At 63.6% G+C, this 57,671-nt stretch carries 52 protein-coding genes and 1 pseudogene (1 of these 53 only partly in view); 27 read left to right on the top strand and 26 right to left on the bottom strand.

All coding sequences use genetic code 11. The features are described 5' to 3' along the window. From LB559_RS28645 to LB559_RS28605, 9 genes are all read left to right on the top strand, one after another. A protein-coding gene (locus LB559_RS28645) for an alpha-2-macroglobulin family protein (RefSeq protein WP_224675551.1) crosses the window boundary here: on the top strand, positions 1–3,545 show its 3' portion. It extends 1,954 nt beyond the left edge of the window; 3,545 of the gene's 5,499 nt are visible here — the last part of the coding sequence; its start codon lies beyond the left edge, outside the window; the stop codon is at positions 3,543–3,545. Between the two features lie 174 nt (positions 3,546–3,719). Then, complete coding sequence (gene pbpC, locus LB559_RS28640; RefSeq protein ID WP_063172525.1) at positions 3,720–5,801, top strand: penicillin-binding protein 1C; 2,082 nt, start codon at positions 3,720–3,722, stop codon at positions 5,799–5,801. Positions 5,802–6,006: 205 nt separating this feature from the next. Next, positions 6,007–6,759 carry a M15 family metallopeptidase gene (locus LB559_RS28635; protein WP_224675550.1) on the top strand — a complete coding sequence of 251 codons (753 nt, stop codon included), beginning with the start codon at positions 6,007–6,009 and terminating at the stop codon, positions 6,757–6,759. Between the two features lie 220 nt (positions 6,760–6,979). Next, complete coding sequence (locus LB559_RS28630; RefSeq protein ID WP_013530876.1) at positions 6,980–8,005, top strand: sulfate ABC transporter substrate-binding protein; 1,026 nt, start codon at positions 6,980–6,982, stop codon at positions 8,003–8,005. A gap of 21 nt (positions 8,006–8,026) precedes the next feature. Further along, positions 8,027–8,878: a sulfate ABC transporter permease subunit CysT gene (gene cysT, locus LB559_RS28625; protein ID WP_013530875.1), complete on the top strand. Its 852-nt coding sequence runs from the start codon at positions 8,027–8,029 to the stop codon at positions 8,876–8,878. Further along, complete coding sequence (gene cysW, locus LB559_RS28620; protein ID WP_013530874.1) at positions 8,871–9,755, top strand: sulfate ABC transporter permease subunit CysW; 885 nt, start codon at positions 8,871–8,873, stop codon at positions 9,753–9,755. The genes cysT and cysW overlap by 8 nt, the downstream gene beginning before the upstream one ends. A 13-nt stretch (positions 9,756–9,768) precedes the next feature. Continuing rightward, positions 9,769–10,809, top strand: a complete 1,041-nt coding sequence (locus LB559_RS28615; protein WP_224675549.1) for a sulfate/molybdate ABC transporter ATP-binding protein — start codon at positions 9,769–9,771, stop codon at positions 10,807–10,809. A 371-nt stretch (positions 10,810–11,180) separates the two neighbouring features. Beyond that, the gene (locus LB559_RS28610; RefSeq protein ID WP_224675548.1) at positions 11,181–12,167 is read left to right on the top strand and encodes a sulfate ABC transporter substrate-binding protein; all 987 of its coding nucleotides are present in this window, start codon (positions 11,181–11,183) and stop codon (positions 12,165–12,167) included. A gap of 256 nt (positions 12,168–12,423) precedes the next feature. Next, the gene (locus LB559_RS28605) at positions 12,424–12,873 is read left to right on the top strand and encodes an RrF2 family transcriptional regulator (protein WP_013530871.1); all 450 of its coding nucleotides are present in this window, start codon (positions 12,424–12,426) and stop codon (positions 12,871–12,873) included. A 114-nt stretch (positions 12,874–12,987) separates the two neighbouring features. Here LB559_RS28605 and LB559_RS28600 read toward each other — a convergent pair whose 3' ends face one another. Together LB559_RS28600 and LB559_RS28595 are read right to left on the bottom strand one after the other, a co-directional pair. Next, positions 12,988–13,857: an NmrA family NAD(P)-binding protein gene (locus tag LB559_RS28600; protein ID WP_013530870.1), complete on the bottom strand. Its 870-nt coding sequence runs from the start codon at positions 13,855–13,857 to the stop codon at positions 12,988–12,990. A 42-nt stretch (positions 13,858–13,899) separates the two neighbouring features. Continuing rightward, a complete protein-coding gene (locus LB559_RS28595) occupies positions 13,900–14,322 on the bottom strand; it encodes a DoxX family protein (protein ID WP_013530869.1) in 423 nt (140 codons plus the stop codon). Between the two features lie 73 nt (positions 14,323–14,395). Between LB559_RS28595 and LB559_RS28590 the strand changes: the two genes are divergently transcribed. Both LB559_RS28590 and LB559_RS28585 read left to right on the top strand, forming a co-directional pair. After that, complete coding sequence (locus LB559_RS28590; protein WP_224675547.1) at positions 14,396–15,346, top strand: LysR family transcriptional regulator; 951 nt, start codon at positions 14,396–14,398, stop codon at positions 15,344–15,346. A 164-nt stretch (positions 15,347–15,510) separates the two neighbouring features. Further along, complete coding sequence (locus LB559_RS28585) at positions 15,511–16,662, top strand: hypothetical protein (RefSeq protein WP_224675546.1); 1,152 nt, start codon at positions 15,511–15,513, stop codon at positions 16,660–16,662. Here the strand turns inward: LB559_RS28585 and LB559_RS28580 are convergent. From LB559_RS28580 to LB559_RS28545, 8 genes are all read right to left on the bottom strand, one after another. Continuing rightward, positions 16,657–17,202, bottom strand: coding sequence for a gluconokinase (locus tag LB559_RS28580; protein ID WP_063172530.1), 546 nt, complete (start codon positions 17,200–17,202; stop codon positions 16,657–16,659). The genes LB559_RS28585 and LB559_RS28580 overlap by 6 nt on opposite strands. A gap of 2 nt (positions 17,203–17,204) precedes the next feature. Continuing rightward, positions 17,205–18,191, bottom strand: a complete 987-nt coding sequence (locus tag LB559_RS28575) for an ABC transporter permease (RefSeq protein ID WP_013530866.1) — start codon at positions 18,189–18,191, stop codon at positions 17,205–17,207. Next, positions 18,188–19,168 carry an ABC transporter permease gene (locus LB559_RS28570; protein WP_013530865.1) on the bottom strand — a complete coding sequence of 327 codons (981 nt, stop codon included), beginning with the start codon at positions 19,166–19,168 and terminating at the stop codon, positions 18,188–18,190. The genes LB559_RS28575 and LB559_RS28570 overlap by 4 nt, the downstream gene beginning before the upstream one ends. Then, positions 19,165–20,712: a sugar ABC transporter ATP-binding protein gene (locus LB559_RS28565; RefSeq protein WP_024501534.1), complete on the bottom strand. Its 1,548-nt coding sequence runs from the start codon at positions 20,710–20,712 to the stop codon at positions 19,165–19,167. The genes LB559_RS28570 and LB559_RS28565 overlap by 4 nt, the downstream gene beginning before the upstream one ends. Before the next feature lie 79 nt (positions 20,713–20,791). Further along, positions 20,792–21,919 carry a sugar ABC transporter substrate-binding protein gene (locus LB559_RS28560; protein ID WP_013530863.1) on the bottom strand — a complete coding sequence of 376 codons (1,128 nt, stop codon included), beginning with the start codon at positions 21,917–21,919 and terminating at the stop codon, positions 20,792–20,794. A 300-nt stretch (positions 21,920–22,219) separates the two neighbouring features. Continuing rightward, the gene (locus LB559_RS28555) at positions 22,220–23,248 is read right to left on the bottom strand and encodes a LacI family DNA-binding transcriptional regulator (RefSeq protein ID WP_024501536.1); all 1,029 of its coding nucleotides are present in this window, start codon (positions 23,246–23,248) and stop codon (positions 22,220–22,222) included. A gap of 98 nt (positions 23,249–23,346) precedes the next feature. Further along, on the bottom strand, positions 23,347–23,676 hold the full coding sequence (locus LB559_RS28550; RefSeq protein ID WP_032898595.1) for a hypothetical protein: 330 nt from the start codon (positions 23,674–23,676) through the stop codon (positions 23,347–23,349). 21 nt (positions 23,677–23,697) lie between these two features. Next, positions 23,698–24,927, bottom strand: coding sequence for an MFS transporter (locus LB559_RS28545; RefSeq protein ID WP_224675545.1), 1,230 nt, complete (start codon positions 24,925–24,927; stop codon positions 23,698–23,700). 170 nt (positions 24,928–25,097) lie between these two features. Here LB559_RS28545 and LB559_RS28540 point away from each other — a divergent pair, with 170 nt between their 5' ends. After that, positions 25,098–25,388 carry a DUF3175 domain-containing protein gene (locus LB559_RS28540; RefSeq protein WP_027160693.1) on the top strand — a complete coding sequence of 97 codons (291 nt, stop codon included), beginning with the start codon at positions 25,098–25,100 and terminating at the stop codon, positions 25,386–25,388. Positions 25,389–25,402: 14 nt separating this feature from the next. Here the strand turns inward: LB559_RS28540 and LB559_RS28535 are convergent, their stop codons facing one another. Further along, the gene (locus tag LB559_RS28535) at positions 25,403–26,179 is read right to left on the bottom strand and encodes a FadR/GntR family transcriptional regulator (RefSeq protein ID WP_024501538.1); all 777 of its coding nucleotides are present in this window, start codon (positions 26,177–26,179) and stop codon (positions 25,403–25,405) included. 308 nt (positions 26,180–26,487) lie between these two features. Beyond that, the gene (locus tag LB559_RS28530) at positions 26,488–27,384 is read right to left on the bottom strand and encodes an NAD-dependent epimerase/dehydratase family protein (RefSeq protein ID WP_224675544.1); all 897 of its coding nucleotides are present in this window, start codon (positions 27,382–27,384) and stop codon (positions 26,488–26,490) included. Positions 27,385–27,503: 119 nt separating this feature from the next. Here LB559_RS28530 and LB559_RS28525 point away from each other — a divergent pair, with 119 nt between their 5' ends. Beyond that, entirely contained in the window at positions 27,504–28,442 is a 939-nt protein-coding gene (locus LB559_RS28525) for an NAD(P)-dependent oxidoreductase (protein ID WP_224675543.1), read from the top strand. A 24-nt stretch (positions 28,443–28,466) separates the two neighbouring features. Here LB559_RS28525 and LB559_RS28520 read toward each other — a convergent pair whose 3' ends face one another. Both LB559_RS28520 and LB559_RS28515 read right to left on the bottom strand, forming a co-directional pair. Further along, positions 28,467–29,249 carry a FadR/GntR family transcriptional regulator gene (locus tag LB559_RS28520; RefSeq protein ID WP_013530856.1) on the bottom strand — a complete coding sequence of 261 codons (783 nt, stop codon included), beginning with the start codon at positions 29,247–29,249 and terminating at the stop codon, positions 28,467–28,469. A 198-nt stretch (positions 29,250–29,447) separates the two neighbouring features. Next, positions 29,448–30,437 carry a sugar-binding protein gene (locus LB559_RS28515; RefSeq protein WP_013530855.1) on the bottom strand — a complete coding sequence of 330 codons (990 nt, stop codon included), beginning with the start codon at positions 30,435–30,437 and terminating at the stop codon, positions 29,448–29,450. A 465-nt stretch (positions 30,438–30,902) separates the two neighbouring features. Between LB559_RS28515 and LB559_RS28510 the strand changes: the two genes are divergently transcribed. The 12 genes from LB559_RS28510 to LB559_RS28455 all read left to right on the top strand — a co-directional run bounded on the left by LB559_RS28510 (position 30,903) and on the right by LB559_RS28455 (position 41,990). Next, entirely contained in the window at positions 30,903–31,643 is a 741-nt protein-coding gene (locus LB559_RS28510; RefSeq protein ID WP_013530854.1) for an ATP-binding cassette domain-containing protein, read from the top strand. A 42-nt stretch (positions 31,644–31,685) separates the two neighbouring features. Then, entirely contained in the window at positions 31,686–32,684 is a 999-nt protein-coding gene (locus tag LB559_RS28505) for an ABC transporter permease (protein WP_013530853.1), read from the top strand. Between the two features lie 87 nt (positions 32,685–32,771). Further along, positions 32,772–33,539, top strand: a complete 768-nt coding sequence (locus tag LB559_RS28500) for an SDR family oxidoreductase (protein WP_224675542.1) — start codon at positions 32,772–32,774, stop codon at positions 33,537–33,539. 179 nt (positions 33,540–33,718) lie between these two features. Then, positions 33,719–34,546 carry an AraC family transcriptional regulator gene (locus LB559_RS28495; protein WP_024501541.1) on the top strand — a complete coding sequence of 276 codons (828 nt, stop codon included), beginning with the start codon at positions 33,719–33,721 and terminating at the stop codon, positions 34,544–34,546. Positions 34,547–34,697: 151 nt separating this feature from the next. Further along, a complete protein-coding gene (locus tag LB559_RS28490) occupies positions 34,698–35,141 on the top strand; it encodes an SRPBCC family protein (protein WP_013530850.1) in 444 nt (147 codons plus the stop codon). A 13-nt stretch (positions 35,142–35,154) separates the two neighbouring features. Then, entirely contained in the window at positions 35,155–35,949 is a 795-nt protein-coding gene (locus LB559_RS28485; protein WP_224675541.1) for an FAD binding domain-containing protein, read from the top strand. 59 nt (positions 35,950–36,008) lie between these two features. Beyond that, on the top strand, positions 36,009–36,491 hold the full coding sequence (locus LB559_RS28480) for a (2Fe-2S)-binding protein (RefSeq protein WP_027160699.1): 483 nt from the start codon (positions 36,009–36,011) through the stop codon (positions 36,489–36,491). A 13-nt stretch (positions 36,492–36,504) separates the two neighbouring features. Further along, on the top strand, positions 36,505–37,872 hold the full coding sequence (locus LB559_RS32950; protein WP_027160700.1) for a xanthine dehydrogenase family protein molybdopterin-binding subunit: 1,368 nt from the start codon (positions 36,505–36,507) through the stop codon (positions 37,870–37,872). Between the two features lies 1 nt (position 37,873). Then, positions 37,874–38,878: a xanthine dehydrogenase family protein molybdopterin-binding subunit gene (locus LB559_RS32945; RefSeq protein WP_023756899.1), complete on the top strand. Its 1,005-nt coding sequence runs from the start codon at positions 37,874–37,876 to the stop codon at positions 38,876–38,878. Between the two features lie 7 nt (positions 38,879–38,885). Further along, positions 38,886–39,767 (top strand): AAA family ATPase, encoded by an 882-nt coding sequence (locus tag LB559_RS28465; protein WP_027160702.1) that lies wholly within the window; start codon positions 38,886–38,888, stop codon positions 39,765–39,767. 199 nt (positions 39,768–39,966) lie between these two features. After that, positions 39,967–41,103, top strand: coding sequence for a vWA domain-containing protein (locus LB559_RS28460; RefSeq protein WP_224675540.1), 1,137 nt, complete (start codon positions 39,967–39,969; stop codon positions 41,101–41,103). Continuing rightward, entirely contained in the window at positions 41,103–41,990 is an 888-nt protein-coding gene (locus LB559_RS28455) for an amidohydrolase family protein (protein WP_224675575.1), read from the top strand. The genes LB559_RS28460 and LB559_RS28455 overlap by 1 nt, the downstream gene beginning before the upstream one ends. 4 nt (positions 41,991–41,994) lie before the next feature. Here LB559_RS28455 and LB559_RS28450 read toward each other — a convergent pair whose 3' ends face one another. The 7 genes from LB559_RS28450 to LB559_RS28420 all read right to left on the bottom strand — a co-directional run bounded on the left by LB559_RS28450 (position 41,995) and on the right by LB559_RS28420 (position 51,161). Then, positions 41,995–42,402 (bottom strand): carboxymuconolactone decarboxylase family protein, encoded by a 408-nt coding sequence (locus LB559_RS28450; RefSeq protein ID WP_224675539.1) that lies wholly within the window; start codon positions 42,400–42,402, stop codon positions 41,995–41,997. A 219-nt stretch (positions 42,403–42,621) separates the two neighbouring features. Next, entirely contained in the window at positions 42,622–44,118 is a 1,497-nt protein-coding gene (locus LB559_RS28445; protein WP_013530841.1) for a sugar ABC transporter ATP-binding protein, read from the bottom strand. Then, complete coding sequence (locus tag LB559_RS28440) at positions 44,118–45,173, bottom strand: hypothetical protein (protein ID WP_127385518.1); 1,056 nt, start codon at positions 45,171–45,173, stop codon at positions 44,118–44,120. Before LB559_RS28440 ends, LB559_RS28445 begins: the two co-directional genes overlap by 1 nt. Further along, complete coding sequence (locus LB559_RS28435; protein ID WP_127385517.1) at positions 45,170–47,293, bottom strand: ABC transporter permease; 2,124 nt, start codon at positions 47,291–47,293, stop codon at positions 45,170–45,172. The genes LB559_RS28440 and LB559_RS28435 overlap by 4 nt, the downstream gene beginning before the upstream one ends. A gap of 82 nt (positions 47,294–47,375) precedes the next feature. Continuing rightward, positions 47,376–48,404, bottom strand: a complete 1,029-nt coding sequence (locus LB559_RS28430) for a sugar ABC transporter substrate-binding protein (protein WP_013530838.1) — start codon at positions 48,402–48,404, stop codon at positions 47,376–47,378. 66 nt (positions 48,405–48,470) lie between these two features. Continuing rightward, positions 48,471–49,457 carry an ABC transporter permease gene (locus tag LB559_RS28425; RefSeq protein ID WP_013530837.1) on the bottom strand — a complete coding sequence of 329 codons (987 nt, stop codon included), beginning with the start codon at positions 49,455–49,457 and terminating at the stop codon, positions 48,471–48,473. Positions 49,458–49,697: 240 nt separating this feature from the next. Beyond that, positions 49,698–51,161, bottom strand: a complete 1,464-nt coding sequence (locus LB559_RS28420) for a DHA2 family efflux MFS transporter permease subunit (RefSeq protein ID WP_224675538.1) — start codon at positions 51,159–51,161, stop codon at positions 49,698–49,700. A gap of 121 nt (positions 51,162–51,282) precedes the next feature. Here LB559_RS28420 and LB559_RS28415 point away from each other — a divergent pair, with 121 nt between their 5' ends. Together LB559_RS28415 and LB559_RS28410 are read left to right on the top strand one after the other, a co-directional pair. Further along, positions 51,283–52,284, top strand: a complete 1,002-nt coding sequence (locus LB559_RS28415) for an ornithine cyclodeaminase family protein (protein WP_027160708.1) — start codon at positions 51,283–51,285, stop codon at positions 52,282–52,284. Beyond that, positions 52,281–53,301 (top strand): annotated as a pseudogene (locus LB559_RS28410) (aromatic amino acid lyase). Before LB559_RS28415 ends, LB559_RS28410 begins: the two are co-directional and overlap by 4 nt. Positions 53,302–53,310: 9 nt before the next feature. Here LB559_RS28410 and purU read toward each other — a convergent pair. From purU to LB559_RS28385, 5 genes are read right to left on the bottom strand one after another with little or no spacing between them, the layout of a single operon-like run. Further along, entirely contained in the window at positions 53,311–54,192 is an 882-nt protein-coding gene (gene purU, locus LB559_RS28405) for a formyltetrahydrofolate deformylase (protein WP_013530834.1), read from the bottom strand. Then, positions 54,189–54,989 carry a 3-methyl-2-oxobutanoate hydroxymethyltransferase gene (locus LB559_RS28400; RefSeq protein WP_013530833.1) on the bottom strand — a complete coding sequence of 267 codons (801 nt, stop codon included), beginning with the start codon at positions 54,987–54,989 and terminating at the stop codon, positions 54,189–54,191. The genes purU and LB559_RS28400 overlap by 4 nt, the downstream gene beginning before the upstream one ends. Positions 54,990–55,023: 34 nt before the next feature. Further along, positions 55,024–55,338 (bottom strand): MocE family 2Fe-2S type ferredoxin, encoded by a 315-nt coding sequence (locus LB559_RS28395; protein WP_027160712.1) that lies wholly within the window; start codon positions 55,336–55,338, stop codon positions 55,024–55,026. Positions 55,339–55,349: 11 nt separating this feature from the next. Beyond that, the gene (locus LB559_RS28390) at positions 55,350–56,435 is read right to left on the bottom strand and encodes a fatty acid desaturase family protein (protein WP_224675537.1); all 1,086 of its coding nucleotides are present in this window, start codon (positions 56,433–56,435) and stop codon (positions 55,350–55,352) included. Positions 56,436–56,481: 46 nt separating this feature from the next. Further along, on the bottom strand, positions 56,482–57,663 hold the full coding sequence (locus LB559_RS28385; RefSeq protein WP_224675536.1) for an aldose 1-epimerase family protein: 1,182 nt from the start codon (positions 57,661–57,663) through the stop codon (positions 56,482–56,484). Positions 57,664–57,671: the final 8 nt, after the last annotated feature.

Genomic DNA, 57,671 nt, shown 5'->3' with positions numbered 1-57,671 from the left:
ACCGCCGTATCGTCAGCGACGGCGCATCGGCCGGCGGCCATGCCGTCGACCTGCCGCTCGCCCCCAACGCCATGCGCGGCACCTGGTCGGTGTCGATCTACACCGATCCCAAGCAGCCCGCGGTGGCCAGCCAGATGTTCCTGGTCGAGGATTTCGTGCCGGATCGCATCGAATTCGACATGAAGGCCGACAAGCAGGAAATCGCCCAGGGCGAAACCGCCAACATCGACATTGACGGCCGCTTCCTCTATGGCGCGCCGGCAGCAGGCTTGGCGCTGGAAGGCGAGCTGACGCTGTCAACGTCGCGCGACTGGGACCGCTTCCAGGGCTTTTCCTTCGGTCTCGCCGACGAGCAGTCGGCCGAACCCACGGTCACCCCCCTCGCCGATCTGCCGGTGGTCGGCGATGACGGCAAGGTGACCTTCCCGGTCTCTGTCGACCAACTGCCCTCGACCACCAAGCTGGTCGACGCCAAGGTGACGGTCAGGATGCGTGAAACCGGCGGCCGCGCCATCGAGCGCTCGCTCAACATCGGCATCCGCCCGCAGGGCCATATGATCGGCATTCGTCCGGATTTCGCCGACAATGAAGTGCCGCAGGGCGGCACGGCCAAGTTCAGCCTGATCGCCGTCGATCCCGACGGCAAGCGTGAGGCGCTGAAAGGCGCGCAATGGACGCTGGTCAAGGTCGAACGCAATTACCAGTGGTACCGCTCCAACAATTCGTGGAATTACGAGCCGGTGACCTTCACCAAGTCGATCGCCAACGGCCAGGTCGACCTCAACGCCGACGGCGACGCAACGGTCTCCGTGCCGGTCGATTGGGGTCAGTACAGGCTCGAGGTTGAAACCGCCGATCCCGAAGGACCGGCGACCAGCTACGAGTTCGACGCCGGCTGGTATGTCTCCTCGACCACCACCGAAACGCCTGACGGCCTCGAAATCGCCCTCGACAAGGACAATTATGCCGCCGGCGAAGTGGCCAAGCTGAAAATCTCGCCGCATTTTGCCGGCGAACTCTTGATCAACATCGGCTCCGACAAGCTGTTGAAGACCATCACGGCGTCAGTGCCGGCCGGCGGCAGCACCGTCGACATTCCGGTCGGCGACGACTGGGGCGCCGGCGCCTATGTCACTGCAACCCTGTTCCGGCCGGGCGATGCGCAGGAGACGCGCATGCCGGCCCGCGCCATCGGCGTGAAATGGCTGAAGGTCGATCCGGGTTCGAAGAAGCTCGCCATCACCTTGACGCCACCGGACAAGACCATGCCGCGCCAGCAGCTGTCGATCCCGGTTTCGGTCGCCGGCGTGCAGCCGGGCAGCAATGCCTATGTCATGGTTGCCGCCGTCGATGTCGGCATCCTCAACCTGACCAGCTACAAGGCGCCGGATCCGGAGAACTGGTTCTTCGGCCAGCGCATGCTGGGTATGGAAATCCGCGACATCTACGGTCGCCTGATCGACGGTTCTCTGGGCAACGCCGGCAAGCTCAGGACCGGCGGCGACGGCGCCAACATGCAGGCGCAAGGCAGCCCGCCGACCGAAAAGCTGGTCGCCTTCTTCTCCGGCGTCGTCGAGCTTGACGCCGACGGCAAGGCGCGGGTCGACTTCGACATCCCGCAGTTCAACGGCACCGTGCGCGTCATGGCCGTCGCCTGGACCAAGGACGCGGTCGGCCACGCCCAGTCCGACGTGATCGTGCGCGATCCCGTGGTCATCACCGCCGGCCTGCCGCGCTTCCTGGCGCCTGGTGACGCCGCCGTTATGCGCCTCGACGTCGCCGACACCGATGGTCCGGCCGGCGACTATGCGTTCTCGATCGAAACGACGGGCGACCTGTCGACGGGCGACAAGCCCCTGCCCCAGAAGCTGACGCTCGCCCAGGGCAAGCGCCAGACGCTGACCGTGCCGCTGATCGCTCAGACGGCCGGCAATGCCTCGCTCACCATCAAGCTTGCCCATGCCGACGGCACCAAGGTCGAGCAGACGCTCTATGTGCCGGTGCGCCCGGCGCAATTACCGGTCACCACCCGCCTGGTGGTCGACCTCAAGGGCGATGGCGGCGCGCTTCGCGTCGACAAGGAGCTGCTCGCGGCAAGCCTGCTCGACGGCGCCTCTGTCAGCGTCGGCGTTTCGCAGGCTGCCGCATTCGACGTGCCTTCGCTGCTGATGACGCTCGACCGCTACCCCTATGGGTGCGCCGAGCAGACCACCAGCCGCGCCATGCCGCTTCTCTACGTCAATGAATTGGCGTCCGGCATCGGCATGGCCAGCGATCCCGATATCCATGGCCGCATCCAGGACGCCATCTACAAGGTTCTGAGCTACCAGGCCTCGGGCGGCAGCTTCGGCCTGTGGGGCCCGGGCTCCGGCGATCTGTGGCTCGATGCCTATGTCACCGACTTCCTGACCAGGGCACGCGAGCAGAAATACGACGTGCCGAGCCTGGCCATGAACCAGGCGCTCAGCAACCTGCAGAACTCACTCGGCTACGACCAGAGCGTCCAGGACCGGGGCAGCGAGATCGCCTACGCCCTCTACGTTCTGGCCCGCAACAAGAAGGCCTCGATCGGCGACCTGCGCTACTATGCGGACACGCAACTCGAAGCTTTTTCCAGCCCGATGGCCGTTGCCCAGCTGGCGGCAAGCCTGGCGCTCTACGGCGATACACCGCGTGCGGAATCGACGTTCAAGACTGCCCTGCAGTTGGCCAAATCGACCACCGACTACGACTACTACCGCTCCGACTACGGTTCGCGGCTGCGTGATGGCGCGGCGATGCTGGCGTTGGCGGCGGAATCCAAGCCGGTACCGACAATCGTGCCGGAGCTGATCAAGCTGGTGACCAGGGAACGCGCCGAAGCCCGCTGGACCAGCACCCAGGACGAATCCTGGATGCTGCTGGCGGCCCGCGCGCTGAAAGAAGGCAATGATACGATCACGCTGACCGTCAATGGCGCGGCGCATTCCGGCGGCTACTCCAACCAGGTCGAAGGCTCTGACCTTGTCGACAGCCCGCTGACCATCGCCAACACCGGCAAGACCCCGCTGCAGGCCGTCGTCACCACGGTGGCGTCGCCGGTCCAGCCGCTGCCGGCCGGCGGCGACGGCTTCACAATCAGCCGCACTTACTACAAGCTCGACGGCACCGAAGCCAATGTCACCGAGGCGACGCAGAACGAACGCTATGTCGTCGTGCTCAAGGTCAACGAGCAGAACACATGGCCGTCGCGCCTGCTGGTCACCGACCTGTTGCCGGCCGGCTTCGAGATCGACAATCCCGGCCTGGTCTCCAGCGCCCAGTTGACGAACTTCTCGTGGCTGGCGCAGACCGATGCGGCCCATCTCGAATTCCGCGACGACCGTTTCGTCGCGGCATTCAACCCGGCCGACGGCGACCACGACCACAATCTGACCCTCGCCTATGTCGTGCGCGCCGTGACGCCGGGTACCTATGCGCACCCCGCGGCAACGGTGGAAGACATGTATCGGCCGCAATACTCGGCCCGCACCGCCACCGGCATGATAGAGATCAAGGCGCCGTAAGGCGCTGATGGCGATGGACGCGATGAGCAAAGTGCCCCCTCACCCGCCCTCCGCTTCGCTTGGTCGACCTCTCCCCGAGGGGAGAGGAGACGGCCAGCGCTGGCGCCAGTCTCTTCTCCCCACCGGAGAGAAGGCGGCCGCGAAGCGGCCGGATGAGGGGGCATCTTTACTGCCATGAAGATGCTTCGCAAATTCGCTGTTGGAGCGGCAGGGTGCGCCGGCATCCTCGCCCTTTCCGCCGCGTCCCTCTGGGAACTCGACCGCGCCTTCCCGCCCCCGCTTCCAGCCGAACTCACGGTCTCCACCGAAGTCCAGGACCGCGATGGCCAGTTGTTGCGCGCCTTCGCCACGCCGGACGGCTACTGGCGGCTCGAAACCCGGCTCGACCAGGTCGACAAGCAATTCGTCGACATGCTGGTCACCTATGAAGACAAACGTTTCTGGGACCATGAGGGCGTCGACGTGCTGGCGCTGGCGCGCGCCGCCGGCCAGTTCGCCACCAGCGGCCACATCGTTTCCGGCGGCTCGACGCTTTCGATGCAGCTTGCCCGGCTGATCGAGCCGCGCGAAAGCCGCAGCCTCGGCTCCAAGATCAAGCAGATGCTGCGCGCCATCCAGATCGAACGGCGGCTGTCGAAACGCGAAATCCTCGAACGCTACCTGACGCTGGCGCCCTATGGCGGCAATCTGGAAGGCGTGCGCGCCGCCTCGCTGGCCTATTTCGGCAAGGAGCCGAAACGGCTCACCGTTTCCGAATCCGCCCTGCTCGTCGCCCTGCCGCAGCTGCCGGAAAAGCGGCGGCCCGACCGCAATTTGAAGATCGCCCACGCCGCCCGCGACCGGGTGCTGACCCGCATGGTCTCCTCCCGCCTGCTCGGCGAGCGCGAGGCCGCGCGTGCCGCCCTCGACGATGTGTCGGGCCTGCGCCGTACCCTGCCGGCCCTCGCTGCGCATGCAGCCTATGCGATGCTGCCCAAGGCCGTCCCCGGCCAGCCCTTGCAACTGACGATCCGCAAGAGCGTCCAGGAAGGGTTGGAACAGGTGGCGAGGGACGCCGCCACCAAGCTCGGCCCTCGCCTGTCGGTCGCCATGATGCTGGCCGATTCCCGCACCGGCGACATTCTCGGCGAAGTCGGCTCGGCCAATTTCTTCGACGCCAGCCGCTCCGGCTGGATCGACATGACAAAGATCGTCCGCTCGCCCGGCTCGACGCTGAAGCCGTTCATCTACGGTCTTGCCTTCGAACAGGGCCTGGTGGCGCAGGAGACGCTGATCGATGACAGCCCTGTCGATTTCTCCGGCTACCGGCCGAAGAATTTCGACATGGGCTACCAGGGCGATGTCAGCATCCGGCAAGCGCTGCAACTGTCGCTCAACGTGCCGGCGATCCGCGTGCTCGACGCGGTCGGGCCAACGCGGCTGATGGCGCGCTTCCGCCAGGCCGGCGTCAGCCCCATACTGCCGGTCAACGAGGCGCCGGGCCTGGCCATCGGCCTTGGCGGCGTAGGCGTCACGCTGCGCGACCTCGTCCAGCTCTACACAGGGCTCGCCAATGGCGGCAAGACGCACACGCTGCATGACGGCACCGAGCCGGCCAATGCCGAGCGCACCAGCGCCACCATCCTCGACGGTCAGGCCAACTGGCAGATCATCGACATACTGTCGGGCGTCAAGCCGCCCGAGGGTGCCCTGCAGCGCGGCATTGCCTACAAGACCGGCACGTCCTACGGGTACCGCGACGCGTGGTCGGTCGGCTTCGACGGCCGCTATGTGCTCGGTGTCTGGGTCGGCCGTCCCGACGCCGGCGCGGTGCCCGGACTGTCCGGTTATGTCTCGGCCGCTCCCATCCTGTTCGACGGTTTTGTCCGCTCGGGCCTGGTCGCCGTCCCCTTGCCGGGCAAGCCGCCCGGACTGTTCAGCCCCAGGCGCGAGGACCTGCCGGTGACGCTCGCCCGCTTCGGCGCCGGAGCGGACGGTCTGGTGCAGGCGACAGTGACCGAACCCGCACCGACCATCATCTTCCCGCCCGACGGCGCCCGCGTCGATCTCGGCACCAATTCGGTCGACGCCTCGCCGCTGGTGCTGAAACTGCAAGGCGGCCGTGCGCCGTTCCGCTGGCTGGCCAACGGCAAGCCGCTGGTGGGCATCGACCGTCGCCGCACCGCGACCTGGCAGCCCGACGGCGCTGGCTATTCGACGCTGACCGTCATCGACGCCGCGGGACGTGCGGCGAGCGTGAAGGTGTTTGTCGAATAGACGGCTGCAAGCGATTCGTGGAATTGGCTTTCCACAGGCTCAGCGGATAGCAGGATACTCACCCATGCCTGTTCCGAGGCACCCCCCTCTGGCCGGCCGGCGATCTCCCCCGCAAGGAGGGCGATCGGATGTCCTTGCCGCTTTCGCCAGTTATCAATGGTGGAGCAGGACGCCAAAGCTGCCAATCTCCCCCCTTGCGGGGGAGATGCCTGGCAAGGCAGAGGGGGGTGCCTCGCGCGATCCTTTCCTGTCGGCAGCCTCAGCACTGGCAGCAACAATCCTTGTCACGGCAATCACCCTCCCTGCTCTCGCTGACCCCGCCGGCTTTGTCCGGCTCGCCGATGTCGACCCCTCGATCCGCCAGGACATCCGCTACGCCGGATCGGATAATTTTCTGCACCGCAAGGTGAACGGCTATGACGCCCCGGTCTGCATCCTCACCGAGGATGCGGCGAAGGCACTCTCCGCCATCCAGAAAGCGATCGCGGCCAAACGCCTGACCCTGGTGGTGTTCGATTGCTACCGCCCTGCCCGCGCCGTCGCCGACATGGGCGAATGGACAAAACAGGGCGGGCCGCCCGATCCGCAATGGTATCCGGAGGTCAGGCGCAGCGACCTGATCGCCAAGGGCTATGTCGGAGAGTTGTCGACTCATTCACGTGGCTCGACCGTCGACGTCGCCGTCGCCCGGATGGACCGCAGGTCCAGCCCAAACCCGGCCTGCGGCACCGGGGATGCCGACACGCTCGATTTCGGTACCGGTTTCGACTGCTTTGATTCAATGAGCGAAACCGCATACCGCGGCCCTGCCAGTGGAGCGGCGGCAAATCGCAAGATGCTTGTCGAAGCCATGCGCGCCGGCGGCTTCAAGAACTATGCAAGGGAATGGTGGCACTTCACGCTGAAAAGCGAACCGTTCGCCAAACAGCGTTTCGACTTTCCCATCACCGCCGATTGAGGCACCGGATCAAATTCCACACCTTGCCTCGGCACTACCCATTGCTAGATAGGCTGAGTGGCAGGGCCATGGATTCTTCCTTTGGCCGCAAGAGGAAAATATTTCTCCAAAGGACGAAATGGCGCCGAACATTTTCTCAAGAGGGGCAAAAAAGGCAACATTGAATGCATCTAATTTCTACCAATTCGGTAGATTTGGCGCGGGTTCAACGGAGGCAGAAATGACCAAACCTCATTTCAGGAAACTGCTCGGCGCACTGGTCGCCACATCTGTCCAGTTCGGCACGCTCGGTTTCGCGTTTGCCGATACCACCATTCTCAACGTCTCCTACGATCCGACACGCGAGCTCTACAAGGCCTATGACGAAGCTTTCGTCGCCCATTGGAAGGCCGAGACCGGAGAGACGGTCACCGTCCAGCAGTCGCATGGCGGATCGGGCGCCCAGGCCCGCGCCGTGATCGACGGCCTCGACGCCGATGTGGTGACGCTGGCACTCGAAGGCGACATCAATGCCATCGTCTCGAAGTCGAAGAAGATCAATCCGGACTGGCGCACCAAATTCGAAAACAATTCGGCGCCCTACACCTCGACCATCATCTTCCTCGTGCGCAAGGGCAATCCCAAGGGCATTCACGACTGGAGCGACCTCGTCAAGGACGGTGTCCAGGTGATCACGCCCAATCCCAAGACGTCCGGCGGCGCGCGCTGGAACTATCTCGCCGCATGGGCCTACGCCAACGCCAATGACGGCGGCGACGAGACCAAGACCAAGGAGTTCGTCGGCAAGCTCTACGCCAATGCCCCGGTGCTCGACACCGGCGCGCGCGGTTCGACCGTGACCTTCGCGCAAAAGGGTCTCGGCGATGTGCTTATCGCCTGGGAAAACGAGGCCTATCTGGCGCTCGACGAGTTCGGCGCCGACAATTTCGACATCGTCTACCCGCCGACCTCCATCCTGGCAGAACCGCCGGTGGCGGTGGTCGACGCCAATGTCGATGCCAAGGGCACGCGCAAGATCGCCGAAGCCTATCTGAGCTGGCTCTATTCCAAGGAAGCGCAGACGATCATCGCCAAGAACCATTATCGTCCTGCCAAGCCCGATCTGGTGCCGGCCGAGGACCTCGCCAAGCTGCCGCCGATCAAACTTGTAACCATCGACGATCCACAGTTTGGTGGCTGGAAAAAAGCACAGCCTTATCATTTCGGCGATGGTGGTATATTCGACCAGATCTACAAGCCCCAGTAAGCAGTCGATATTCAGGACGACATGACCACAGCACCCGCCCAAGCGGGGTGGCGATTCAGGCAGCCGAGCGTCATTCCGGGTTTCGGATTGACGCTCGGCTTCTCGCTTGCCTACCTCACCCTCATCATTCTCATCCCGCTATCCGGGCTGCTCTGGCGCTCGGCCGCCCTTGGCTGGCCTGAATTCTGGGCGATCGCCACCGATCGCCGCACCATCAATGCGCTGAGAATCAGCTTCGGCACTGCCTTCGTCGCGGCTGCTGTCAACGTCGTCTTCGGCACGCTGGTCGCATGGGTGCTGGTGCGTTACCGCTTCCCCGGCCGCCGCATCGTCGATGCCATGGTCGATCTGCCCTTCGCCTTGCCGACGGCTGTGGCCGGCATCGCGCTGACCACGCTCTACGCGCCGAACGGCTGGATCGGCAAATTGCTGATGCCGCTCGGCATCAAGGTCGCCTATACCCCACTGGGTATCGTCATCGCGCTGATCTTCATCGGCCTGCCCTTCGTCGTGCGCACCGTGCAGCCGATCATGGAGGAGATCGACAAGGAAGTGGAGGAAGCCGCGGCCACCCTTGGCGCCAATCGTTTCCAGATCATCACCCGCATCCTGTTTCCGGGCCTGGCGCCGGCCATCGTCACCGGCTTCGCGCTCGCCTTCGCGCGCGGCGTCGGCGAATACGGCTCGGTCATCTTCATCGCCGGCAACTTGCCCTACAAATCAGAGATCGCGCCGCTGCTGATCGTCATCCGGCTGGAGGAATACAATTACCCGGCGGCAACCGCGATTGCGGCGATCATGCTCGCTCTGTCATTCATCATGCTTTTGGTCGTCAATCTCGCACAGTCGTGGAGCCGCAAGCGCTATGGCTGATCCGGAGATCAAATCTTACGAACCGCACCATGAAAGCCAGTCGGCGGCGGTCACGGAAAGCCGCCCGGCGCGTCTGGCCCTGATGGCCGTCGCCTTTGCCTTCCTCGGCATTTTCCTGCTCTTGCCGCTGATCATCGTCTTCAACGAAGCCTTCGCCAAGGGCATCGGTGCCTACACCGAAGCGCTCGGCAATCCCGACACACGCTCGGCGATCCGGCTGACGCTGCTGGTCGCCGCGATCTCGGTACCGCTCAACATTGTGTTCGGCATCTCCGCCGCCTGGGCGATCGCCAAGTTCGAGTTCAAGGGCAAGGCCTTCCTGACCACGCTGATCGACCTTCCCTTCTCGGTCTCCCCGGTCATATCGGGCCTCGTCTATGTGCTTCTGTTCGGCGCCCAGGGGCTGCTCGGCACCTGGCTGAAAGCGCATGGCATCGTCATCCTGTTTGCCGTGCCGGGCATCGTGCTGGCCACAATCTTCGTCACCTTCCCCTTCGTCGCCCGCGAGTTGATCCCGCTGATGCAGGAGCAAGGCAATGGCGACGAGGAGGCAGCACTTTCGCTTGGCGCCAATGGCTGGCAGACCTTCTGGTACGTGACCTTGCCCAACGTCAAATGGGGGCTGCTCTACGGCGTGCTCCTGTGCAATGCGCGTGCCATGGGCGAGTTCGGCGCGGTCTCGGTGGTGTCGGGCCATATACGCGGCCTGACCAACACCATGCCGCTGCATGTCGAAATCCTCTATAACGAGTACAACGCCGTCGGCGCCTTCGCCGTCGCTTCATTGCTTGCGGGCCTGGCGCTCGTCACGCTGGTCTTGAAAACACTTCTCGAGATGCGCTACGGCGCCGAGATCGCCGCGACGCGCGGACACTGACAGAGGGATTTGCATGGAAGTTCGCGTTGCCAACGTGCGCAAGGAGTTTGACCGGTTTCCGGCCCTCCACGACGTGTCGCTCGATATCAAGTCGGGCGAACTGATCGCGTTGCTGGGGCCGTCCGGCTCCGGCAAGACGACGCTGCTCAGGCTGATCGCCGGACTGGAGCGGCCGACGCGCGGAAACATCTTCTTCGGCGACGAGGACGCCTCGCACAAGTCGATCCAGGATCGCAATGTCGGCTTTGTCTTCCAGCACTATGCGCTGTTCCGGCACATGACGGTGGCCGACAATATCGGCTTCGGCCTGAAGGTCCGGCACGGGCCGTCGCGCCCCCCGGCGCAGGAGATCCGCCGCCGCGCCTCCGAGCTTCTGGACCTTGTCCAGCTGTCGGGGCTGGAAAAGCGCTATCCGGCGCAGCTTTCCGGCGGCCAGCGGCAGCGCGTGGCGCTGGCGCGGGCCATGGCCATCGAACCCAAGGTGCTGCTGCTCGACGAACCGTTCGGCGCGCTTGACGCGCAGGTGCGCCGGGAATTGCGCCGCTGGCTGCGCGAAATCCATGACGCCACCGGCCACACCACCGTCTTCGTCACCCACGACCAGGAAGAGGCGCTGGAGCTTGCCGACCGCGTCGTGGTGATGAGCCAGGGTCGCATCGAGCAGGTCGGCACCGCCGACGACATCTACGACACGCCGAACTCGCCCTTCGTCTACGGCTTCATCGGTGAATCGAGCTCGCTTCCCGTCAAAGTCGAGAATGGCGAGATCTGGCTCGCCGACCGTCCGATCGGGCTTGCCGCGCCCAACGAGCCCTCGGGCGATGCGACGCTCTACTTCCGCCCGCACGATGTCGAATTGCTGGACGGCTGCAGCGGCTGCATCGCCGGCACGGTCGCCGCCAGCCGGCGCGTCGCCGGCACGCGCCGGGTCGAGCTTGAAATCGGTGGTGAGCGTCAGCGGGTCGAAATCGAGTTGCCGGTCGATCATCCCGCGGCGCAAAAAAACCGGGTGGCGTTCCGCCCCGGCCGCTGGAAGCTTTTTCCGGCGGCTTGATTCTCGGCTCAAGCGCTACGCCAACCGGTTTTCGACCTTCAGATTCCTGATCCGGGTGAACTCTCCCGTGTTGGGTTGCGGTTGTTGCGAAACAGCTTCGCCTCCTTGGGCGGCGTTGTTGAATGACGGTTCTGGGGCATGGCGGCAGCTGTTTGTATCTGCCTTTTGTATATGCCATGCAGCACCGCAAACAAGGCGCAGAAAAACTCCGACGAAGGTAGCCATCTCCTGGAACAGAATTCCAACAGGTGCCAACTTAGGCGATATATTTTCCCACGACGAGGGCGCGAACCGACAGCGCATGCCTCGTCGCGCATGATACGTCACGGCTATGGTCCGACCATCAACGCATTGCATCGGAGCCTGTTTTCATGAAACGATTTTTCCTCGGGCTTGCCACCGTCGCCGGCCTGTTCCTTGCATCCTCCCAAGCCTGGTCGGCCGACAAACTGCTCAACGCATCCTATGATGTCGGCCGCGAACTGTTCGTGCAGGTCAACAAGGCTTTCATAGCCCAGCATCCGGGCGTCACCGTCGACCAGTCGCATGCCGGCACTTCGGCGCAGGCACGCGCCATCGCCGAGGGTCTTGGCGCCGACGTTGTTACCTTCAACCAGGTCATCGACATCGACTTCCTGGTCACGAAGGGCCTCGTCTCGGCCGACTGGCAGAAGGATTTCCCTGACAATGCCTCGCCCTTCTATTCTCTGCCTTCGTTCCTTGTCCGCGCGGGCAACCCCAAGCACATCAAGGACTGGAACGATCTCGTGCGCGACGACGTGCAGGTGATCTTCCCAAACCCGAAAACATCCGGCAATGCGCGCTACACCTATCTGGCGGCCACCGCCTACGCCAAGGAAGCCTTCAAGGGCGATGACGCCAAGGTGAAGGAGTTCATCACCAAGCTGTTCAACAACGTGCCGATCTTCGACACCGGCGGCCGCGCCGCGACCACCACCTTCGTGCAGCGCGAGATCGGTGATGTGCTGATCACCTTCGAGTCGGAGACGCGCGGCATCCGCAAGGAGTATGGCGACGACAAGTTCGAGCAGGTTACGCCTTCGGTCAGCCTGCTGGCCGAATTCCCGGTCGCCATCGTCGACAAGGTTGCCGACGATCACGGCACGCGCGATCTGGCCAAGACCTATCTCGACTTCCTCTACACGCCGGAGGGCCAGGACATCGCCGCCCGCAACGGCCTCAGAGCCCGCGACGCCGCTGTGGCGGCGAAATACAAGGCCGATTTCCCCGATGTCCGGCTGCTGACGGTGGAAGACGTTTTCGGCGGCTGGGACAAGGTGCAGAAAGAGCATTTCGCCGCCGGCGGCCTGCTCGACCAGACCTACGGCAGCCGCTGAGGCAGCGATACCTGCACAGCAGACGAAAAAGCCGGCGCGCTGCCGGCTTTTTTCGTTTTTGAACGCCGATAACCTGGTTATCAGCGGAATATCCGCGTTCTCAGTGCAAAACGTTACAAAGAATCAACGCGTTTATGCCTAACGTGCAATTTGGTGGCTGTTTCGCGAAACATCATCGCGCGGCGAAGACGTCATTATTTGCACACAAACAGTCGCCAGATGCGAGTGGTTGGGGCTTTTATGGGTTGATCTGGGCATGCTGACAAAAAAAGGCAAATACGGCCTCAAGGCCCTCGTGCATCTGTCTGGCCTGCCGGCCGGCCAATTGGCCTTCGTCAATGACATCGCTGTGGCCAACAATATCCCGAAGAAATTCCTCGATGCCATCCTGGGCGAATTGCGCAATGCCGGCTTCGTCCAGAGCCGCAAAGGCAAGGAAGGCGGCTACCGCCTTGCCCGGCCGGCCTCCGAAATCAAGATCGGCCATGTCGTGCGCGTGCTTGACGGGCCGCTGGCGCCGATCCCTTGCGCCAGCCGCACGCAGTATCAACGCTGCGAGGATTGCGACGAGGCGACCTGCCAGGTCCGCCACATGATGCTGGAGGTGCGGCAGGCAATCGCCGAAGTGCTGGATAATCGCAGCCTCGCCGCCATGCGCGATGCCGACAATGACGATTTTCCGGTCGAGCTGACGTCGCAGATCTAAACCACCGACTTCAAGCTGATCGCGTTCAGATAGAGATTCCTGCATTGAAGGAGAGGTTCTCCAAATCTCGGGTTGCGAAGCTCGAAATCACGGAGAACCTCATGCAGTTTTGGCCTATCCGTTCACATTAGACGCAGCCTCGAATACAGCGCGTGCGGACGTCGTACCCGCTACGTGCTCAGTACCCGCCACACCGAGGTCCATCCATCCCGCATTCACGGCCTCGAACATTTCTTCGGCAGGTCCGGAGTGCCCCTTCGGGATGCCGAATTGCTCGAACGCTTCCGCCCACCCCGCACGCGGAATTGCAAAGGCTTTCACGGCGAGATTCAGGACTTCACCCAACTGCTCCGCGACTTCATCCGCGGTGACCATCGAACCTATCTCGACGATGCGCTGCCCTGACCACGTCGACCCGGTCAAAAGGGTTGCGACCTCTGCGCCGATGTCGTTCGTCGCAACCATGGTCGATTTCCGGTTTGTCGGATTGTAGTAGACCGGCAGCATTCCGCCCTGCGCGACCTGCAAGCCGTAGAGGAAATTTTCGAAGAATCCCCCCGCGCGCACAAATGCGGTTGGCGATGTCAGGCCGCGAAACCCTTGCTCCAGAAGCGACAAGGCCGCGATCACCCCGTGCCCGCTTGTTCGGTTCGCACCCATCGACGAAAGCGCAACCACTCGCGGCGGCGCTGCCTTGGTCAGAGCCTCGACATAGCTAGCAATCACGCTCCTCGCTTCTTTGTAATCGGGCGACGGCGCCCAGACAGGGGGCAACATGACGAACGCGCCTTCGACGCCTTTGAGGGCTCGCTCGATGGCTGCCGAATCATTCCAGTCGCCGTCTACCAGTTCCACGCCCTGGTTCGCCCAATTGGCCGCCTTGTCGCGATTGCGGACGAGTGCGCGTACCTCGTTGCCGTGCGCCAGCAGATGCTCTGCCGTTGCGCCGCCAACTTTTCCCGTGATTCCCATTACTAGGAACATGTGTTTCTCCTGATGTCGGGGGACAGAGCTGCCCCTGTTGGTTCAATGGATGAGCGGCAGAATGGCCCGGATACGGGGATCGCGGAGATAGAGGCCGCCCCAGGTCATCGCGCCCAGAAGCAGGGAGATGATTTCCGGCGGCGACCCCAACTCACCGATGCGCAGATGGGCGCAGATGGCACCTCCCAAAAAGCCCGTCACCAGGATCGCGCCGAGGACGGCGGTGACCGGGATGGCGTAGAGGATGGCGCAGGCGAGGATGATCGGACCCACGACACGGGTCAGGTCCATCGCAAACCCGGTTTCCTGCAACATGCTGGCGATCTGTGCCGGCGCGAAAAGCTGAACAGTGCCATCTGCCGTCAGGGCGATGACGACAAACGCGCTCATGATCCGGCCGGCCCACAGGGCGCGATGCAAGGTCATAGTTTCCGGTGTCTGATGCAGGTTCACAGTTTCGGACACTTGTCATTCTCCGATGGGGAGATCCCATATTCGAAGCTTACTGTGCCTCTCAACTGTGATAAATGCCGAGAAAATGAACCAACTGTTCTCTTTTTGGGGAACAATCCGAGGCACGAAAATGCAGAATCTCGAACCCATCCTCATTTTCACAACGGTCGCGGAAATGGGGAGCTTCACCCGCGCGGCCGATAGCCTGGGCATCCAAAAGGGGAGAGCCTCAACGGCGGTCCGCAAGCTGGAAGAAGATGTGGGTGTCAGGCTTCTGCACCGGACGACGCGCAGCGTGCGGTTGACGGAGGACGGACGCGCATTTCATGCCCGCGCCCGCGATCTGCTTGCCGAAGTCGATGATTTGCACTCGATGTTCGCAGGCGACCGCGTGGCACTTCGCGGCCGTTTGCGGGTCGACCTTCCGACCGAAGTGGCGCGCACAACGATCGTACCGGCTTTGCCGGATTTCATGGCGGCTCACCCCGAGTTGGAGCTGGAGGTGTCGAGTACGGATCGGCAAGTCGATCTGGTTCAAGAGGGGTTCGATTGTGTATTGCGGCTTGGACCCATTCGCGACGAGACCCTGATTGCCCGCCCGTTGGGCCTGTTGCGCATGGCCAACGCAGCCAGTCCCGCCTATCTGGCGCGCCATGGCGTGCCTCGATCGCTGGAAGATCTCCAGCGTCAGGAACATAGGGCAATTCATTTTTCGACGCTGCTGGGCGCGCGACCCTATGGATGGGAATATCCGGACGGCGACAGCTACGCGACGCTTCAGTTGCCAGGTGCGCTACACGTCAACAGCGCACAGACCTACGAAGCAGCGGCCCTCGCCGGCCTCGGCCTGATCCAGGCGCCACTCTTGGGCATTGGCCGATACTTGGAGAGTGGAGCGCTTGTCGAGATCCTACCCGATTTTCGTCGCCGGCCGCTCGCCGTGTCCCTCGTCGTCGCACATCGGAGCAATCTATCGCGCCGGGTCCGCGCGTTCATGAAATGGATCGAAGATGTGCTGACGCCATATATGGAATAGCGATACGACTATCTTCGTCCGGCCCTCGAAATCAACACTTCGTAAGCGGCGCGCTTGTCTTAAGTCTAGGGCAAGCGAAATCTGCAGAAGTCTTGAGCGCGGACATGACCTTGCACGGCCCAAGCCGACGCAGTAAAGCGGGGTTCGAAGAACGGGCTGGACCGATGAGGCTGTGGTGGTTAGAAAAATCCCGCAAGGCCGCCCGCAAGCTGCCGTCGGCAGCCAGTTTCCGCACTGAAATCATCGCAGACGTCTTCGTCCCGGAACGGGCGGAGGATGTACGCTTCTTCAGCCGCAAGCTGGTTCGCCCTGGCCGGCTTCGCCGCTTTTCCAACAAGGATCTTCGCGAAGGCCTGCTGTCTATCTTCTATCTCGTGGTGGCGGCGGCACTGCCGGTGCGGTGGTGGGCGCCGATCTGCGGCCGCGTATCGAGGTTTCGCCTCAAGCGCCATATGCGCAAGGAATTCCCGGCCTACGCTGCCGCCACGCTCGCGGTGCTGGGCGATGGTATCGATGCACGCAAGCTGTTCGAGGGATTGCTGGCAGCGCGCCACCGCCGCCGCTTGCAGCTCGCCGCTCATCTGGTGGCCGGCCGCTGGTCGCCGACGATCCGGCTGGAGGGGCTGGCGGGGCTGCGGTCGGCCTTGCAGCGCGGCCACGGCGCCATCCTCTGGTGCGATCAGTTCACCGCCCAGACCATCATCGGCAAGCGCGCGCTGTACGAGGCCGGTATCGAAGCGCATCAGGTGAGCGTCAACACCCACGGTATTTCCGAATCGGCGTTCGGCTTGCGTTTCCTCAATCCGCCGCTGATCGATGTCGAAAACCGGTTCCTGAAAAGCCGGGTCGTCTTTGGCCGCGACGACACCTATCAGGTCACCATCCGCATCCAGAAGATCCTGAAGCGGAATGGCGTGGTGACGATGACCAACACCGTCCACGCCGGCACGACCTTCACCGAGGCAGCCATGGGCGAAAGCGGCTGGACGCATCTCGCCTCGGCACCGGCGAATTTCGCCGCCAGGGGCAGGACCGCCCTGTTTGCCATGTCGACCTTCGAAGTGGTTCCCTTCATCGAATACCGGGCCGTGCTCAGCCCCGAGCTGACGCCGGAGGCATCTGTCAGCCCGGCAACGGACATGGCCAGGGATGGCGCCAAGAACATGACTGTGCAGGCGCACTACATCCTGCTCAAGCGCGACCGCCTGCTGGAAGCGCTGAAGCTCTACCCCGAGCAGATGCTGACGTGGTCCCGCCGGCAGCGGCTGACCGAGGTCTCGGACAGCATCGGCATCGGAATGGATGAAGGCTCATGACCGGCGTATCAGGCGGACCGCGGCGGCGACGAGCTCACCGACCGGGCGTGTGGCATTGAGTTTCGAGGCGCGCTCATCCGCAGCCGGCGGCTCGAGGATGGCGAACTGGCTGTCGACCAGGCTCGCCGGCATGAAGTGGCCCTTGCGGCTGCCGACGCGCTGCCTGGCCGTACCAGGGTCGATCTCCAGATAGAGGAAGACGATTTCCGGGCAGAAGCCGCTCAGCCGGTCGCGGTAGCTGCGCTTCAGCGCCGAGCAGGCGGCGACCACGCCGTTGCCCTGCCCCACCGACGCGGCGATGCGCTCGCCGATCGCGTTGAGCCAGCCTTCGCGCAGCTGATCGGTAAGCGGCTCGCCGCTTGCCATGCGTGCGACGTTTTCCGGAGGATGCAGCCTGTCGCCCTCGATAAAGGTAACGCCCAGAGCGGCGGCAAGCCCAATGCCCACCGCCGACTTGCCGCAGCCGGCGACGCCCATAACCACGATGGCCGGCACCGAGCCGGGGGCGCTCGTCGGCGCCTGTGCTGCCGCTTCGTCCACTGTCAGCGGCTTGCCGGCGCGCGGCCGTAGAGCAGCAGCATGGCGACGATGACGACACCGTAGATGATCTGCCGCCCCGCCTCCGGCATCTGCATGACCGACAAGATGGATTGCAGCAACGTGATGAGGATGACACCGGCGACAGTGCCGAGATAGGAGCCGCGCCCGCCCAAGATCGAGGTGCCGCCAAGCACCACCGCGGCGATCGACGGCAGCAGATAAGCGTCGCCCATCGACTGCGCCGCCTTGGAGGCATAGCCGGCCAGAAGCACGCCGCCGAAAGCCGAGAGCCCGCCGGAGACGGCGAAGGCGATCATCACCACGCGCCTTGTGTCGATGCCGGAGAGATAGGCCGCGCGCTCGCGGTTGCCGATGCCGTAGACGGTGCGGCCGAAGCCGGTCCGCGTCAGCACGAACACCATCGCGGCCCCGATCAGCGCCCAGATGATGACGGCGTTGGGCACGCCCGGAATGGCGAAACCGGTCGCCAGGTAGCGCATCGCGCCCGTCGCCGAATCCTGCGGCGAGAAGCCGCCGGTGTAGACCACCATCAGCCCTTGCGCGACAGCGTTGGTGGCCAATGTGATGATCATCGAGGGGATGCGCAGATAGGCGACGCCGATGCCGTTGACGACGCCGATCAGCATGCCGCAGATGATGCCGAACGGGATGGCCAACGCCACGCCGACCGGGCCGTACGCCGCCGCGGCGCAGGCCATCATGGCGCCCGCCGCCACCGCCCACGGCACCGACAGGTCGATCTGGCCGAGCAGAATGACCAGCATCATGCCTGTCGCGATGACGCCGAGGAATGAAGCCACCTTGAGCTGCTGCAGGAGATATTCAGGCGACAGGAAGCTTCTGGAGTAGAGGCTGCCGAAGAACAGCAAAAGCACGATGCAGGCAAAGGCCGTCAGCACCGCCGGATCGGCGCGGCGGATGAATCTGGGCATGCGGCCGGCAATGCCGCCAAGCGTCGTTTCGCTCACAGGAACCACTCCAGCCGGTTGCGGACCCGAAACAGGGCGAAGGCGCCGAGGCTGACGGCGACCAGCAGGATAACGCCCTGGAACAGCGGCTGCCAGAGCGGATCGAAATCGAAGACGAACAACAGGTCGCCGATCGTGCGGAAAGCCAGTGCGCCGAAGATGGCGCCGATGGCGCTGCCCTTGCCGCCGAACAGCGAAACCCCGCCGAGCACCACGGCGGCGATCGAAAACAGCGTGTAGGAGTTGCCGCTGGCATAGGCCGCCTCACCCGTATAGGTGAAGAAGGTCAGGAACAGTCCGCCGATCGCCGCCAGCAGGCCGGCCAGCGTGTAGGCGGCGAACTTGCCGCGCCGGATCGGCACACCCGACATGTAGGCCGCCGTCTCCGATGAGCCTGCCGCGTAGGCGGCGCGGCCAAGCACCGAGCGGCTGAACGGCACCCAGATCACCAGCACGATGGCCAGCAGCACGACGAGACTTGCCGGCACCACGCCGAACACACGGCCGGTCAGCGCATCGGCCAGGTCCTCATTGACCGAGCCGCCCGGAAATGGCCGCAGCAACAGGCCGATGCCGTAATAGACGGCGCCTGTGGCAATGGTGGCGACAATCGGCTGCAGCCGGCCATAGATGACGATGGCGCCGTTGATGGCGCCGCACAGCAGTCCCACCGCCAGCACGGCGATGACGCCGAGCGTCGTCTGCATCGGCGTTCCCACCACCAGCCACGAAGCCAGGCAGTTGGTGAGGAGAAAAATCATGCCGACGGACAGGTCGATGCCGGCGGTGATCACCACCAGCGTCTGCGCCATGGCGACGAAGGCGAGCAGCACGCCCTTGTTGGCCGCCGTCTGCACCACATTGGCGGTGAAGCCGGCCGGATGGTTCGAGGTGTAGATGACGAACATGACGATGAAGATGCCGAACGCCAGCAGCGTTCCGCGCTGCTCGGCCAGCCAGTAACGCCAATCCTTCATGCGCCCACTCCCAGGCCCACCGGGCTGTCCTCGCCATGGATGTTGAGCGCGCTTGATATCAGCGCCCGCTCGGTGATCTCGGCGCCGACCAGCTCGCGCTTGACCGCTCCGTCGTAGAGCACCAGCACACGGTCGCAGCAGCCGATCAGCTCGTCATAGTCGGTCGAGTAGAACAGGATCGCCGCACCCGCGTCGGCCAGTTTGCGCATCAGCTGGTACAGCTCCTGCTTGGTGCCGACGTCGATGCCGCGCGTCGGATCGTTGAGCAGAATGATGCGCGGCTGGCGCATCAGCCATTTGGCGATGACCACCTTCTGCTGGTTGCCGCCCGAAAGCGCGCCGACCGGAATGTCGAGGCCCGCCGTCTTGATCGCCAAAAGGCCGACCATGTCGTCGATCAGCCGCTGCTCGGCGGCACGGTCGATGATGCCGGCTTTCGACAACCGGTCGAGCGCGGCGAAGGACAGGTTCTCGCGCACCGTCATCGGCAGCATCAGCCCTTCGGTCTTGCGGTCCTCGGGAATGAGCGCCATGCCGATGCCGTCGTCGCGCGCAACGGATGGACTGGTGATCGACACAGGCTTGCCGTCGATCAGGATCTGGCCGCTGAGGCCGCGCAGCACGCCGAAGAAGGCGAGCAGCAATTCGCGCTGGCCCTGGCCGTCGAGGCCGCCAAGGCCGACCACCTCACCTGCCCTGACGGTCAGCGAGATGTCGTGCAGCCGATCGGCCCATGAGAGCTTGCGGGCCTCGAGCCTGGGGGCCGCGGCGGCAGGCACGGCCGTCGGCTTGGGCGGAAAGATATGGCTGTATTCGCGGCCGATCATCAGTTCGACCACCTCATTGTCACTCTTCGAGCCGGCTGGATAGCTGGCGACATTGCGGCCGTTGCGGAACACCGTGCACTGATCCGCCAGTTCGGCGATCTCGTTCATGCGGTGCGAGATGTAAAGCAGCGCCAGCCCTTCCGCGCGCAGCCGCTTGAGCACCGCGAAGATCTTCGAGACATCCGCGGCAGTCAGCGCGGAGGTCGCCTCGTCGAGGATGAGGATGCGCGGCTTGCGTGCCAATGCCTTGGCGATCTCGACCATCTGCCGGCGCGACAATGGCAGGTCCTTGACCAGCGCCAGCGGGTGGATGTCGGCGGCGCCGGCACGAGCAAGTGCTTCTTCGGCGATGCGGCGCTGCGCCTTGCGGTCGATCATGCCGAAGCGTTTGGGCGGGTCGGAAATGACGATGTTGTCGGCAACGCTTAGCTCGGGGACCAGCGACAGTTCCTGGAAGATGCAGACGATGCCGGCCTTGTTGGCGGCACCCGGAGAGGCGAAGGTCGCCTCGCGCCCATCCAGCGTCATGCGCCCCTCATCGGGCGCCACGACACCTGCCATCACCTTGATCAGCGTCGACTTGCCGGCGCCGTTTTCACCGAGAATGGCGTGAATGCTGCCGGCTTCGACAACAAGCTCGGCCTTCTCCAGCGCGCGTACACCGCCATAGCGCTTGGATATGCCTTCCATACGAAAGAGCGGAGCCGCACCGTCCATCGGCCCTCCCAGGGCGATTGTGGAATTGAGACAAACGCCGCGGCTCAAGCCGCGGCGCCAGGTGACAGCCAGCGATGATTTACTGGTTTTCCTTGGTCTGACCCATGATTTCCTGGGCGCTGAAATTGATGCCGCAGGTCGGGAAGGAATTGCCGACGAAGAAATTGTCGGATTCCTTGGGGAAGTAATCCGTGCCTTCCTTCATGTTCGGGTCTTCGGCGATCGCCAGCGGCAGCTTCACCTCTTGTGGCACGACTTCGCCTTCGAGTGCGGCGATCGCGGTCTTGATGGCGACGGCGACCTGAGCCGGGCCCGAGCCCGCGGACGAGCACTTCAGCCCGTCGGCTGAATGCGCGGCGCAGAACTTGCGGAAGCCGTTCTCGGTCTCGCCGCCAAACGGCACGAACGGATGCTTGGCGTCGATCATCGCCTGCACGATGCCGGTGTCGCCGCCCTGCCCGGTGATGCCGTCGAACGGACCGTTGGTGGCGATCGCATCCGCGGTCACCTTCTGTGCCACGCCGTCATCCCATTTGCCGGCGACTTCGGTCACGTCCCACTTCTTGCCGGACGCATCGAAGACCTCGTGGATGCCGTTGTGACGATCGGTGTCGACGGAGGTGCCGGCGACGCCGCGCACTTCCAGGATCTTGCCGCCGTTCGGTATCTTGCCGACCAGCCACTTGGCCCACAATTCGCCAAGACCCTTCTGATCGACATTGACGTTGATGGCGTCCTTGGTGTCGAGAATGTTGTCGAAGGCGACCAGCACGATGCCCGCTTCCTTGGCACGCTTGATGACCGGACCGAAGGCCGTCGGGTTCTGGGCGTCGGTGACGATGGCGTCATAGCCGGAATCGATGAAATTGTTGATCGCCGAGATCTGTGCCGGCACGTCCTCGCCCGTCGAGACGACCTTGAATTCCTTGATCTTGGCTTTGACTTCAGGTTGCGCGGCGTAGGCCTTGGCCGTCTGCACCATCTGGATGCGCCAGGTGTTGGCGATATAGCCATTGGCGAAGGCGATGCGGAACGGCCCTTCCTTCTTGGGATATTTGAAGAATTTGGTCTCCGCGCTCCACGGCGCGAAACAGTCCGCCTGAGCGGCGGGACCCGACACGATTTCGGGTCCGGCGGCCATGGCGGCCGAATTGAGCATGACGAATGCAGTGGCGGCAACGACGCCACCAACGAGTGACTTGATCATCGATAATCCTCCCGATTGCAGTTCTGATTGTTCGTTTCGCAATGCGAATTTTTCGCGCGATGGACCGGCACCTCCCGCCTTGCCATGCGCTTCCTCGGCCGCCCGTGATGGCCGACCCGGTACCTCCCTTGTCGCCGCCAGCGGGGCGAAAACTATCATATTATCCATAATAAACAAGTATTAGTTGTCGCTTATGTATAATAAACAGGTGCGATGTCGTTGATGCAACTGCCTGTAGGAGATGGTAGCGCTACCAAATTGGCGTGTAAACCGGCATTCGCACAGTCGCTTCTGTGCGTTTCAACGCGCCGTGCTCTCGCGGCGCTTGAGCTCGAAACCGAGGTCTACGATCCGTTGCTCCGGTCTTTTGCCGGCGATCGCAGCAAGCGCCATGGCGACGGCACGCCGGCCGATCTCATAACGATGGGTGCGGATGCTGGTGACCGAAGGAAACGCCACCTGCATCATGTCGAGATCGTTGAAACCGACGATGCCGATCGTCTTCGGCACCGCGATCGAGGCGCGATGGCATTCGAACAAGACGCCGAGCGCGATGTCGTCATTGTTGCAGAAGACACCGTCGAGTGTCGGCACCTTGGCCAGCGCGTCGCGGAACATCTCGCGGCCGAGCGACACGCTGGACAGCACCGGCGTGGTGGTGACGAGGCGCGGGTCGAACAGGCCCGCGGCCTCCATCGCCGCGCGATAGCCGGCAAGGCGCCGCTGCGAACGCGGATCCATGCGCGCGCCGATGAAGCCGATGCGGCGATAGCCGGCCTCGATCAGATGCTCGGTCGCCGCCCTCCCGCCATCGAGATGCGAGAAGCCGACCATCATGTCGACCGGATCGGGACCGGTTTCCATCACCTGCACCACAGGGCAGCCGGCACTTTCCAGCAGCTTTCGTGAAGCCGGCGTCTGATCGATGCCGGCGACGATCAGCGCCGCTGGCCGTTGCGAACCGAACAGCTGCAGCAGCCGCTCTTCCTCGAGGCCGGAATAGTGGGTGTTGCCAAGCTGGATGCGGAACGGGCTGGCCGACAGGCTGTCATAGATGCCGCGCACCACCTCGGCGAAGACGTTGTTGGTAAGCGACGGCACCAGCACGCCGAACACCTCGGCGCGCGCCGAGGCCAGCGCCCGGGCATTCGGGTCCGGCACGTAGCCCAGTTCGTCGACGGCGGCCTGGATCTGGCGGCGCAACTCTTCGGAGACACGCTCCGGCTCGCGCAGGGCGCGCGACACGGTGATGGCGCCGACACCGGCCTTGCGCGCGACATCCGCGATGGTCGGGCGGCCGCCGCCCCGGCGCGTGCGCGGCTTGGTCAAAATCGAGTCCTCGCAAGATACAGATCGGAAGCCATCGCGCCCGCAGCCGTCATATGTTGTCAAAGTGGGATATTTATCCGCGCGCTTCCTTCTCGACGCTAGGTCAATGTCCGCTCCCCAAAGAGAAAAATCAGCAGAGAAAGAAGACCAAACGAGACTAAAAATCCGGCCCATGCTCCAAACAGGAGCTTGCGAAGCGATCGGAATTCGTCAGCAACAAGAAATCTGTTGAAACGGCTATTCCTGCGGCCGGCTCGCTCGCTCCAACCAAGTGATCTTTCCTCAGTAGTGTCTACAAGCGCCCCGGTTCTGCCGAGCACCAGGATAATCGAATAGAAAATTGCGGCGGCGCCTGCGAGGCATCCCGCGGTGCAGGCCCACACCGCTATTGTTAGAAGAATGGGCTTACCGTGAAGATCGAGATGCATTTTGTGCGCCCGGAATAAGGCTTAAGCTGCAACCGTCAATGATCGCCGCGACCGCCACAATAACAGAACGATAGCCAGTATATTCAAGATATTCCAGGCAATACCGTTCAGGAACGCAGCCGCATAAGAGCCGGTCAAATCGTAGATCCAGCCCGACATCCAGCCGCCGATCGCCATGCCGAAGATGGTCGCCATCATGACGATGCCGATACGCTGGCCGGCCTCTCTGGCCGGCATGTAATCGCGCACGATGATCGCGTAGCAAGGCACGATGCCGCCCTGCGACAGGCCGAACACCAGCGACACCACATAGAGCGAGGCAGGCCCGTCGAACGGGATGTAGAACAGCAGCGACAGGCACTGCAGGACCGAGCCGATCATCAATGTCCACACGGCGCCGATACGGTCGGCGAGGAAGCCGGACGCCAGCCGGCTGACGACGCCGCCCGCCATCATGATCGACAGCATGTCGGCGCCATGTGCGACGCCGTAGCCAAGGTCCATGCAATAGGCGACGATATGCACTTGCGGCATCGACATCGCCACGCAGCAGCCGAGCCCGGCGACGACCAGCAGCACCTGCAAGGCCGCCGGCGACAGCGAGATCGGCTGCACCGACCGGCTTCCGGGCGAACCCGCGACGGCCGCCGCCGGGGCACCGCGCCGCAGCATCAGCACCAGCGGCACCATTGTCACCAGGCAGAAGATGCCGATTGCCGCATAGGTGAAGCGCCAGCCCTCCGCCTTCATCAGCGTCGGCATGATGGTCGGCCACAACGCCCCGGCAAGATAATTGCCGGCCGCCGCCGCCGTGACCGCAACACCGCGACGGCGGTTGAACCAGTGCGAGATATCGGCGATCAGCGGCCCGAAGATCACCGACGTGCCGATACCGATCAGCACCCCCTGGGCAAGCGTGAATTGCAGGATCGAGGTCGACAGCGCCGCGAGCAGCAGGCCCGCGGAAAGCGCAATCGAAGAGATCAGCGCCGGGATCCAGTAACCCATCCGGTCGATGGCGCGGCCGACCAGCACGTTGCCGGCGGCGAAACCGACCATGGTCGCCGTGTAAGGCATGGACGCCGCGGCGCGGTCGACGCCGAACTCGGCCTGCACGGCGGGCAGCACGACGACGACAGCCCACATGCCCACGGCGCCGATCGTCGCCAGCAGCATCGAGATGGCAAGCCGCATCCACGCATAGGAGCTGTCGATGCCGGGGCCGGGCTGGAGGCTGTCGGTTCGGGTCAAGGCGTTTCCTGTCGGCGGTCTTGGAGATCGGCTGCCGTTTGCGCCACTATCGGCGCATTCTCAGGCCGCAGCAGCGCCACAGCGGGCAAATCCGTGGCTCCAGAGCCAGGGCGGAACCGATGCCGATGTGCGGAGTTTCCCGGCAACCCACCCCGCAAAGGAGTCCTGCGATGACCGCCACCAGGAAAAAATGGTCGGCCGAGGTGACCGAGCACAGCAACGCAATGGATCTTGAGGATCACGTCTTCGAATCCGACGACGCCAGGAAGATCGCCGCCTCGCTGAAACGATCCGCCGAACACAGCCACAGGCGCAAGGCCGAGCCTTTTCAATCCGCCATGTCGATGCTGAATTTTTACATCAACCGCGCCGGCAAGAACTTGCCTGCCGCGCGCAAAAAAGTGCTTGAGGACGCCAAGGGCGAGCTGCGCAGCGCCTTCGGACGTGACAAGGATGATTAGCGGCCCGTCCAGCCCTACCGGGCGCGGATGACGCCGTCTGTGTTGGCGAGCAGTTTGCGCACAGCATTGCGCGCCGCGTCGGGGCGCTGCAGGCGGATGTTCTTCTCGATCGCCTCGTGCAGCTTCTGCGCGTGGTTGAGATCGTCGATCTCCCGTGTCGTATAGGCAAAGAGATGATCGAAGGCGGATTCGATCAGTACGCCGAGCGGCACCAGCAGGTCGTTGCCCGAAGCCCGCAGGATGGCGAGATGGAAGCGCGTGTCGGCGCGGGTCCGCTCCTGCAGGCTCGTCGCCGCGCCCATCTCACGGCAGGCCAGGCTGATCTCGGCCATCTGCTCGTCGGTTCTTCGCATCGCGGCGAACGCGGTCGCTTCCGGCTCGATGATATGGCGGAATTCCTGCACCGTCTTGAGGAACACTTCGCGGTCCGGCGACGTCGCGTACCAGGCCAGCACATCGCGATCGAGCAGGTTCCAGCGTTCCTTCGGCTCGACCCAGCTGCCGATCTTGGGACGTGAGGCCAAAAGGCTCTTGGCCATCAGCATCTTGATCGCTTCGCGCACCGCCGAGCGGCTGACGCTGAAGGTCTCCGACCATTTCGCTTCATTGGGCAGGATGGTGCCAGGCGGATAATCGCCGCGCACGATCCTGAGGCCAATTTCACTGGCCAGCGAGGCGTGGACGCTGGAGCCGGGAATACGCGCGGCGTCCGCCCGGCGAACGCCGCCCGGACGGTCCCCGGAGGCCGCTTTCCCCAACGATTTTTCCTTGTTCGGCTTCGCGTCCCGCATGGGGTCCAGAAAGTCCGTATTAAGCAGGCTGTCAAGCGCGGCAAGCGGCTTGCATCGCAAAGCTGCCCGCTGTGCACAGATCAGCCCCGATCCGCCGCTTGATTGGCATGTCGATATTCAGGTCAGGCCGAGCCGAGAATGACGGATTTCGAGAACCGGAGCGCAGCGTACTTTTGGGTACGTGAGCACCGGCCTACGCCGGCCGTAGCCTTGACTGCCACGACCACTCATAAGTGCTTCGGCCGGCGAAGGCCGGAAGCGCAGAAAGCCGTCATTCGCAGGCCGGCATCACCTGAATGTCGACATGCCTAGGCCTGCTTGACGTATCTGCGCCAGCTATGCTCCGGGCGGAGGCCCAGCACGTCACGCGCCTTGCGGTTGGAGAGCAGCGTCTCGTATTCGCCGAGTTCGGCCTTGACCGGCACGCCGGGGTAGAACCGCTTCAAGAGTTCGGCTGTCGGCAGGTCGGACGAGGTGTCGTCATTGGCCGCGTTGAACACCTGATAGCCGAGCCCGTCCTTCTCTATGGCGCGCAGCGTGATCTGGCCAAGGTCGCGCGCGTCGACATAGCTCCAGGCGATGCGCTTGCGGAAACCCGGATCGGCGAACCATTTCGGAAACAGCGAATATTCGTGCGGCTCGATGACGTTGCCGATGCGCAGGGCATAAATGTCGGTGCCGTTGCGCTGCGCGAAGGCCCGCGCCGTCTTCTCGTTGACGACCTTGGACAAGGCATAGCTGTCCATCGGATCGACGTCATACTCCTCGTCGAGCGGGAAATATTTTGGATCGCGCGGCTCGTTGGCGAAGACCAGCCCATAGGTGGTCTCGCTGGAGGCGATGATTACCTTTCGGATACCGAGCTTAACTGCCGCCTCGATGACATTGTAGGTGCCGAGCGCATTGATGCGGAACACCTCGTTGTCGGTGGTGATCATGATGCGCGGGATGGCGGCGAAATGCACCACCGCATCGACCGGCTGCGGACGCAGCGAGGGGTCGAATTCATGCAGGCCCATATAGCTCGACAGTGCGTTGAACACCTGCCCGCTGTCGGTGATGTCGGTGATCAGCGTGCGCACCTTGGGGTTGTCGAGCGGCTTGGTGTCGATGTTGAGCACCTGGCAGCCTTGCTCGACCAGATACTGGACGACATGGCGTCCGGCCTTGCCGCTGCCGCCGGTGAACATGATCCGCTTCGTCATTTTGCTCTCCACATCCTCAGGAATTTATGTGTATTGTCAGACAATATCGCCATCCGCAACCACCCACGCCTGCAAAACGGCAGCGCCTGACATCAATCATTGCAACAGGACTTGAAGACATGAACACGACTGCCGCGAGCGAAAAGATCGGCTTCATCGGGCTTGGCCTGATGGGCCACGGGATCGCCAAGAACATCGTCGACAAGGGCTACAGCCTGACCTTTCTCGGCCGCAAGAACCGCAAGCCGGCGGAAGACCTGCTTGGCCGAGGCGCCACCGAAGCATCGACCTCGCGCGATGTGGCGGCGGCATCGACAATCGTCTTCATCTGCGTCACCGGTTCGCGCGAGGTCGAAGCCATCATTCGCGGCCCGGGCGGCCTCAAGGAGGGTTTGAAGAAAGGTTCCGTCGTCGTCGACTGCTCGACCTCCGACCCGGTCTCGACCATTGCGCTTGCCGCTGAGCTCAAGGCGCTCGGCATCGACTTTGTCGACGCACCGCTCAGCCGCACGCCGAAGGAAGCCTGGGAAGGCACACTCGACGCCATGGTCGGCGCGCCGGACGCCCTCTTTGCCAGGGTGAAACCGGTAATCGAAACCTGGGCCGGCCGCATCGTCCATATCGGCGACACCGGCGATGGCCATCGCATGAAGCTGCTCAACAATTTCATCTCGCTCGGCTACGCCGCGATCTATTCCGAGGCACTGGCACTGGCTGAGAAGGTCGGCATCTCGCCGCCGCGCTTCGACAGCGTCATCCGCAATGGCCGTATGGATTGCGGCTTCTACCAGACCTTCATGCGCTGGACGCTGGACAGTGACCGCGACGCGCACAAATTCACCATCGCCAATGCCTTCAAGGACCTGACCTATCTGGAATCGATGGCGGGTGCGGCCGGCATTGCCAACCCGCTCGGCAACGCCACCAAGAACGCCTTCGCCGGTGCTCATGCAACCGGCCCGGCCGAGCAATTCGTACCGATGCTGGCAACGCATATCGGCAAGGTGAACGGCGTCGACCTGATGCCGATGAAGGATGGCAAGAAGCAGACCATTTAACCGATTGCCCAACGCAGGCGCCGATCACCGCCTCCAGCGCCCGATCCCTTCATCGGTATCCGCAAGCAGCTTGTGCACGGCGTTGCGCGCGGCGGCCGGGCGCTGCAGGCGGATGTTCTTTTCGATCGCCTCATGCAGCTTCTGCGCCTGGCGCTGATCGGCGACCTGCTGTGTCGTGAATGCGAAGAGATGGTCGAGCGCCGACTCGATCAGCACTCCGAGCGGCACCAGAAGGTCGTTGCCGGAGGCGCGCAGGATGGCCAGATGAAAGCGCGTATCGGCGCGGATACGCTCCTGCAGGCTCAAGGCCTCGCCCATCTCGCGGCAGGCCTGGCTGATTTCCGCCATTTGCTCGTCACTGCGCCGTATGGCGGCAAAGGCCGATGCTTCCGGCTCGATGATATGACGAAACTCCTGCACGGTTCGCAGGAACGCCTCGCGGTCGGGCGCCGTCGCGTACCAGGCCAGCACGTCGCGGTCGAGCAGGTTCCAGCGCTCCTTCGGCTCGACCCAGCTGCCGATCTTGGGGCGTGAGGCCAACAGGCTTTTCGCCATCAGCATCTTGATGGCTTCGCGCACCGCCGAACGGCTGACATTGAAGATCTCGGCCCATCTGGACTCGTTGGGCAGGATGGTGCCGGGCGGATAGTCGCCACGCACGATCCGCAGGCCGATCTCGCCGGCCAGCGAGACATGGACGCTCGCTCCCGCAAAATGCGCAGCACCGGCCTTGCGCATGACAGCCGGGCCGTGGCTGGCTTGTGCCTTGGCCCGGTCGGTTCGCTTGCTTGACTTCTCGTCCGGCATCCACGTTCCAATGCGTCGACCGTCTGTCGTCCGGACTGGTCCGAACCGCACGGGCGCCGATCTCGTTGCCGAAAAATCCAGATCACGGGCGCAGCAAAGCCGGAGCCGGTAGCCCCAACCATTGCGTCCGTTCGGGAATTATCGCTTCCGTCCAGGAATGACGGGGCGCCCGCAGCCGGGCGCCCCGAAATCGAGAACCTACTTCTGGATGCAGGTGTCGACCGTATCCTTGGTGCACTCGTCGAGGCCGGTGAACACCGGATCGGCGACCGCCTTGCCTTCGATCAGGTCGATCATCACCGACGGTGCCTTGTAGCCCATTTCGAACGGCCGCTGGCCGACCAGAGCCGTTACAAGGCCGTCACGAGCGATCGCAATCTCGTCGCCGATCGTGTCGGCGGCGCCGATGACGAAGTCGTTGCTGGCGATCCGGTCCTTGAGCGGTCCGAACAGATCGCGATAGGGCTGCGGCGCGCCGAACAGCGGCCAGCCGCCCATGATGCCGAAGGCGTCCAGCTTGGGGTTGGCGGCGAGGATGTCGGTCATCGCCTGCACGCCCTTGGCGCCATCGTCGTTGGTGAACACCGGGCAGCCGGCGACTTCGGTCCAGCCACCTTCACCGGCAAGTGCGGCGAGGCCCTCCTTGCCCGACAGTGCGTCACGCATGCCTTGCGCACGGCGCAGGATGTTGTCGGCTGCCGGGTTGCCTTCGATGGTGCAGATCGTGCCACCATTCGGCTTGCCCTTCTTGATGTACTCGCCGATCTTCTTGCCCATCAGGTAATTGTCGGTACCGAGATAGGTCTTGCGAAGGCCTGCGTCTTCCTTGCTGAGATCGGCGTCGACCGTCATGATCGGGATCGACGGATTGGCACTCTTGATCGTCTGCGCGATCAGCGGCGCGTTGGACGGCGAGATCGCCATCGCCACCGTGTCGGCCTTGCTCAGCATGTCCTGGACGATCTGCGCCTCGCCGGCCTCGTCCGAAGTCGACGCCGGACCGGTGTAGAAGCATTCATATTCCGAGCTGGCGTTTTCCTTGTTCCATTTCTCGCAGCCCTGGTGGATGGCCTCGAAGAACGGATTGTCGAGACCTTTCACGACAATGACGAGCTGTTTCTTGGCCAAAGCCGGCCCGGCACCCAACGCCATGGCGGCGACGGCGGCGAGCAAAAGTGTTTTCCTCATGTCAGTCCTCCCTTGAAACAAACGGACACGGCGTGCCCGCCATACAGATCGACCGGATGCGTGATGACCGAGGGTCGTTTCGCGAGCGCTCGTGTCGCCAGGACAGATCGATAAGCATTTCCAGATTCGGCTTCAGATCAGCTCACACACAGGTGCCGCCGGATCCTGGACCGTCAAACCTCCGCCAATTCCGGCCGGCGAACCGCCAGCGGGGATCGGCATAATCTCCTCCGACGCTTAGCTAATATCGGCTTGGCGCCAACGTCAATGCTATTTGTCCTACAAAACGGATTTTTAAAATAGTCCTGGCCCAATTCGTCCGACAATTGATTGACGTGCGCCGGCTTTTGCGTAAAAGAACGCTAACGCCGTCTTCGGGAGGAGCCGGGGAGAGCGAGGCCAAAGCAGCGTCGGCATCCACGCCGGTAACAGCTGCAGGTCGCAAAACACGGGGAGCAAAGGCTGGTGGCGGTTCTCGAACTCACCAACATCTCAAGGCATTTCGGCGCTATCCAGGCCGTCAACGACGTTTCGCTGTCGATCGAGCCCGGACAGGTGGTCGGCCTGATGGGCGACAACGGCGCCGGCAAGTCGACGCTGGTCAAGATGATCGCTGGCAATTTCCGCCCGAGCCATGGCACCATGCACATGGACGGCAAGGAATTGATCCTGCACAAGCCGGCGGAAGCCCGCCAGCACGGCATCGAGATCGTCCACCAGGACCTTGCGCTCTGCAACAATCTGACTGCCGCCGCCAATGTCTATCTCGGCCGTGAGTTGCGGCGCGGCGTCGGGCCGTTTCGGATCCTCGACTATGCCTCGATGTACAAGCGTGCCGGCCAGCTCTTCGCCGAATTGAAGTCCGAGACCCGTCCGCGCGACCTCGTCAAGCAGATGTCGGGCGGCCAGCGCCAGGCGGTGGCGATTGCCCGCACCATGCTGTCGCAGGCCAAGATCGTGCTGATGGACGAACCGACGGCGGCGATCTCGGTGCGCCAGGTCGCCGAAGTGCTGAACCTCATCCGCCATTTGCGCGATCAGGGCATCGCCGTCGTTCTGATCAGCCACCGCATGCCCGACGTGTTCACCGTCGCCGACCGCGTCATCGTCATGCGGCGCGGGCGCAAGGTCGCCGACAAGACGATTGCGTCGAGCTCGCCCGAGGAAGTCACCGGGCTGATCACCGGCGCTATCGAACAGGTTTGATTTCAAGCGAATTCCACCACGCACAGCAGATGAAGGTCGACGATGGCACTGACAATTGACCAGCCGATCGAGCATAAGCAGCAATCCTTGGCCGCGAGACTGTTTGCCAGCCAGACTTTCTGGGTGGTGATCGCGGTCATCCTTGCCTGCGTGTTCCTGTCGTTTGCCACCGACGCTTTCGCCACCTCGAAGAACCTCTACAACATCACCCGCAACATCACCTTCGTCGCCATCATCGCGCTCGGCATGACCTTCGTCATCATCACCGGCGGCATCGACCTGTCTGTCGGCTCGGTGCTGTGCCTGTCGTCGATGGTGCTGGCCGTCACCATGCATGCCGGCTACTCGATCGAGGTCGGCATCCTGGCCTCGATTGCCACCGCGCTCGCCATTGGCGCCTTCAACGGCGTGCTGATCGCCTATCTCGGCTTTCCACCCTTCGTGGTGACGCTCGGCATGCTGTCGATCGCCCGAAGCCTCGCCATGGTCGCCTCCAACAACACGGTGGTCTTCCAGTTCGGGCCGGACCATGCCAAGCTTCTGTCATTGGGCGGCGGCGCCTGGGTGTTCGGCATCGCCAACCCGGTGCTTTACATGATCCTTCTGGCGCTGATCACCGGCTTCATCCTGCGCTGGACCAAGTTCGGCCGCCATATCTTCGCCATCGGCGGCAATGAGCACGCGGCAACGCTGACCGGCGTTCCGGTGCGCCAAATCAAGGTTGCCGTCTACATGATCTCGGCGCTGTCGGCGGGCATTGCGGGCATCATCCAGACCGGCTGGCTGGGTGCCGTCACCACCAATCTCGGCACCGGCATGGAGCTGCAGGTAATCGCCGCCACCGTCATCGGCGGCGCCAATCTGGCCGGCGGCGTCGGCACCGCCTTCGGCGCCATCGTCGGCGCGGCCCTGATCGAGGTGATCCGCAACAGTCTCGGCCTGCTCGGCATTAATGCCTTCTGGCAAGGCGTCTTCATCGGCGGCGCCATCCTGCTGGCGGTGCTGTTCGACCGCATCCGCAATTTCCGCCGCAGCGACTAGAACCATGATCCCGAAAAGTGGAAACCGGTTTTCTCGGACAAACGGAACCGTTTGTCCGGAGATCATGGTCAAACAAAAGACGGTTTGATGGCCAACTCCCTGTTCAGCCTCGAGGGTCGGCTGGCGCTGGTGACCGGCTCCGGCCAGGGCATCGGCTTCGCGCTGGCTCGGGGCCTGGCCGAACATGGGGCAAGCGTGGTGCTGAACGGCCGCGACGCCGCCAGGATCGACAGCGCCGTCGATAAGCTGCGCAACGCCGGCTTCAAGGCGCACGCCTCGGTATTCGACGTCACCGATTTTCAGGCGGTCAACGAGGACATTGCCCGCATCGAGGCCGAGATCGGCGCCATCGACGTCCTCATCAACAATGCCGGCATACAATTCCGCGCCCCGCTCGAGGACTTTCCCGAGGAGCAATGGGAGCGCCTGTTCAAGACCAATGTGTCGGGCGCCTTCCATGCAGCCAAGGCGGTCGCCCGCCACATGATCCCGCGCGGCAAGGGCAAGATCATCAACGTCGGTTCGGTGCAGAGCGAACTGGCAAGGCCGAACATCGCGCCCTACACCGCCACCAAGGGCGCGATCCGCAACCTGACAAGGGGCATGTGCGCCGATTGGGCCAAACACGGCCTGCAGATCAATGCGATCGCGCCCGGCTATTTCCGCACCGAGATGAACCAGGCGCTGGTCGACAATCCCGAATTTTCCGCCTGGCTGGAAAAGCGCACGCCGGCCGGGCGCTGGGGCAATGTCGACGAGTTGATCGGCGCCGCCGTGTTTCTGGCGTCAGATGCCTCGTCCTTCGTCAACGGCCATACGCTGTATGTCGATGGCGGCATGACGGCTTCGGTTTGAGGTTGGCAATTCTCCCGACCGCCATTCGTTCCAGTGCGTATCGCTCAGTCTGAAAATCCGGCCTCACTGGCCGTCATTCGCCCTCGCCGCCCGCGCGCGTCTTGACGCGGCCCCGAACTCGGCCGCACAATCCCCACTGCAGGCGAAGGGAGGCCAGTCGCCTGCGGGAGGATATACCCATGACGGAAGCGATCAGGCTCTACTGGGGCCGGTTCGGACATGTTTCTATCCTGAATGTCGCAAGCGACTTCGTCACCCATGCCCATGTCGAGGCCCATCTCATCATCTGGCTGGAAGGTACGGCCGGCGAAATGACCATCGGCCGCGAGACCGTCCGGCTTGGGCCTGGAACGGCCGCCGGCATCAACTCCTTCCAGCCGCACAGCCATGTTCTGTCGCAAAACGGGACGCCCGGTCTGTTTCTCGCCTTCTACATCGATCCCGACTGGGCGCGGCGCCGCCGCGACCTGCCTTCGTCGGCGCCGCTGTTTTCACAAGCCGCGATCACGCTGGAACCGTGGCTGCATCAGGCCGCCGCCAATCTGCTCGACCACCTCAGCGACAATGAGAGCGTCGACGATATCGCCAACTACGAGATCGAGCGTTTCATCGATAGCGTGCTCGACGCCGCCGACGCCTCGGCGCCGCAGGAGGCCCGTGTCCGCATCAACACCATGCAGGATTTTCGTGTCCGCAAGGCAATCCAGTTGATGAGAGCCAATGTCTGCGAGCGCATCTGCTTCGACGACGTGGCGCGCAGCGTCGGCCTGTCGCGACCGCATTTCTTCGCTTTGTTCAAGGAACAGACCAATCTGACGCCCAATGTCTACTGGAACACGCTGCGCATGGAGGAAGCGGTGCGGCAGCTGCAATGGTCGCAGGAACCGCTGATCTCCGTCGCCTGCAATCTCGGCTTCACCACGCAGGGCAATTTCTCGCGCTTTTTCCGCGACCATGTCGGCGTGCCGCCGACGCTCTACCGCGAGGCCGCGCGGGCGATCGCCTGAACCAGCCGCCCTTTTTCAGACTCCCCGCCCTTTTTCAGACTCCCCGCCCTTTTTCAGACTCCTTGATAGGCGCTCAAGACGCATTGATAAGCGTCGCTGAAATGGCCGCCCTACCCTTGCACCGGATCGCTTTTGCAAGGGAACATTTTGAATGGCCAAAGTCACCATCTCCAGCGTCATCGACGCGCCGGTCGAAAAGGTCTGGGCGCGCATACGCGACTTCAACGGGCTGCCGGACTGGCATCCGCGCATGGTGGAAAGCCACATTGAAGACGGCAAGGATGCCACCACAATCGGCTGCGTGCGCAATTTCCAGCTCGCCAGCGGCGCCCGCCTGCGCGAAAAGCTGCTCGACTTCTCCGATCAGAATTTCCTGGTCAGCTACTCCATCCTCGAGACGCCGCAGCCGCTGACCAACCACAAGGCGACCCTGCAGCTGCGGCGCGTGACCGATGGCGACCGCACCTACGCCGAATGGACCGCCAGCTTCGACGCCGCCCCCGAGGAGGCAGACAAGCTGGCCGAGGGCATGGGCGCCAATGTCTTTCAGGGCGGCTTCAACGCCCTGAAAAGCCATTTCGCCGGCCAGAGCTGACAGGAGCCAGACCATGGCGCTGGCACTGCAGACTTTTGCAACGGTGAAAGACGCGAACGCGGCACTGAAGGCGGCCGGCACCCGCTATCTCGGTGGCGGCACGCTGGTCGTCCGCGCGGCCAATGAAGGCGATGTTTCGGTATCCGGCCTTATCAGGTCGACCGAGCCGTCCTTGTCCACCATCGCCGTTGCCGGCGATAAAGTCCGCATCGGCGCTTCGGTGACCATGGCGGCGATCGCCGGCCATCCGGAGCTCGGCACGCTCGCCAAGGCCGCCCGTGCCGTCGGAGGCCCGGCCATCCGCAACATGGCGACCGTCGGCGGCAATCTTTTTGCCCCGGCCCCCTATGGCGATTTCGCCGTTGCCCTGCTGGCGCTCGATGCGACGGTCAGCACCGATGACGGTGAAACGCCGATCGAGACTTTCCTGGCCAATCGGGGCGGCAGCCGCGTCGTCGTCACTTCCGTGAGCTTCACGCTTCCGAAGGCCGACAGTTTCCGCTTCCTGAAAGTGTCGAGGGTCAAGCCCAAGGGCGTCTCCGTGCTCAGCATAGCCGGTGCTCTGGAACTGTCGTCGGATGGCTCCGTGACCTCGGCGCGGATCGCGCTCGGCTGCATGGCGGATCGGCCCATGCGCGCCAGGGCGGCGGAAAAAGCGCTGATCGGCCGAACGCTGACCGCTGACGGCATCGCGCCGGCCTTGGCCGCGGCCGGTGATGGCACCTCGCCCATCACCGACCCGATCGCCAGCGCCTGGTATCGCGCCGAAGTCCTGCCGGTTCATCTCGGCCGGTTGCTGCTAGCATAATATTTGTTCGGGGGCGCGCGTCTGTCCGCTGGTTCGGGCAGGCGCGCAAGGAGGAAAACATGGCAAAGATCCCGGTTCAGTTCACGCTCAACGGTTCTGAAAAGGCCGAATTTATCGATAGCGGCACGACGCTGCTGCACGCCTTGCGCGACAAGATCGGTGACACCTCGCCGAAGGGCGGCTGCCATCAGGGCACTTGTGGTGCCTGTTCGGTCATCATCGACGGCGAACTCCGGCTCTCCTGCCTGACGCTGGCCGAGACCTGCAATGGTGCAACCATCACCACGACATCCGGTCTTGCGGAAGGCGGCGTGCTGCACCCGTTGCAGCGGGCCTTCCTCGACACGTTCGCCACGCAATGCGGCTTCTGCACGCCGGGCATGATCATGGCGGCCAAGGCGCTGCTCGACCACACGCCCAATCCCAGCCGCGACGAGGTAGTCGAGGCGCTGTCGGGCAACATCTGCCGCTGCACCGGTTACGAGCCGATCATCCAGGCGGTGCTGACCGCCGCCCGCGCCAATTCGCAGAACGCGGCCTGAGGGGTCCAAAACAATGGAACTGCGCAAGAACTACTTCGCCGATGTCCGCAAGGACGATCTGCACGAGATCGGCCAGCCAAGGCCGCGCTCGGATTCGCCTGGCCATGTCACCGGCAAGACCGCCTTTTTCGCCGACCGCAATTTCCCCGGCATGCTGCACCTGAAGATGGTGCGCAGCCCGCATCACCATGCCCGCATCCGCTCGATCGACACCTCGGAGGCGGAAAAACATCCGGGCGTGGTGAAAATCCTGACCGCCAAGGACGTGCCGCACAATGTCTACACCATCCTGATCCTGATCCAGATCGGGCCGGAGGACGAGACGGTGCTTGCCGACGGCAAGGTGCGCTGGAAGGGCGAGGCCGTGGTGGCGGTTCTGGCCGAAACCGAGCGCGCGGCACAAGAGGCCGCAGCCAAGGTCAAGGTCGACTATGAGGTGCTGCCGGCCGTCTTCGACATGGAAGAGGCGCTGAAACCCGACGCGCCGCTGGTCAACGAATATCACGGCCAGAATTATTACCTCTATGATAGCGGCGAGTGCCGTAAGGTGCGCTTCGGCGATGTCGAGGCGGGCTTCGCCGGCGCCGACCACATACTGGAGCAGAGCTACCAGTCTTCGCCGATCGAGCACGCGCCGACCGAGACCACCGGCTGCGTGGTGGCGCCCGAGGGCAATGACCGCTTCACCTGCTACACCAACACGCAGGCGATGTTCTTCACGCTCGACAACACCTCGATCATCCTGCAGATGCCGGGCAGCAAATTGCATTTCGTCGGCGGCACAGTCGGCGGCGGTTTTGGCGGCAAGGTCGACGTCATCGTCGAGCCGATCGCCATCCTCGGCGCAAAACTAACAGGACGACCAGTCTGTTTTATCTACAGCCGCGAGGAGGAGATGCAGATCTCGTCGCCGCGCGCCGCTGAAAAGGTCGTCATCAAGGACGGCGTCATGAAAGATGGCCGCATCGTCGCGCGCAAGGTCACCGGATACACCGATGCCGGCGCCTATTCGCGCCACTCGCCCTACGGCGCGCAGAAGGGCGCGGGGCATTATCCCGGCCCCTACACTATTCCGAACGTCTGGATCGACACCTACTGCGTCTACACCAACCGCACGCCGTCGTCGGCCATGCGCGGCTTCGGCGTCACCATCGGCGATTTCGCTCTGGAGGTGCAGATGGACAAGCTGGCGCGCCTGATCGGCATGGACCCGCTCGAATTCCGCTTCATCAACGCCTATCGCGATGGCGACATGAAGGCGCACCGCCAGCCGACAGAGGGCGCCGCGCTGATCGAATGCATGCAGGAAGCCTCGCGCGCCGCCAACTGGCCGGTGGCGGAAAAGTACCTGGCGATGTCCTCCTACGTGAAGGGAGCTTGAGATGGCGATCAGGCGCGGACGCGGCGTTGCCGCGATCAACTATCCCACCGGCATGAACCTCGGCGGCGACCCGACGCAGGCGCTGGTGCACTCGACGCCGACAGGCAATTTCATGGTGACATTGTCCTCCGTCGATCTCGGCCAGGGCATGAAGCAGATCATGGCGCAGATCTGCGCCGAGACCATCGGCGTGCCGACAGACCGCGTCGTCGTCGACACCGCCGACACCGACACCGGCCCGCACTGCATGGGCACCTTCGCCTCGCGCGGTACGCACCGCGCCGGCAACGCCGTCATCCAGGCGGCAAGGGAAGCGCGGCAGGTGATGCTGGAAGTGGCCGCCGAGGAACTGGAGGTGAACGCCTCCGACCTCGAGACCGACGGCCAGGGCAACATACTGGTCAAAGGCGCGCCGCAAAAATCGATCTCGATCTTCGATGTCGCGCTGTCGGCGCATTTCAAGCGCGGCCGCTCGATCTCGGGTCGCGGCATGTTCCTGATTCCGCGCTCCTATCCGGAGAAAGAGACTGGCGCGATGAAGCCGTCGACCTGCTACGCGCATGCCTGCACCGTGGCCGAGGTCGAGGTCGACGACGAGACCGGCGAGGTCACCGTGCTGACTGTGAAGAACGTCTTCGAGATCGGCCGCGCGCTGAACCCGAAAATGGTCGAACAGCAACTGGTCGGCGGTTCGTGGATGGGCATCAGCCATGCGCTCTACGAGACGACCGAGCCCTATTATCCCAACCGCGACCATGGCGGCACGGACTTCAACCAGTATCTGATGCCCGGCCCCGGCGACCTCGCCGAGACCGAGATCATCGTGCTGGAGCGGCCATCGGCGGACGGACCATACGGCGCCAAGGGGCCGGGCGAAATGTGCGCCAACCCGCAGATCCCGGCGGTCGCCAATGCCGTCTTCGACGCTGTCGGCGTGCGCATCGACACGCTGCCGATCACGCCGGAGCGCATCCTGCGCGCGCTGAAGGCGCAAGCGGCGAACTGAGGCTGGAATGAACGGGACAAGCGCCGAGACTGTCGCAATCTCACCGGAGGCGGTGGCGCAGCATCTTGCCGCCTCGCGCTATCTGGCCGACGACAGTCTTGCGACCGCGATCTTCCTGGCGATCCGGCTGGGGAAGCCGCTGCTGCTCGAAGGCGCACCAGGCGTCGGCAAGACGGAAGCGGCCAAGGCGATCGCCGCGCTGCTCGGCCGCGATCTGGTGCGGCTGCAATGCTATGAAGGCATCGACGCCGCGCATGCGCTCTACGAATGGAATTATCAACGCCAGCTGCTCGCCATCCGCCACGCCGGCGAGCATGAGATCGACATCTACGAAGACCGTTTCCTGATCGCCCGGCCGCTGCTGCAGGTGCTGAAGGCGCCGGAACAGCGCGTGCTGCTGGTCGACGAGATCGACCGCTCGGATCATGAATTCGAGGCGCTGCTTCTGGAATTCCTCTCCGATTTCCAGATCAGCATTCCCGAACGCGGCACGATCCGCGCCACGGCGCAGCCGATCGTCATCCTGACCTCGAACCGCACCCGCGAGCTTGCCGAGGCGCTGCGCCGCCGCTGTGTCTACCACTGGATCGGCTATCCCGACGCCGAGCGCGAGGCCGCCATCATCATGCTGCGCGCCGGCGATGTGGCGCAAGCAACGGCGCGCGCAGTGGCGGCAGCCGTGCAGACCATCCGCGCCCGGCCGCTGGCCAAGCCGCCGGGTATTGCCGAGGCCGTCGAATGGGCCAATGCCGCGACCATCCTGGAGAAAGGCGGCAGCCCGTGGCCGGAAGCCCTCCGCCGCGCCATCGGCGTGCTGATCAAGGACGAGGAAGACCTTTCCTACATTGCGCCGGAGCTTGGACGGATTGTCGAGGAGGCACTGGCGTGACGCGGGAGGTCATTTCGCAAGGCTGGCGGGACAGCGCCCCCCTCTGTCCTGCCGGACATCTCCCCCTCAAGGGGGGAGATCGGATGTCATCCCCGCTTTCGCTAATCGCTGACGTCGCCGAACAGAGCGAAGCGCCGAAGCTGCCAATCTCCCCCCTTGAGGGGGAGATGTCCGGCAGGACAGAGGGGGGCGACACAGAATGATGCGGGAAACAAGCTTCCCCCGCGCCGCCTCGCCATTCCTGGATTTTGCCAGGCTCTTGCGCCGCTACGGCTTTGCCATAGCCCCCGAGCAAGTCTCCTGTTTCATGCAGGCGGTGACGTTGCTCGGGCCGCGCTCGATGGCGGACATCCGCGAGGCCGCCCTCGCCACGCTGGCGCCGCCGCCCGACCGCCGCGACGAATTCGAAGCGCATTTCCAGAGCCATTTCTATGGCAACAGGTCCGCCGTGGTCGAAGGCGACGCCGACGAGGAAACCCGCATCAAGGATGATGGCGGTGCGAGCCAGGAAGAGATCGAGGTCATCAGCCATCAGGAAGGTGGCGAACTCTCTTCCGGCGCCGAACAGCTGAGTACCCGCGATTTCAAGCGCGACGACGACAACCTTGCCGCTTTCCGCCGCAGGCTCGCTTCAGCCTTGCCCGCCCGCCGCTCGTTCCGCACCGTGCGCACGCATTCGCGCGGCAAGCTCGATCTGCGCCGGTCGCTGCGGGAAATCGTCAGCGCCGATGGCGACGTGCCCTCGCCGCTGCTGCGCCGCCGCCAGACCGTGCCGCGCAAGCTGCTGCTGCTGATCGACGTTTCCGGCTCGATGAAGCTGCACACCGCAGACTATCTCAAGCTGGCGCATGCCGCCGTGCAAGGTGCCGACCGCGCCGAAATCTTCACCTTCGGCACGCGGCTGACCCGCATCACCACCGCATTGCGCATCCGCGACCGCGACCAGGCGCTGGCGCGCGCCGCGGCCCAGGTCGACGATTGGGACGGCGGCACCCGCATGGGACCGACGCTGCTCGCTTTCCTCTCGGTGCCGCGCTTTTCAGCCTTTGCACGCGGTGCCGCTATCGTCATCCTATCCGACGCGCTGGAACGCGGCGATCATGCCGAGTTGGAGACAGCCATGCGGCGGCTGAGCGCCCGCGCCTTCCGGCTGTCGCTGGCCACACCTTTGGCCGGCGACCCGCGCTTCCGGCCGGCAACGGCGGCACTTCGCGCCATCCTGCCTGACCTCGACGATCTCGTCGACGGCTCGTCGCTTGCCGGTCTCACCGATTTCATCCTGTCGCTCGCCCGCCCTGCTCCGGCGGCGGCGACAATCTGGAAGAGGGTTTCATGATGCAGAAAACCATCGACGCACATTTTCACATCTGGCGCCAACAGGACCAGCCATGGCTGGTCGGACCGATGGTGCCGCGCATCTTCGGCCCCTACGAACCGATCCGGCGCGACTATCCGATCGAGGAATTTCTCGAAGACCAGAGGGATTCAGGCGTCGAGAAGGCCGTCTACGTCCAGACCAACTGGGCCAAGGAGGATTTCGAGAAGGAAGTCGCTTTCCTGCAGAAGACGTCCGACGAAACCGGCTGGCCGCATGCCATCGTCGGCTACACCGACATGACCGTCGACGATATCAGGCCTCAGATCGATCGCTTGATGAAATACAAGCTGCTGCGCGGCGTGCGCATGCAGTTGCACTGGCACGAGACCCCGGCCTTCCGCTTCGCCGCCTCCGCCGATCAGGTGATCGACCCGAAAGTGCGCGCCAATGTGGCGCGGCTCAAGGATTATGGCCTGTCCTTCGACCTGCAGCTCTTCCCCGCCCAGATGAAGGACGGCCTGACGCTGGTCGGCGAGAACCCCGAAACGAATTTCATCCTCACCCATGCAGGCATGCTGACCGGCATGGAACCGGAAACCACCGAGGCCTGGAAGGCAGGCCTGCGAACGCTGTCGGCGGCGCCCAATCTTTACGCCAAGCTGTCGGGCCTCGGCACCTTCGTCCACCGCAACGATCCCCTGCTGATCGCCTATGTCGTAGACAACGCGATCGATATCCTGGGCGCCGACCATCTGATGTTCGGCTCGAACTTCCCGATCGAGAAGCTGTGGACCAGCCACGCTGAGCTGATCAAGGCGCACCGCGACGCGGTGGCCAAGCATGGTGCGGTGGCCGAGGCGGATATCTTCTGGAACACGGCGGAGAAGGTTTACCGGCCAGTGTGACGCCTCACTTCACCTCGAACTGCGGATCGACTGAAATCTGCATCGCCGTCACCAGATGGTTGGTCTGGCCGGCGAGCCCGATGATCGACACCAGTTCGCCATGCTGCGCATCGGTCATGCCCTTGGCGCGGGCTGCCGCCGTGTGCGAGTGGACGCAGTAGGAGCAGCCATTGGCGGTCGACACCGCGATGTAGATCATCTCCTTGGTCAGCGGATCGATGGCGCTGTCGGCGACCATCACCACCTTCAACTGTTCCCAGATCCGCTTCAGCGCCGGAGGATCATTGGCCAGCCCGCGCCAGAAATTGTTGACGAAATCAGATTTGCGCGTCGCGCGGATGTCGTCGAACACGGCTTTCACGGCGGGAATCTTTTCGACCTCGGCATCGCTGAGGAGTTTTGTGGTGGCCATGGGGTTTTTCCTTCGTTGGATCGTTGCGTGAATTGAATCAGGTCTTGAGCAATTGCGGCCAATCCACTCGTCCGATTCACTTTTCCAGCGCCGGCGTCTAGATTCAGGTCAGGCCGAGTCGAAAATGGTGAGTTCCGAGAACCGGAGCGGAGCGTACTTTTCGTACGTGAGCACCGGAAGCGCAGGAAACCGCCATTTGCAGGCCGGCCTCACCTGAATCTAATGCACGGCCGCGTACATGATCTTCTCCTCCGTGGCCTCCGCCGGCGAAAACTCCTCGACGATGCGGCCCTGGCGGCAGACCAGGATGCGGTCGGACAGGTTCATGATCTCCGGCAGGTAGGACGAGATGACGACGACGGCCAGCCCCTCATCGGCCAGCCGGTTGATGATCTGGTGGATCTCGGCGATCGCGCCGACATCGACGCCACGTGTCGGCTCGTCGAAGATGACGATGCGCGGCTTCTGCACCAGCCCCTTGCCGATCACCACCTTCTGCTGGTTGCCGCCTGACAGCTCGACGACGCGCGCATTGTCGTTGATTGCCTTGATGTTCAGCGTCTTCGTCCATTCGGCCGAGAGCGCGCGCATCTCCTGCGTGTTGATCACCCAGGCCTTTTCGCGACCCGCCGCCAGCAGTCCGCCGAACAGGTTTTCGGCAATGCCCATCGTCTCGAAGATGCCTTCGCTCTTGCGGTCCTCGGTGACATAGACGATGCCGTCGGCCACCGCTTCGCTCGGCACGAGATAGCGCACCGGTCTGTCATCGAGTTCAATCGCGCCGCCGCGCAGGAAATCCCGCTTGTAGATGCCTGAGACGATCTTGAATGTCTCGGTGCGGCCGGAGCCGATCAGCCCGAACACGCCGGTGATCTGGCCCTCGAAGATCGAAAAAGAGGTGTTGCGCACGACATTGCTCATCGAAATGTCCTGCACCGACAGCACTTTCTTGCCCGCCTTGCGCAGCTTCGCTTCGTCGCGCTGGCGGTAGATCTGTCCCGATAGCGTGCGCCCGACCATGGCGGAAACGATCCTGTCGCGGTCGAAGGCGGATGTGTCGTCGGTAATGACCAGCTCGCCGTCGCGCAGGATGGTGATGCGGTCGGCGATATCGAGCGCCTCTTCCAGCGCATGGCTGATGAAGACGATCGAGACGCCGCCCGCCTTCAGCCGGCGGATCAGCGCGAAGAAGTGCCGCTTCTCCTCCGGCGTCAGCGTCGCCGTCGGCTCGTCGAAGATGATGATCTCGGCATTGTGGTGGACGGCGCGCGCGATCTCGACCATCTGCCGCTTGGCGGCGCCCAACGTTGCCACCATGGCGTTGGGGTCGACCGGAAAATTCAGCGACTGCAGGAACTGCTGCGCTGAAATGTAGGTGCCGCGCAGCCGGTTGAGGAACTTTTCGGTGCCGAGATAAAGGTTCTGCGCCACCGTCATCGACGGCACCAGGCTGGTCTCCTGGAACACCATCGCGATGCCGGCTTCAAGCGCTGCGTGCGGCGAGGCGTAGGCGATTTCCTGGCCCTTGTGGAACATCTTGCCCGAGGTGGCATCGACCACACCGGCGATGATCTTGGTCAGCGTCGATTTTCCCGCGCCGTTCTCGCCGAGCAGCGCATGGATCTCGCCCTTGCGCAGTTCGAAGCTGACGTTCTTCACCGCGGGCACGCCGCGATAATTCTTGGTGACGTTTTCCAGCCGAACGATCGGTTCCATCAGAAACCTCCCGAAGCGAGGTCGATCGCCAGCACGCAGTCGCCGCCTCTGGAGGCGACAAACAGCCGGCCGTCCTTTTCCGCAACGCTGCAGATGCCATGACGCGTGCCGTTGGCGCGGCTGTGCAGGCTGAACAGCGGCTGCATCTTCTGGTCGAGCCTGACCACCAGCCCATAGGAGCGGCTCGGCGACCACGGCTTGTGGATGCCCATGGTGCGGATGCCGCCGCATTGCAGCGGCTCGAGGAAGCTGCGGCTGGACGCCAGTGCCGGCGCGATCCAGTAGGCCGGCGGCACTTGGCTCAGCATGTCCTGCCGGTAATGCGTTTCCTGCAGCACGAATTCGATCAGCCGGTTGCGCGGCGCAAACAAGGTCAGCCAGGCCCCACCATCGGCGGACGGCGACAGCCGTGCGGGATATCCCGGCAGATGCGTCAGAACCGTCGAACGGCTGCCCGTCGCGCCGCCGAAACGCACCAACTGATGGCGCCAGCTTTCACTGACAAGCACATCCTTGCCGACAGGATGCAGCCCGTAGGGAAAGGCAATGTCGCCGGCAAGCTTGCGAAAATCACCGCCTGCCGCGTCTCGCTTCCAGAGCGAACCGGACGCGCCCTTCTTCATCAGATCGGCGGCCCATTGCGATGGCGCATGCTCGGCCGAGCCGTTCGCCAGCCACAGCGTGCCGTCATCCGCATAGGCTAGTGCGGTGATGCAGCTGATCCCGGCCGGCAGTGAAACGTCGCTGCCGCCAATCAGCAACTTGCCGCTTTCCAGCCCGACCGTCAGTTCGCCCAATGGCGACAGCGCCAGCGCGGTGACGGCAGACGGAAAGGTCTCGACCACGACAGGTTGCGCTCCAGCAGCAATCGAATGGATGGCGTTGCCGCTGGAGACCAGCAGCCTGTCACCGGTAACCAGCAGATTATCCGGTTCCGTCAGCTCGGCAAAAGCCGGCGCATCATCCAGCCGCGTATTGGGGCGAAAAGCGCCGTCGAGCGGCGGGATGGTCACCGCCTTGCCGCGGAACAGGTCGAGCACCGGGTCGAGGATCATGGCTTTGCTCCCCAATAGGAAGCGGGGCTGGTCCAGTTCGGGTCGGCGCCTGCAATCTTGTAGCGGCCGATGCGGTTGTTGAGGATGCCGCCGACGAACAGATACCCCTTGTGCTCGCGCATCGAGGTGACCATCGGGTGCGCGCCGCCGGTGAGGTCGCCCATCGCCTCGACGATGCCGCCCTTCTCTGTGAATTTCACCACGCCGCCGGTGTTGATGTTGGGGAACAGCCATTCGTCCTGCGGCAGCCGGCGCGTCATGCGCTTGCGCATGTCGGGATGGCGCAGCGACAGGTCGAAGCTCGGCGTGCGCATGCCGAGCCACGCCATCCAGTAATTGCCGTCGGAGGCGCGGTTGATGTTGTCGGGATAGCCCGGCATGTCGCGGATGACGCATTCGGCGGTGCCGGCCTTCGGCCCCTCCAGCCAATAGCGGTGCACGCGGCAGGCCCAGCTTTCGGCGAAGAACAGCGACTTGCCGTCATGCGCCATGCACACACCGTTGGTGTAGCGATAGCCGTCGAGCAACGTCTTCGTCGAGCCGTCCTTCGGGTCGTAGACCAGCAGCCGGCCGGTGGCGCGGTTCTCGATCGAATCCAGCGCCCAGTCATGCGCATCGTAGCGCTTGGTCGAGTCGGTGAAATAGATGCGCCCATCGGGTGCGATGTCGCAGTCATTGGGGTCACGCAGCCGTGCATCGTCGACGATCGAGGTCAACGAGCGCGACGTTTCGGCCGACAGTCTTTTGACCTCACGATCCGGCGAGACGGAGTAGAGCCCCATCGCGCCGACGCAGCTGATCAGATTGCCTGATTTGTCGAAGGCCAGCCCCAGCGGGAAACCGCCGATGTGGGCAAACACCTCCGACCTGACATAGTCCGGCGCGAAGAAGCGGACGATCTCGCCATGACGCGTGCCGCAATAGAGATTGTCGTCGCGGTCGAGGATGACGTCTTCCGGCCCCTCCAGCTCGCCAAGCCCGATATGCTCTGCGGCCGACAGCCTGTTGTCGAGTTCGTATGGCGTGCCCGAGCCGAGTGCGGCCGACTGTGTCTCGCCCATCTTGAGATAGACCGGCGCGACATAGACCTCATTCAGCACCTTGTGCCGGTTCTTCAGCCAGCGGATGTCGATGGTCACCGCCACCGCCAACATGATGCCGAGCACCATCTGGTTGGTGCCGGTGCCGTAGCCCAGCCGGATCAGCCCATTGGTCATGGTCAAGACGATGATGGCGCCCATCAGCCCCTTGATCACCGAGCCTCGGCCACCGCCGAGGCTGACGCCGCCGACCACCGCCGCCGTCAGCGCCATGATCTCGAGGTTGAGGCCGGTTCCCGGCCCTGCCCCGCTCAGCCGGCAAGCAATGAGGAAGCCGCCGATCGAGGCGCAGAAGCCGGAAAAGACATAAGTCATGAACACGGTGCGACGCACGCGGATGCCGGCATTATGCGCCGAGCGCCTCGAGCCGCCGACCGCCAGCACGTGCCAGCCGGGCCGCGAACGCGTCAGCGCGATATGGGTGACGATGGCCAGGATGATCGCCAGCCACACCGAGACGGACAGCCCCCAGAAGGTGCTGTCGCCGATGAAGTCGAGCACATCCGATGTCGCGGTCGAGAGCTGCACATCGGCGGCATAGGTGGTGACCAGGATGTCGAACAGCGCCCGGCCGAAGATGAAGGTCACCAGCGTGGTGAGGAAGGCGCGCAAGCGGAGATAACCGACGAGGTAGCCGTTGATGGCGCCGAAGATGAGGCCGGTGGCGAGCGATGCGGCCAGCGCCAGCCAGATCGACTGTTCGAGGATGAAGAAGACATAGACGGCGGAAAAGCACGACAGCGCGAAGATCGAGCCGACCGACAGATCGATGCCGCCACCCAGCATCACCACCGTCATGCCGGTGACGACCATCGAGAACTCGCCGAGCTGGCGGGTCGATTCCTGCAAAGCGGTCAGCTTGAAGAAGCCGGGAATGACCGAGCCGAAGGTCGCCAATGTCGCCACCAGCGCCAGGAACGGAATGGCGTTGTCGGTCCAGCGTTTGGTCAGTATCTCGCCGACGACATGGTCGGGCACGAGATTGTAGCGCCAGGACTGGAGGCGTTCGCGAAAGGACATCGGCTGCTGCTATTCCATGAGGGGACGAGGTGACCGGATCCTTCCGGTCACCTCGCTTGTACTTCAGTCGAAAAGGTGCGGCTTACTTTGCCGCCGCCGCTTGTGCCTGCAGCGCCTTCAGGTCCCAGCAGCTGTCGGGCTTGAGGTCGGCCTTGGTCGTCGCCTTCTCCAGCGTGTAGATGTAGGTGTGCGAGGTGCCGGCCGGCTGGCCGCTCTGCAGCAGGAACTTGATGATGGCGTTCATGTCGCCCGACTGGCGAGCAAGATCGGTCATCACCACAGCGCCATAGGTGCCGTCGACCAGCTTGTCGCAATCGGCCGCCTTCTCGCCGCCGCCGGTGGTGACCAGGAACACCTTGCCGTCGAGTTTGGCATCGCGGATCGCGGCGGACGCGCCGGTGGCGTCGCCATCCCAGAAATCGATGATCGAGCAGATATCCGGGTTCTGCTGCAGCATCGTCGTCGTCACGTTGCGCGAGGTCGTCGCATCCCAGTTGGAATCGGGCTTGGCCACCACCTTGAAGTCGGGATTCTTGTCCAGCACCTTCATGATGCCGGCATACTGATAGAGGCTGGAGGAGTTCGCCTGGTCACCCTGCACAAGGCCGATCTTCTTCGACGAGTTCGGGCCGCAGCCCTTGATCGCCGCTTCGGCCTCGAGCTGGCCAAGCCGGTCCCAATCACTGCCGATAAAGGCGTCGGCCGGGAAGTTGGCGGGATTGTCGACCAGGATGACATAGGTGCCGGCGGCCTGTGCCTTCTTCATCAGCTTGGAATAGGAGTTGAGGTCCGGCGCGTGGATGATCAGCACATCCGGCCTGGTGTCCGAGGAGATGGCGTCCGTGATCGCCTGCGCGCCGGCATCGACGACCCAGTTCGGGTCGCGCGTCTCGAACACGCCGCCCCAGGCCTCGACTTCGGTCTTCAGATAGTGCGCCCAGCCCTGCGCTAGGTCGAAGCCCATTGCCAGCGGCACCAGCATGACGCGCTTGCCCTTGAGCGCCTGCGCGTACGCAGCCGGCCCCGGATCGTCGGCGGCGAAGGTTGGCGCCACGAAGGCGGTGACAGCGAGCGCCGTGGCGGCGGCCATGAGTGTCTTGATCAGTTTCATGTCGGATCCTTTTGCTTTGGTCGTTGTTATCAGCGGCCGGCCCCAACCGTCCGCCGCAGTTCAGGTCTAAATGTCGCCCTGCTGGGCGGTCTGCTCGTCACGTGGATTGATGATGCCGTCGACGATGATGGCGCCGAGCAGGATCGCTGCCTTGATCAGGTTCTGGTAGAGCAGCGGAATGTCGATGATGGTCATGGCGTTGAGCAGGATGCCGATCAGTGCCGCACCGACCAGCACGTTGCGCACCCCGCCGCGCCCGCCGGACAGGCCGATGCCGCCGATAACCGCCACCAGCACGATATCGTAGAGCAGCGTCGAATTGACGACGCGGGTATTGATCGAATGCAGGCTGGCCGCCGTCAGCAGGCCGGCGACCAGTGCGACGAAGGCGGAAAGCACATAGCGCAGCACCAGCATCGGCCGCACCGGCATGCCGATGTTGCGGGCGGCCACCGGATTATCGCCGGCGAAATAGATATAGCGGCCCCATTTGGTGTAGCGAAGGAACAGGAAGAACAGGAAGGCCAGCCCTGCGAAGACGAAAACCTCGATGGGAATGTCGAGGAAGCGCAGGCCGCCGAGCAACTCGACCCAATGGCCCTGCGGCACCGGCACGGCATCCTGCGTGATCAGTTGCGAGCGTACATAGCCGAAGACGAAGGAGCCTGTCGCCAGCGTCACGAAGATCGCCGGCACGTCGGCATAGGCGACGAGAAAACCATTGAGCAGGCCGATGGCCAGCACACCGGCCAGCACATAGGCGAAGGCAAGCCCGTCCGGCGTCCCCGAATTCAGCAGTTGCAGGTACCAGGCGACCGACATCGCCATGATCGCGACGGCAGAGAGGTCGATGCCGCGGCCGATGATGACCACGGCCATGCCGAGCGCAAGGATGCCCAGCACCGACACGGAGCGGACGATGGCGACGAGATTGTTGGGGTCGATGAAGCCTGGCAGGCCTATAGCCGCTGCAACGAACAGCACCACGGCGATGGCAAAGACAATGCCTTCCTGGTTCAGGCTCCTGAAATTTGGCCAGCCGATGGTGTTCATGTCTGCGTTTGCCCCGATGGCAGCGCTGCCATCCCTGGGAAAGAACGCTAATCGGCCCAACGCCGGTTCGTCAAATGAATCCGCGCCCGGAACCCAGGCCGGCTGCGATATTTATCGAGTGGACGCATCGATTGCCGAAGCTGGCGCAATGCGCGGAAAACTCTGCGCTTTTGGCAATTGGTTGCGCCATTGCGGCCGCACGCGAAAGCGCTGCACCAAGGCAAAGGGACAGGACGGAATTTATCTCCGCATCAGGCGGAAAAATCGATCTGAATTTCCCGGCGAGTGCCCGGAAACCTCAGCGCCCGCACCTGGCGGGAGCACGAGAAAACGCAACGCCGCCACCAGCCCGATGGCGCCGATCACCAGAAAGGCTACTCGAAAATCCACAAGATCGAGAGCGGGGCGATCCCTGACGATCTGCGACAGATTAAGGATCGCCGCCGCCACCGCGACGCCAAACAGCATCGCCACCTGCTGCAGCATCGAGGACAGCGTCGCCGCGGAGCTTCGTTGCGACGCATCGATGTCGGCGAAGGCCAGCGTGTTAAGGGCGGTGAACTGCATCGAGCGCGACAGGCCGGCAATCAGCATCAGCGCCACCACCAGCGCTTGCGGCGTCTGCGGCGAGATCGCTCCGCAAGCCATGATCGAGGCCGAGGCGATGATGCCGTTGACGACCATCACTGAGCGGAAACCGAAACGGCGCAGCGTCGGCGTGGTCACCGTCTTCATGCCGAGATTGCCAAGGAAATAGGCCAGGATCATCAAGCCGGCATCGACAGGCGAAAGGCCGAAGCCAACCTGGAACAGCAGCGGCAGCAGGAACGGCGTGGCGTTGATCGCCACCCGGAAAATGGTGCCGGCGGCAAGCGTCGAGATGGCGAAGGTTAGCACCTTGAACGAGGAGAGATCGAGCAGCGGATGCGGCGCGCGCCTGAGATGGCGCACCGCCAGCCAGCCGAGGACGATGCCGGCTACGATCAGCAGCGCTGTCGGCAGCACGCCGTCCTCGGGATGCGCGATACGCTCGAGACCGTAGAGCAGCAAGGCAAGTCCCGCCGATGTCAGGAAAAAACCGGGCCAGTCGAGCGGCTTGGGGTCGGCCTCGCGGTCGCCTGGGATGAAACGGGCGACCAGCGCCAGCCCGATCACGCCGAGCGGGATGTTGATGAAGAAATTCCAGTGCCAGGACAGATAGGTGGTGATGAAGCCGCCGAGCACCGGCCCGACCACCGGCGCAAACAGTGCTGGCCAGGTGATCAGCGCCGTGGCGTTGAGCAGTTCGGATTTCGGCGCATTGCGCAGGACGAGAATGCGCCCAACCGGCGTCATCAGCGCGCTGCCGAGCCCTTGCACGACACGTGCGGCGACGAACTGGGTCAGGGTTTGCGAGAGGCCGCAGGCGAGCGAAGCCAGGGTGAACAGGACGATCGCCAGCAGGAAGATGTTGCGCGCCCCGAACCGGTCGGCGAGCCAGCCCGACAGCGGCACGAACACCGCCATGGTCAGCATGTAAACGGTGATGCCGATGCTCATCGCCACCGGCGACACGCCGAAGGAGGCGCCCATCTGCGGCAGCGATGTCGAGATGATCGTCGAATCCAGCAACTGCATGAAAAAGGCGATGGCGACGATCAACGCCACGCGCCGCGCATGGGTGGCCGTTTCGGACAAGGTTGCGATCTCGGGAATGGCAGTCATGACGGAACCGGTTTGAACAGCATCTCCCCGGCGACGTCCAGAGACGTCGCAACAAACTTTCGTGTGCCGCCATGGCCTGCTATGGAATGGATGGGGCCGTCGAGGAGAGTATACGCGTAACATGAAGCCCATCTACATCGACTACCTCAATGCCCTCGACATCGATGCCCTTGCCATGACCGATGGCGAAATCATCGCCGCCGTCGAGGCTGGCCTGGTGGCGCAAGGCAAGGGCCAGACGGTGATCGAACCGCGCGTCCATCTCGAGCCGGACCCGTCCTTCCACGGCCATTTCAACGTGTTGCGCGGCTACGTCGCGCCGCTCGACACGGCCGGCGTCAAGATCGTCGGCGACTATGTCGACAATTACCTGCATGGCCTGCCTTCCGAATTCGGCATCCTCAACCTGTTCGACCCGCGCACCGGCGCGCCGCGCGCCATCCTCGACGCCACCGTCATCACCGACATGCGAACCGGCGCCGTCACCGCCATCGGCGCCAGGCATCTGGCGCGCAGGAATTCCAAGGTGCTGGCCCATATCGGCGCGCGCGGCACCGCCTACTGGAATGTGCGCCTGCTCGACCATCTCTTCGACTTCGACGAGATTCGCGTCCATTCGCGCCGCCCGGAAAGCCGCGACGGTTTTGCCGCCGAACTCTCCGCCGATCTCGGCAAGACGGTGACGGCGGTGGCCGACTGGAAAAGCTGCATCGAGGGCGCCGACATCGTCGTCGAGGCCTCGCGGCTGCCGGAGCCGCAGCCGTTGCTGAAGACCGAATGGATCAAGCCCGGCGCGCTGGTCGTGCCCTATGGCACGATGAGCGCGGTGGAACTGTCGTTGACCGACATAATGCAGAAAATGGTCGTCGACGATTGGGGCCAGTGCAAGGGCGGCAAGTTCGGCTCGCTACGCGCCCATGTCGAGACCGGGCGGCTGAGCGAGAAGACGCTGCATGCCGAGCTCGGCCAGATCGCCGCCGGCCTGAAAGTCGGGCGCGAAAGCGACGACGAAACGATCCTGTTCTGGCATCGTGGCCTGTCGCTGTCTGATATCGCGTTGGGCAAGGCGATGCTGGCCAAGGCGCAGGCGCAAGGCATCGGCCAGAGACTGCGCTTCGCATGAGCGCGCTCGTCCTCACCGGAACCGGCGTCGGCGTCGGCGATGTCGCTGCGGTCGCCCGCGATGGGCGCAAGGTGGAGATCGGACCCGATGTCATCGGCAGGCTTGAGAAGGCACGAAGAGTGCTCGACCAGGCTGCAGCGTCCGGCCAGCAGATCTATGGCTTGAACACCGGGCTCGGCGCCAATCTCGGCACTGCTGTAGAGGGCGATGCCGGAGCCTTCCAGCGCCAGTTGCTGGAGGGACGCAGCGGCGCCGTCGGCGAAGGATTGCCGGTCGATACCGTGCGGGCAAGCATGGCCGCGCGTGCAGCGATGCTGTCGGTTGGCGGATCCGGCCTTTCGCCTTCCGTCTTCGTTGCTTTGGTCGACGCGCTCAATGCCGGCGTGCGCACTGATCGAGGCGATCGGCCAGGCGAGACAGGCTGTCGAGATCGAGCTCAACGCCGCCGCCGACAACCCGCTGGTGCTGGGCGATGATGAACTGGTACTGTCGACCGGCAATTTCCACACCGCCGCACTGGCGCTCGCCTTTGAGACGCTCGGCCTGGCGATCGCCCAATGTGCCGCGGCCAGTGCCGCGCGCTTCATCCAGCTCACCGGTTCGGGCCGCAATGGCCTACCGAAATATCTGTCGCCGGTCGGCGGCGCCTCCGCCGGCTTCGTACCGCTACAGAAGACAGTGACCTCGATCCTGGCCGCCATCCGCCATAAGGCCAATCCGGTGATGCTCGACTTTCTGGCCGTGTCGGAGGGCGTCGAGGATCACGCCACGCAGACACCTCTGGCGGTTGCGAAATGCGCAGGGATGATCGCGCTGTGGCGGCGGCTGATCGCCTTCGAATTGATGGCCGCGGCACAGGCCGTCGACCTGCGTGACGGCTTCACACTGGCGCCGCGCACGGCCGCACTTCACGCGGTGATACGCGCTCTCGTCCCCATGCTGAAAGAGGACCGGCCGCTCGGTATCGACGCCGAAGCGCTCTACGCCGCGCTCGCCGGCGGAAATTGGCCGGCCTGACGCGGCTTCTCAGAAGACGACGGTCTTGTGGCCGTTGAGCATGACGCGGGCTTCGAGATGCAACTTGACCGCGCGCGCCAGAACCCGGCTTTCGATGTCGCGCCCGACGGCGACGAAATCCTCGGCGCTCATCGCATGGGTGACGCGTTCGGTCTCCTGATCGATGATCGGGCCCTCGTCGAGGTCGGAAGTGACGTAATGCGCCGTCGCACCGATCAGCTTGACGCCGCGGTCGAAAGCCTGGTGATAGGGCTTGGCGCCCTTGAAGCTCGGCAGAAAGGAATGGTGGATGTTGATCGCCCGTCCGAACAGCCGGTCCGACAGGCCTTTCGAAAAGACCTGCATGTAGCGCGCCAGGATGACCAGTTCGGCCCCTGTCCGCTGCACCAGGTCCAGCAGCTTCTGTTCCTGTTCGGCCTTGTTCTCCTTGGTGGTCGGCCAATGGTGGTAGGGAATGCCCTCCAGCTCGGCGAAGCGGCGGGCATCCTCGTGGTTGGAGACGACGGCTGCAACCTCCGCGTTCAGCCAGCCGACCCTGATCTGGTACAGCAGATGGAGAAGCGCGTGGTCGAACTTGGAGACCATGACGATGATCTTCGGGCGGCGTCCCTGATCGACCAGCGCGGTCTTCATGCCGAAGCGGTCGACGCTCGATTCCAGGGCCCGCGCCAGACTGTCCCCGGTCGAGCCTGGCGGGCTGATGAAGGCGATCCGCATGAAAAAGCGATTGGTCTGCCGGTCCCAGAACTGGCTGCTTTCGGCGATGTTGGCGCCGTTCGCGGCAAGCTCCGCCGTGACGGCGGCGACGATCCCCGGCCGATCCTCGCAGGAAAGCGTGAGAATATGAACCGGCGCGGCCTCGTCCGTCGCATCATTGCCTTGAGATTTCACGCCCCGTCGACCCTCTTCATGAACAGGCTGAGTTCAGCCGGATCCATATGCACCACATGCTTGTCTTCGGGATAGGCGAGACTGTTCACGTCGGCAACATATTCCGAAAACGCGGCGATGCGCTCGGCCTGCAAACGATCATATTCGGCGGCGAAATTGCGATAGACCTTGGAATGACGGGGCATGTGGCCACGGTTCTGGCCGAGAATGTCGTCGGCGAACAGATATTGCGCATCGCAACCGGTACCCGCTCCCATCGACAGCATGATCAGCGACGTCCGCTCCGAGATCGCCTTGGCCACCTCGACCGGCACCACCTCGATTTCGGCGCCGATGGCGCCGGCGGCCTCCAGCTGCTTCACCGCCGCGAAGACCTCCATGGCGGTGTCGGCGGTCTTGCCGACCGCCTTGAAGCCGCCAGTCCAGGTCGCGCGGGAAGGAATGAGGCCAACATGGCCGATCACCGGGATATTGTCATCGGCCATCCGCTTGATCGTGGCGTAGCCGGCGCTGCAATAGACCGCGTCGGCGCCGGCCTTGTAGAGCCGGAAGGCCCAGCGCACGAAATCGTCCGCCGTGCCGATCTCGTAGAAATTGTCGCCCGGCATGGTGAACAGGCTGGGCGCCGCGTCGCGGTACTCAGGGTTGAGCACCAATTCGGGCGGCACCGAGACGATGTCGACCCCTGCGCGCTCCGCGGCCTCGGCCTCGTCCATCGTCAGCACACGCAGCATGGTCAGCTGTCGCTTGCCCTTCATGGCGCGCAAATCCGCCACCGTCGGTCTTTTTCGGCTCATCAAAAGGGTTCCCTCAGTTGCATCGGGCGGCAGGTCAGCCGATCTGGATCATCACTTTGCCAGCCTCGACCTTCACTGGATAGGTGGCGAGATTGACGCATACCGGTGCGCCTCGAGCCACGCCCGTCTTGTAGTTGAAGCGGCCGTTGTGCTTGGGGCATTCGATGATGTCGTCCATCACCAGCCCATCGGCCAGATGCGCCTTCTCATGCGTGCAGTGCCCGTCGGTTGCGAAGTACTCGTCATCGGGACTGCGATAGATAGCGAAGGTACGGCCGCCATGATCGAAGCGGATGACATCCTCTTCCTCGACATCGTCAACGCCACACGCTTCAACCCAGTCGGCCATCTGCTTCTCCCCTATTCCGCCGCAGCCGGAACGGTCAGTGCATGGAATTCGTCCCGATACGGCCGCGCCGTCGGCGGCAATTCACGTTTGAGGAAATAATCCTCGTACTGAAGCTGCTTCAGCAGCACCGGCCAGACCTCGCGATAGGCATGCCACATCGAAGGGTTCGGCTCGGGCAGATCGTGCTTGATCAATTCGTGCAGCCTCGGCAGCGCGTGATAGGGCACCATCGGGAACATGTGATGTTCGACATGATAGTTCATGTTCCAATAGATGAAGCGGCTGATCGGGTTCATGTAGACGGTGCGCGTGTTCAGCCGGTGGTCGGTGACATTGTCGGCCAGCCCGATATGCTGCAGCAGGCCGGTCAGCACCATGTGCCAGCTGCCGTAGAGGCGCGGCAGGCCGATCAGCACCAGCGGCAGGAACGACCACAGATAAAGCGCCAGCCCGATCGCCGCGACATAGATGGCGACATGCCAGCGCGCGGCTGTGACCACCTTGTGAAGCTCCATCTCGGGAATAAAGCTTTTCTCGTCCGGCGAGATGCTGCCGAACGCATTGCGCACCAGCGTCGGCAGCGAATAGCGGAAATCGAGAACACCGGTGAAGGCGAGTGCGGCGCGCAGCAGGTCCGGCGGACGCATCACCGCGATCTCGGCGTCGCGGCCGACGATGATCGTGTCGGTGTGGTGGCGGGCATGGCTCCAGCGCCAGGTCACCGGATTGCGCATCAGCATGAAGCTGGCGATCTGGTAGACGGCATCGTTCATCCAGCGTGTGCGGAAGGCGGTGCCGTGGCCGCACTCGTGCCAGCGCGAGTCGCTGGACGAGCCGTAGAGCACGCCATAGACGAGCAGGAACGGCACCACCCACCACGTGCCCCAGAACCAGGCGATCCCGGCGGCGGAACCCAATATGGCAACGATCCAGATGATCGTGTCGCGGATCGCTGGGCCGTCCGAGCGCTGCATCAGCTCTTTCATCGCCTTGCGCGGCACATCGGTGTGATACCACTCGGCCGAGGCCAGCCCGGTCTCGATCGCGATGCGCGTGCTTTCCCCGACCAGGCTGTAGTCGCGCTTTTTCTCCGTCACATCGACCTCCGATTTCCGGCCCGCCAGCCGGAGCGTTCGTTTCGCCTCATGCCCTGTCCGCCAATCCCGGAAAATTTCCCGACGGCGCAGGATAATCCTGTTGCGGCTGCCTTGCGACCGACGCGATCTTCGCTTCGGCCTCGGCGATCGCGCCGGCGCCGTCGAGCACCCGGAACACCGCGTCGTAAGAACGGCTTTCACTATGCTCCAGCCAGATCATCTCGCCCCGCTCGCGCGCCGCGAGATTGCCCAGCACATGGTGTGTCGAGGGCTCTATGCCCAGCGCATACTGCCCCGCCTGAAAATTCTGCCATTGATAGGCGCAAGGCAACTGGTCCTTGCGCGTCACCACTTCGAAGCCGAGCCCGAGCTGATCGTTGACCACTGCCACCGGCACCTCGCCATTGGCGTCCGCCGCCATCTCGTGCTGCCAGACCTGCTCGCTGAAACCCGATTGCGGCGCCGGCATCGTGCGGTAACCCACCTTCTGCGCCTGGTAGCGCTCGCCGGCATGGCCGGCCCAGACGACGTCGCGGATCGGCGCCAGATAGCGCGAACCCTCGTCGAGCAAGGGATGGCTGACATTGACGTGGTAAAAATACATGTGCGGCGTGCGGTTGAAACCGTGGTTGACGACGCGATCCGACAGCCGGATCTCGTTGCCGCCGACATCGGCCTCGATACGCCGGATCAGATGCAGATCCTCGCCGAACACTGCCGATTGCTGCACGGTGCCTTCGGCCCACAGCACGCAGCGGTCGCCGTCCCAGGTCTCGCCATAACCGGTCAGCCGCGCCGGAATGGTGCCGACGCGGCCATGCAGCGAATGGATCACGGTCTTCCTGCCCGGGTAGTTGTAGCTATCGGTCGGCACTTCTTCCCGGCCCAATATGTGGTCGAGGCCGCAGGTGACAAGCAGCCCTGAAAACGAACGCGCCCAGGCGAGCCCCCCTTCCCCCTCATAATCGTGCAGGCCGGGGTGGCGAAAACCGCTCGGCGAATGCCAGCCGATCGCCTGGCCCTTGAAGTCGCAGTCAGCGATGTCGAGCGCCCGGTCGACCAGTGCCGTGAAGCGCAGGCCCGAGCCGGTGCGGAACTCCAGCATGCGGATGCCGCGTTCCACCCCGTCGCCAAGCGTCATCAGCCGCACGCCGGCAAATTGCGACAGCATGCCCGAACGTTCCGACACCTGCCGGCGCGAAAGCGTCTTGCCGTAAAGTTCTACCATGTGACGGC

The sequence above is a fragment of the Mesorhizobium sp. BR1-1-3 genome, assembly GCF_020165455.1.
GTDB classification, from domain to species: Bacteria; Pseudomonadota; Alphaproteobacteria; order Rhizobiales; family Rhizobiaceae; genus Mesorhizobium; species Mesorhizobium ciceri.
Note: the sequence above shows the minus strand (reverse complement) of the source record. Positions and strands in the feature narration are given on the sequence as shown.

Excerpts from the sequence above, each read along its gene's own strand:
- LB559_RS28440 (WP_127385518.1), bottom strand. The coding sequence starts at position 45,173 with ATGATCCTCGACCCGGTGCTCGACCTGTTCCGCGGCAAGGCGGTGACC.
- LB559_RS28635 (WP_224675550.1), top strand. The coding sequence starts at position 6,007 with ATGCCTGGCAAGGCAGAGGGGGGTGCCTCGCGCGATCCTTTCCTGTCG.
- LB559_RS28515 (WP_013530855.1), bottom strand. The coding sequence starts at position 30,437 with ATGAGGAAAACACTTTTGCTCGCCGCCGTCGCCGCCATGGCGTTGGGT.
- LB559_RS28425 (WP_013530837.1), bottom strand. The coding sequence starts at position 49,457 with ATGAACACCATCGGCTGGCCAAATTTCAGGAGCCTGAACCAGGAAGGC.
- LB559_RS28465 (WP_027160702.1), top strand. The coding sequence starts at position 38,886 with ATGAACGGGACAAGCGCCGAGACTGTCGCAATCTCACCGGAGGCGGTG.
- LB559_RS28460 (WP_224675540.1), top strand. The coding sequence starts at position 39,967 with ATGATGCGGGAAACAAGCTTCCCCCGCGCCGCCTCGCCATTCCTGGAT.
- LB559_RS28435 (WP_127385517.1), bottom strand. The coding sequence starts at position 47,293 with ATGTCCTTTCGCGAACGCCTCCAGTCCTGGCGCTACAATCTCGTGCCC.
- cysW (WP_013530874.1), top strand. The coding sequence starts at position 8,871 with ATGGCTGATCCGGAGATCAAATCTTACGAACCGCACCATGAAAGCCAG.
- LB559_RS28400 (WP_013530833.1), bottom strand. The coding sequence starts at position 54,989 with ATGAGCCGAAAAAGACCGACGGTGGCGGATTTGCGCGCCATGAAGGGC.
- LB559_RS28615 (WP_224675549.1), top strand. The coding sequence starts at position 9,769 with ATGGAAGTTCGCGTTGCCAACGTGCGCAAGGAGTTTGACCGGTTTCCG.
- LB559_RS28455 (WP_224675575.1), top strand. The coding sequence starts at position 41,103 with ATGCAGAAAACCATCGACGCACATTTTCACATCTGGCGCCAACAGGAC.
- LB559_RS28560 (WP_013530863.1), bottom strand. The coding sequence starts at position 21,919 with ATGATCAAGTCACTCGTTGGTGGCGTCGTTGCCGCCACTGCATTCGTC.
- LB559_RS28590 (WP_224675547.1), top strand. The coding sequence starts at position 14,396 with ATGAACCAACTGTTCTCTTTTTGGGGAACAATCCGAGGCACGAAAATG.
- LB559_RS28550 (WP_032898595.1), bottom strand. The coding sequence starts at position 23,676 with ATGCATCTCGATCTTCACGGTAAGCCCATTCTTCTAACAATAGCGGTG.
- LB559_RS28430 (WP_013530838.1), bottom strand. The coding sequence starts at position 48,404 with ATGAAACTGATCAAGACACTCATGGCCGCCGCCACGGCGCTCGCTGTC.
- LB559_RS28610 (WP_224675548.1), top strand. The coding sequence starts at position 11,181 with ATGAAACGATTTTTCCTCGGGCTTGCCACCGTCGCCGGCCTGTTCCTT.
- LB559_RS28565 (WP_024501534.1), bottom strand. The coding sequence starts at position 20,712 with ATGGACGGTGCGGCTCCGCTCTTTCGTATGGAAGGCATATCCAAGCGC.
- LB559_RS28420 (WP_224675538.1), bottom strand. The coding sequence starts at position 51,161 with ATGACTGCCATTCCCGAGATCGCAACCTTGTCCGAAACGGCCACCCAT.
- pbpC (WP_063172525.1), top strand. The coding sequence starts at position 3,720 with ATGAAGATGCTTCGCAAATTCGCTGTTGGAGCGGCAGGGTGCGCCGGC.
- LB559_RS28540 (WP_027160693.1), top strand. The coding sequence starts at position 25,098 with ATGACCGCCACCAGGAAAAAATGGTCGGCCGAGGTGACCGAGCACAGC.
- LB559_RS28450 (WP_224675539.1), bottom strand. The coding sequence starts at position 42,402 with ATGGCCACCACAAAACTCCTCAGCGATGCCGAGGTCGAAAAGATTCCC.
- LB559_RS28415 (WP_027160708.1), top strand. The coding sequence starts at position 51,283 with ATGAAGCCCATCTACATCGACTACCTCAATGCCCTCGACATCGATGCC.
- LB559_RS28605 (WP_013530871.1), top strand. The coding sequence starts at position 12,424 with ATGCTGACAAAAAAAGGCAAATACGGCCTCAAGGCCCTCGTGCATCTG.
- LB559_RS28525 (WP_224675543.1), top strand. The coding sequence starts at position 27,504 with ATGAACACGACTGCCGCGAGCGAAAAGATCGGCTTCATCGGGCTTGGC.
- LB559_RS28630 (WP_013530876.1), top strand. The coding sequence starts at position 6,980 with ATGACCAAACCTCATTTCAGGAAACTGCTCGGCGCACTGGTCGCCACA.
- LB559_RS28530 (WP_224675544.1), bottom strand. The coding sequence starts at position 27,384 with ATGACGAAGCGGATCATGTTCACCGGCGGCAGCGGCAAGGCCGGACGC.
- LB559_RS28385 (WP_224675536.1), bottom strand. The coding sequence starts at position 57,663 with ATGGTAGAACTTTACGGCAAGACGCTTTCGCGCCGGCAGGTGTCGGAA.
- LB559_RS28485 (WP_224675541.1), top strand. The coding sequence starts at position 35,155 with ATGGCGCTGGCACTGCAGACTTTTGCAACGGTGAAAGACGCGAACGCG.
- LB559_RS28395 (WP_027160712.1), bottom strand. The coding sequence starts at position 55,338 with ATGGCCGACTGGGTTGAAGCGTGTGGCGTTGACGATGTCGAGGAAGAG.
- LB559_RS28490 (WP_013530850.1), top strand. The coding sequence starts at position 34,698 with ATGGCCAAAGTCACCATCTCCAGCGTCATCGACGCGCCGGTCGAAAAG.
- LB559_RS28495 (WP_024501541.1), top strand. The coding sequence starts at position 33,719 with ATGACGGAAGCGATCAGGCTCTACTGGGGCCGGTTCGGACATGTTTCT.
- LB559_RS28585 (WP_224675546.1), top strand. The coding sequence starts at position 15,511 with ATGAGGCTGTGGTGGTTAGAAAAATCCCGCAAGGCCGCCCGCAAGCTG.
- LB559_RS28500 (WP_224675542.1), top strand. The coding sequence starts at position 32,772 with ATGGCCAACTCCCTGTTCAGCCTCGAGGGTCGGCTGGCGCTGGTGACC.
- LB559_RS28520 (WP_013530856.1), bottom strand. The coding sequence starts at position 29,249 with ATGCCGGACGAGAAGTCAAGCAAGCGAACCGACCGGGCCAAGGCACAA.
- LB559_RS28535 (WP_024501538.1), bottom strand. The coding sequence starts at position 26,179 with ATGCGGGACGCGAAGCCGAACAAGGAAAAATCGTTGGGGAAAGCGGCC.
- LB559_RS32945 (WP_023756899.1), top strand. The coding sequence starts at position 37,874 with ATGGCGATCAGGCGCGGACGCGGCGTTGCCGCGATCAACTATCCCACC.
- LB559_RS28570 (WP_013530865.1), bottom strand. The coding sequence starts at position 19,168 with ATGAAGGATTGGCGTTACTGGCTGGCCGAGCAGCGCGGAACGCTGCTG.
- LB559_RS28505 (WP_013530853.1), top strand. The coding sequence starts at position 31,686 with ATGGCACTGACAATTGACCAGCCGATCGAGCATAAGCAGCAATCCTTG.
- LB559_RS28600 (WP_013530870.1), bottom strand. The coding sequence starts at position 13,857 with ATGTTCCTAGTAATGGGAATCACGGGAAAAGTTGGCGGCGCAACGGCA.
- LB559_RS28480 (WP_027160699.1), top strand. The coding sequence starts at position 36,009 with ATGGCAAAGATCCCGGTTCAGTTCACGCTCAACGGTTCTGAAAAGGCC.
- cysT (WP_013530875.1), top strand. The coding sequence starts at position 8,027 with ATGACCACAGCACCCGCCCAAGCGGGGTGGCGATTCAGGCAGCCGAGC.
- LB559_RS32950 (WP_027160700.1), top strand. The coding sequence starts at position 36,505 with ATGGAACTGCGCAAGAACTACTTCGCCGATGTCCGCAAGGACGATCTG.
- LB559_RS28445 (WP_013530841.1), bottom strand. The coding sequence starts at position 44,118 with ATGGAACCGATCGTTCGGCTGGAAAACGTCACCAAGAATTATCGCGGC.